The organism is Pseudomonas rustica, from assembly GCF_018336155.1.
Taxonomy (GTDB): Bacteria; Pseudomonadota; Gammaproteobacteria; order Pseudomonadales; family Pseudomonadaceae; genus Aquipseudomonas; species Aquipseudomonas rustica.
Genome location: NZ_JAGYHF010000003.1, coordinates 114,056 through 170,544, shown reverse-complemented (window position 1 = coordinate 170,544; position 56,489 = coordinate 114,056). Strand labels below are relative to the sequence as shown.

Below are 56,489 nucleotides of genomic sequence, written 5' to 3'. Positions count from 1 at the left end.
ATACTGACGGGTTCCACCCCTGCGACACCCCGCCACGCCACGACCTTGGTCGACACTGACTAACCGCCGCACTCATGCGAGACTGTTGGCCCGGACAGGGTTGCCGGGGAGTCTTCTGTCGGGAGTGTTGCATGTCGTTGTCCACCGGGCTGATCGCCGCCGTCGCCCTCGCCTATATGGCCATCATGTTCGCTATCGCCTTCTACGGCGACCGTCGCAGCGCCCCTTTGCCGCCGCGGATGCGTGCCTGGGTGTACAGCCTGTCGCTGGCGGTTTATTGCACCAGCTGGACATTCTTCGGCGCGGTCGGTCAGGCTGCCGAACAATTGTGGTCGTTCCTGCCGATTTACCTCGGGCCGATCCTGCTGCTGCTCGGCGCGCCATGGGTGCTGCAGAAAATGGTGATGATCAGCAAACAGGAGAACATCACCTCCATCGCTGACTTCATCGCCGCGCGCTACGGCAAATCGCAATCGCTGGCGGTGGTCGTCGCGCTGATCTGCCTGGTCGGCGTCCTCCCCTACATCGCCCTGCAACTCAAAGGCATCGTCCTCGGCGTGAACCTGTTGATCGGCGCCGGTGCCGACGCCATGGGCACCCGCGCGCAGGACACGGCGCTGATCGTATCGCTGGTGCTGGCGCTGTTCACCATCGTCTTCGGTACGCGCAACCTCGACGCCACCGAGCACCACCGCGGCATGGTGCTGGCGATTGCCTTTGAATCGCTGGTCAAGCTGTTTGCTTTTCTCGCGGTCGGCGCCTTCGTCACTTTTGGTCTGTACGACGGTTTCGACGACCTGTTCAACCAGGCAATGCTCGCCCCGCGCCTCGAGGAGTACTGGAAAGAAACCATTAACTGGCCATCGATGGTGGTGCAGACCGGCGTGGCGATGATGGCGATCATTTGCCTGCCCCGGCAGTTTCACGTCACCGTAGTCGAGAACATCGACCCGCAAGATCTGCGTCTGGCCAAATGGGTGTTCCCGGCCTACCTCGCACTGGCCGCGCTGTTTGTAGTCCCGATCGCCCTCGCCGGTCAGATGTTGTTACCGAGCGACGTACTCCCCGACTCCTTTGTGATCAGTTTGCCGCTCGCTCAAGCCCATCCGGCGCTGGCGCTGCTGGCGTTTATCGGTGGTGCTTCGGCGGCAACCGGCATGGTGATTGTCGCCAGCGTAGCGTTGTCGACCATGGTTTCCAACGACATGCTGTTGCCGTGGTTGCTGCGCCGAAATAATGCCGAGCGTCCGTTCGAAGTGTTCCGCCAGTGGATGCTCTCGGTGCGCCGCGTCAGCATCGTGGTGATTCTGTTGCTGGCGTATGTCAGCTATCGCCTGCTCGGCTCGACCGCGAGCCTGGCGACCATCGGCCAGATTGCCTTCGCCGCTGTCACCCAATTAGCCCCGGCCATGCTCGGCGCGCTGTACTGGAAACAGGCCAACCGGCGCGGGGTTTTTGCCGGTCTCGCTGCCGGTACTTTCCTGTGGTTTTACACGCTGATTCTGCCGATTGCCGCGCACAGCCTGGGCTTGTCCTTGAGCAGTTTTCCGGGACTGGCGTGGCTGCACAGCAATCCACTGAACTTGCCGATCACCCCACTGACACAAGGCGTGGTGCTGTCGCTGGCCGGTAACTTCACCCTGTTCGCGTGGGTCTCGGTGCTGTCGCGCACGCGCGTATCGGAACACTGGCAAGCCGGGCGTTTTATCGGTCAGGAGATCAGCGCACGGCCAAGTGCGCGCTCAATGCTGGCGGTGCAGATCGACGATCTGTTGCAACTGGCGGCGCGGTTTGTCGGTGAAGAACGCGCGCGGCAGAGCTTTATCCGTTTCGCCTACCGTCAGGGCAAAGGCTTCAATCCGAACCAGAACGCCGATGGCGAATGGATCGCCCACACCGAGCGCTTGTTGGCCGGTGTGCTTGGCGCTTCTTCGACGCGCGCCGTGGTAAAAGCCGCCATCGAAGGTCGGGAAATGCAGTTGGAGGACGTAGTCCGGATCGCCGACGAAGCGTCGGAAGTGTTGCAGTTCAACCGCGCCCTGCTGCAAGGCGCGATCGAGAACATCACCCAAGGCATCAGCGTGGTCGACCAGTCGCTGAAACTGGTGGCGTGGAATCGACGCTATCTGGAGCTGTTCAACTACCCGGACGGTTTGATCAGCGTTGGCCGGCCGATTGCCGACATCATTCGCTACAACGCCGAGCGCGGCTTGTGCGGCCCCGGCGAAGCCGAAGTACACGTTGCCCGCCGTTTGCACTGGATGCGTCAGGGCCGTGCACACACCTCCGAGCGGCTGTTCCCCAACGGTCGGGTGATCGAACTGATCGGCAACCCGATGCCGGGCGGCGGTTTCGTCATGAGTTTCACCGACATTACTGCGTTTCGCGAGGCCGAGCAGGCGCTGACCGAGGCCAACGAGGGGCTGGAGCAACGGGTCAGCGAGCGCACGCAGGAACTGTCGCAACTCAACGTCGCGCTGACCGAAGCCAAGGGCACCGCCGAGGCAGCGAACCAGTCGAAAACCCGCTTCCTCGCGGCGGTCAGCCATGACTTGATGCAACCGTTGAACGCCGCCCGCCTATTCTCCGCCGCCCTCTCCCACCAGGACGATGGTTTGAGCAGCGAGGCGCAGAAACTGGTGCAGCACCTCGACAGTTCGCTGCGTTCAGCCGAAGACTTGATCAGTGATTTGCTGGATATCTCGCGCCTGGAAAACGGCAAGATCAACCCGGATCGCAAGCCGTTTGCGCTCAATGAGCTGTTCGATATTCTCGGCGCCGAATTCAAGGCACTGGCGCAAGAACAGGGCCTGACCTTCCGCGTGCGTGGCAGTCATCTGCGCATCGACAGCGACAGCAAATTGCTGCGGCGGATTTTGCAGAACTTCCTCACCAATGCATTTCGCTACGCCAAGGGCCCGGTGCTGCTGGGCGTGCGTCGGCGCGGGGGAGAATTGTCGCTGGAAGTGTGGGATCGCGGGCCGGGGATTCCGGAGGACAAGCTGCAGGTGATTTTCGAAGAATTCAAACGCCTCGACAGCCATCAGACCCGCGCCGAAAAAGGCTTGGGGCTTGGCTTGGCGATTGCCGATGGCTTGTGCCGCGTGCTCGGCCATACGTTGCGCGTGCGTTCGTGGCCGGGGCGCGGCAGTGTGTTCAGCGTCAGCGTGCCATTGGCCCCAACGCAAACCGTGCCGGCCAGCGCCGCCGTCGAGTTGAACGGCAAGTTGCTGGGCGGCGCGCAGGTGCTGTGTATCGACAATGAAGACAGCATTTTGATTGGCATGAACAGTTTGCTCAGCCGCTGGGGTTGTCAGGTGTGGACGGCGCGCAATCGCGAGGAATGTGCGGCGTTGCTTAAGGATGGCGTGCGGCCGCAACTGGCATTGGTGGATTACCACCTCGATCACGGCGACACCGGGACTGAGTTGATGGCGTGGTTGCGCACAACGCTGGGCGAGCCGGTGCCGGGGGTGGTGATCAGTGCGGATGGGCGGCCGGAGACGGTGGCGCAGGTGCATGCGGCGGGGCTGGATTATCTGGCGAAACCGGTGAAACCGGCGGCGTTGCGGGCGTTGTTGAGTCGGTATGTGCCGTTGTAGGTGATGACTTCACTGACGCCTTCGCGAGCAAGCCCGCTCCCACAGTTTGAAATGCATTCCAATGTGGGAGCGGGCTTGCTCGCGAAGCTTTTGCGGTTATTCCGGTAATTCGACCAAGCCATCAACATCGGTCATCGCCCGCTCCAGCAGATCCGCCGGCAAGCTCTTGCTCGCTCGCGCCCCGAGCAGTTTGAGCTGCTCACTGCGGCTGACCAGATTGCCGCGCCCTTCTGTCAGCTTGTTGCGCGCTGAGCTGTAGGCCTTATCTAGTTGTTGCAGACGATTGCCGACCTCGTCCAGATCCTGAATAAACAGCACGAACTTGTCGTACAGCCATCCGGCGCGCTCGGCGATTTCCCGGGCGTTCTGGCTCTGGCGCTCCTGTTTCCACAGGCTGTCGATGACCCTCAGCGTCGCCAGCAATGTGGTCGGGCTGACAATCACGATGTTGCGGTCGAACGCCTCTTGAAACAGCGACGGCTCAGCCTGCAACGCCGCCGAGAACGCTGCTTCGATCGGCACGAACAGCAAAACAAAATCAAGGCTGTGCAGGCCTTCCAGACGCTTGTAATCCTTGCCGGCCAAGCCTTTGACGTGATTGCGCAGGGACAGTACGTGCTGCTTGATCGCAATCTGGCCGAGGGTGTCGTCTTCGGCGGCGACGTATTGCTGATACGCGGTCAGACTGACTTTCGAGTCGACCACCACCTGCTTGTCGCCCGGCAGATAAATCACCACGTCGGGCTGGAAACGCTCGCCGTCCGGGCCTTTCAAATTCACCTGTGTCTGATACTCGCGGCCCTTCTCCAGACCGGCGTGTTCGAGCACGCGTTCGAGAATCAGCTCGCCCCAATTGCCTTGGGTTTTCTGGCCCTTGAGGGCACGGGTCAGGTTGGTCGCTTCGTCGCTCAGACGCAGGTTGAGCGCTTGCAAACGCTCCAGCTCCTTGGCCAGCGAAAAGCGCTCGCGGGCTTCAGCCTGATAGCTTTCTTCCACACGTTTTTCGAAGGATTGGATGCGTTCTTTCAGCGGATCCAGCAACTGGCCGAGGCGCTGCTGGCTGGTTTCGGCGAAACGCTGCTCGCGCTCATCAAAGATCTTGCCGGCCAGTTCGGCGAACTGCGCGCGCAGCTCATCACGTGAGCCTTGCAGGTCGCTGAGGCGTTGCTGATGGCTTTCCTGTTGTTCACGCAGCTCGGCGTTCAACGAAGCGGCTTGCGCGTCGAGACGGCGCAGTTCGGCTTCTTTGCTGGCACGTTCGATGTTCCAGGCGTGGGACGCATCGCGGGCGTCGTCGCGCTCGATCTGCAGTAACTCGACTTCACGGCGCAGGGCCGCCAGTTCAGCCTGTTTCGCGGCGTTGGCCTGGCCCAGATCAGCGACTTCATCGCGGCTCGCCTCAAGCTGAGCGTTGAGGCCGTCCTGCGCCAGTTGCGCCATGGCCAGCCGCTCTTCGAGCAGGGCCACGTCGGCTTGGCCGTTGCTCGCCCGGCGCTGCAGTTGCCAGGCCAGCGCCAGCAATGGCAACCCCGCTGCCGCGAGACCGAGCAATACGCTGGTCAAGTCCATCGCCATAGAGATTCCTGCCCATCCAATAAAGCCTGAAGGTTAACCAAGGTGTCAGGTCTTGGACAGCTCAGTCTTCGATGAGACCGAGTTCCTGCTGCGCACGCCGGTCGCCGGCACGGGCAGCCGAACGCAGCAGATCCTGGCCAATGCGGCGGTCGCGGGCGTTACCGCACTCACGGCACATCAATTGACCGAGACGGCTTTGCGCTGCGACCACACCTTCACGCGCAGGCTGCTTGAGCAGGCGGCCGGCAAGGTGTTTGGCGTTGTGGCTGTCGCTCAGGCGCGGGCTGTCGAGCAGCCATTCGGCCACGCGCACAGAAAATCGCTTGGGCGGGGTAACACGAGGGGGTTCTGAGGTAACAGAGTCTGATACTGAGCGAAACTTCATAAAGCACTGTGGGACAGATCGGAAGGCGCGCCACTCTACTCTCTTTTTCTTACAGGTAAAGTCCGAAAAAAACCCGGCACGCCCGTGCTAGAGCAAGCGCTCGGGACAATCCACAGAAGCTGTGGATAACTCAGTGGACAACCGCCCCTGAACCCTCGCAAACCCTTGTGGAATGGGGCTCGCAGTCAAACTGACGATTTTTTCACCAACAAAAAAAACCGATGTTTTTCATTGACTTAAACTTTCGATGCAGGCAGCCATCGGGGTCAGGATTGATGTGACAGTGCTGTGACAGCCCGCGCAACTAATGTGCACAAGTACTTGTTACCCGGTTATAGGCGTGCGCTTTTTCGGGTCGTTTTCCATCATTGCCTGGGGATAAGGCAGTCTGGCGTGACGTTTGATGAAAATTGTTTCACCGACCGACGGTCTTAATGTGGGCCAATACGGGGCGATCCGCCGGATCGACAAGCAGAATCCATAGCGCCCTGCAATCTTTTTCAGCATTGGGTTTGCTTTGTACTTTTCGATCCGTTAGTATCCGCGGCGTTAGTACCAAGCTGAAAGTCAATTCCGGTCGAACACATCCCCACGGTCAACCTTCTACCAAGAAGCCAATCGCCGAAAAAAGCGGGAGCGACCCCTCGATGGTTTCCAGGTAAATCTTGCGACAACACAGCCTTTGAATGATGCAAAGGGTGTTGCGAAGGCCACTTACTCTGACCGAACCAACCTGCAAATTGATCAGGATCTTCACCCCGGGCCCAGAACCTTTGCCCTTGATGTGTTGCCTGCCCTCCTAAGTACCTACCTGCCAGCCCAAGCGCGCCAACTTATCAGCGCTTCAAACTGGCTGCTTTGTTCCAGTCGGGTTCTTCGTTCGACCAATGGTGGTCGTCGTCACTGGAACGTTTTAACGTTGCACGGTTCTTATCCGTGTCATTTGTAGGAACACCTAATAACTATGTCTACTCAAATCCATACTCAGGATGCCATTCGCACCCTAACCAACGCTTTTGCTCCGATGAACTGCCTGATCATGGCCGCTCGCAAAGGCTGCTTCAGCTTCACACTGGTCAACGAACACGGTATCGCCCGCCACAGCGAGCGTCTGTACCCCGATCAGTACTCCAGCGCTGAACCGCTGCAGGCCGTGATCGATCGTACCCGTCAGGCACTGGTTGCCTGAAAGCCGAAAAGGCTGCAAAAGCAAAAGCCCCGCACAAAATGCGGGGCTTTTTATTGCCCGATGTTTCGCTTTTACTCGTAAGCGGCTAAGCACCATCGGATATAACGAATATTCCGCGCAGCCGGAAATATTTTAAAAACAGGCCTTTACGTCGCGAATATGACACTACACTTCAACTCAAGCGGCGTGATCCGCTTGCGGCGAGCCTGAACCGATCCACTGCTGCCAAGCCCCCCTTCAGGACTCGCCATTAATAACAAGAACCGAGGGATTTATGGGTATCGCTGCCAGCGAACTGTGCCGCTATGTGATCCGTCCTACGTTGATCTACCTGGGACGCCACTGCGCAACTGCCGAAGCCCTGTTGCTGGGCATCGCCGCCAGCCAGTCAGCCCTGGGTTCTGCCCTGCATGACCGCCGTGGCCACGGCCTCTACCGCATTGCCGAGCATCGTCATCAAGCCCTTTGGGATGATTACCTGGCACTCGATCCTGAGCGTGCCAGTCTGGTTCGCGGCCTCGCCAGTCAGCATGCTTTCCTCAGCGGCCCGCACCTGGAATTAACCGTTAATCTGCGTTACGCCACCGCCATCGCCTGGCTGCTGGTAGAAGAACAAAACCCCACCCTCCCCGACCCGGCTGATTTGCTCGGAATGGCGCGTATCTGGCGTCAGACGTTTCAGCCTCAGGGTCGTCTGCGCGATTTCACCTACGCCTGGCAGACCTGTGTTTCACCGATGAATCAGGTCGCTTGTTGACCCACCGGTTTCGCAAGATCGTGTAACGGGTCGCGAATCTGGTCGGATTGTCCTACAAAACCGCTCTAACTCAAGGCATACGGACTATAGCGCCGGAGCGAAAATGTTGGTAATTTTCGCCCCGGTGATCACCAGGAGTTCTAATAATGAAAAAAGTAATGCTCAAAACCACCCTTAGCCTCGCCGTTACCATGGCATCCACCCAGATTTTCGCAGCTGGCTTTGCCATCAACGAACACAGCATCAGCGGGATGGGGACTGGGTACGCCGGGCGATCTTCTTCTGCCGACGACGCAAGCACTGTTTATGGTAACCCTGCCGGCATGTCGCGCCTCACGCGCGAACAAGTCACTGGCGGTGTTGCATTCCTCGACGCAAAAACCGATATCAGCGACGCCAGCTCCAGCCCTAACGGCGGCAGCAACAAAGGCGACATGGTGCCCTTCACCTCCGTACCTATGGGCTTCTACGTCAAACCAATCGATGATCATTGGGCATTCGGCCTCGGCGTTTACGTGCCGTTCGGCCTGATCACCGATTACGAAAACGGCTTTGCCGGCCGTTACTTCGGCAGCAAGTCCGAAGTACAAGTCATCACCTTCCAGCCAACCGTGAGCTACAAGTTCAACGACGTGGTGTCGATCGGCTTCGGCCCGACCATCAACCGTATCGACGGCTCGCTGGAATCCAACCTGTCGATCACTCAGGCCGCGCCAGATGGCAAGGTCAAGATCAAGGGTGACGACACCGCACTGGGCTACAACATCGGCGTGCTGGTTCAAGCCACCGACACTACGCGTCTGGGCATGACCTACCACTCGAAAGTCGACTACAAGCTCGAAGGCAACACCAAGGTCAACTACGGTGTACTCGGTCTGATCGGCGCGAACCCGAACCAGAAGTACGACGCTTCGCTGAAGATCACTACGCCTGAATCCCTGGACTTCTCGGTGACCCAGGCGATCAACGATCAGTGGAATGTCTACGCCGGTTCGACCTTCACCCGCTGGAGCCAGCTGAAGAAAATCACCGTCGAGAACTCGGGCGTGCAGCCTGCACTGGCCGGTCAGTTCGGTGAAATCACCGAAGACCAGAACTGGCACGACTCCTGGGCTTACGCCGTGGGTACTTCGTATCAGTTGAACAAGGAATGGGTACTGCGTACCGGTCTGACCTTCGACCAGTCGCCGACCAACAACGTCGACCGTTCGCCACGTATTCCGACTGGCGACCGTACGATTTTCAGCATCGGTGCTGGCTGGAGCCCGACCGAAGACCTGACCATCGACGTGGCTTACTCGTACCTGAAAGAAGAGTCGATCAAGATCCGCAACGAAAACGATCGTGGCCAGACCTACGACGCCAAGTATGAAAACTCGGCAAACGGTTTCGGTGTTGGCGCGACTTATCGCTTCTGATGCTGCCGGGCGGGGTTAACCCCTCGCCTACAAAAAAGCCCCGCTCTCTTTCAGAAAGCGGGGCTTTTTTGTGCCTGCGATCTAACCCCTGTAGGAGCTGCGGCACGCTGCGATCTTTTGATTTTGACCTTTAAGATCAAAAGATCGCAGCGTGCCGCAGCTCCTACAGGATTCGGGCGAACCCGCTGAAGGTCAGGGTTTGAGGGGTTTCGAGGCGATGGCTTTTTCGATCGCGGCGATGAATTCCGGATCATCCGGTTTGGTCAGGCTGGAGAAATTGGCGATCACTTTGCCCTGACGATCGACCACGTATTTGTAGAAATTCCACTTCGGCGCACTGCTCTGAGCAGCCAGCACCTGGAACATATGCGTAGCGTCATCGCCACGGACTTTCTGCGGTTCGGTCATGGCGAACGTCACGCCGTAGTTGGCGTAGCAGACCTTGGCGGTCTCAGCGCTGTCCTTGGACTCCTGTTTGAAGTCATTGGACGGCACGCCGAGCATTTCCAGCCCCTGCCCTTCATAGCGTTTGTGCAGCGCCTCAAGGCCTTCAAACTGCGGCGCGAAACCGCAGAAACTGGCGGTGTTGACCACCACCAGCGGCTTGTCCGCGTATTGTTTGCACAGGTCGATGGAATCCTTGGCGCGCAATTTGGGCAGCGAGCCTTGCAGCAATTCGGGACAGTCAGCGGCCTGGGCCACGCCAGTCAACGCCATCAGCAACGCGGGAACAGCACACCAGCGCATCAGCATGTCGTACATCCTTGAGAAGTCGTCAGACTTCGACGTTACTCGCCACGCCTGCTTCTAGCAAATGCTCATGCCCAGTTGCATCAACGCCAGACCGCCCTGATGCCAGCCCCACCACACCAGCGCCAACAATGCGGCGCCGAGTGCGGCAAAGAGGATACGCGGCCAGAATCGGCTCATGCGGCGCCTGCTGCGGCTTGCAAGCGGGCCACCGGACGCTCGCGCACCGGCCAGTTCAGTGCGGCCGCCAACAGACTCAACAGAATCGCCACCTGCCAGATCAAGTCATAACTCCCGGTTCGGTCATACACCACCCCGCCCAGCCAGCCGCCGAGGAACGATCCGAGCTGATGGAACAGGAACACGATGCCGCCGAGCATGGACAGATTGCGCACACCAAACAAGGTCGCCACCGTACCGTTGGTCAACGGCACCGTCGACAGCCACAAGAAGCCCATCGCCATGCCGAACAGATAGGCCGAGGTGGTCGTCACCGGCATCCAGAGGAACAGCACGATCACCACTGCGCGCAACAGATACAACGCCGTGAGCAAACGCGGTTTCGACATGCGCCCGCCAAGCCAACCAGCGGTGTAAGTGCCGAAGATGTTGAACAGCCCGATCAGCGCCAGCACCGTGGTTCCAACGCTGGCCGGCAGATGCTGATCGACCAGATACGCCGGCAGATGCACGCCGATAAACACCACCTGAAAACCACAGACAAAAAAGCCGAACGCCAGCAACCAAAAACCCGAATGCGAACAGGCCTCATGCAAGGCTTCAGACAGAGTTTGCTCATGGCCGAGCACCGGCAGCGGTTTGTCCTTGAGCATGCTCACCAGCGGCACAATCAGCGCCACCAGCAGACCCAACACCAACAGCGCCGCCGACCAACCGAGCCAGCCGATCAGGCCGAGCGTGCCCGGCAACATCGCGAACTGGCCGAACGAACCGGCCGCGCTGGCAATGCCCATGCCCATGCTGCGTTTCTCTGGCGGTACTGCGCGGCCGACAACGCCGAGGATTACCGAGAACGAGGTGCCGGACAGGCCGATGCCAATCAGCAAACCAGCACTCAGCGATAGCGTCACCGCCGAATCCGACAAGCCCATGCAGATCAGGCCCACGGCGTAGAGCACACCGCCGACCAGCACAACTTTCGCCGCGCCGAAACGGTCAGCCAGCGCGCCGGTAAATGGCTGCGCCAGACCCCAGATCAGGTTCTGCAAAGCGATGGCGAAGGCGAACACCTCGCGGCCCCAGCCAAACTGCGCGCTCATCGGCGACAGAAACAGACCGAAGCCGTGCCTCACGCCTAATGACAACGCAAGAATCAGCGCACTGCCGACCAACACCCAACCGCACGTACGCCACATCGATGTCATTATTATTCTCCAGTCGCGGGTATATACCCGCTTGAGATCGGAAAAACCGGCGATTACGCCAGTTCGTCCAGCAATTTGAGCAGGGTTTCACGCTTCTCGGCACCCAGTCGATCGATCAATCGCTGCTGCGCCGCCTCCCAGGCCGGCAGTGCATCTGCCAGACGTTGCGCACCGATTTCCGTAAGCCGGACGATGCGGTTACGCATGTCTTCGCCCTCGGCCAGCGCCACCAGGCCTTCACCTTCGAGCACGCGCAGATTGCGCCCGAGGGTGCTGCGATCCAGCCCCATGGCTTCGGCGAGTTCCGAGATGCTCGGTTGATCGAGACGTTGCAGGTTGCACAGCAAAGAATACTGCGCAACGTTGATCCCGAAGCCGTCGAGAGCGCCGTCATAATGCCTGCTGACGCCACGCGCGGCGCGACGCAGGTTGGTGCACAAACACTGAGAGGTAAGCATGATGCGTGTATATACCCGCGACTGTGTTAAATCAAGTTACAGATGAGTTTACCCAAGAATATTCGGTGTCTGTCAGACCGCCTTCGCGAGCAAGCCCGCTCCCACAGGGAATCGCATTCCAAAATGTGGGAGCGGGCTTGCTCGCGAAAGGGCCGGCGCAGCCAATACAAAACTATCAGGCTAACGCCAATCCAACCAACACCACCATCTCCAACAACTCCAACAACGCCCCCGCCGTATCACCCGTCGTCCCGCCCAGCCGCCGCATCATTACCCGTCGCAGCCAGACAAACACCCCGACAGAAATCACCACCGCAACAACGGCGCTGAACCCGGCAATCAGCACACAGACCAACGCACTGAAGCCCAGCACCCACCACCCTGCCCGACGCGGTAAATGATCTGCCAATGCCTGCCCCAACCCACCCGCACGCACATACGGCGTGGTCAGAAACAACCCCAGCAACGCCGCCCGCCCAAGCACCGGCACGATGATCAACACCAGCCCATGCCCTTGCTCGATCAACGCCAGCAACGCGGCAAACTTGAGCAACAACACCAGCACCAGCGTGACCACGGCAATCGGCCCGCTGCGCGGATCTTTCATGATCGTCAGCGTGCGCTCGCGATCACCAAACCCACCGAGCCAGGCATCCGCGCTATCGGCCAGACCATCAAGATGCAGCGCACCACTGAGCAACACCCAAACCGTCAGCAGCAACGCCGCATGCAGCAACAACGGCGCCCCCGCCAATGCCAGACTCAGCGCCCACAGGATCACACCAAACAACAATCCCACCAGCGGATAAAACAGCAGCGAACGCCCAAGCTGTTCCGGCTCAGGCATCCCCGGCAGACGAATCGGCAGACTGCTGAGAAATTGCAGGGCGATCCACAGCGGCAACATGTCAGTGACCTTCCTTGAGTAAACCGTCGGCCTCGACCGTCAGCGCAAACAATGCGCCGTGCCCTACTTCAACATTGAGCAATTGCTCACGCGGCAAACCTCGCGCCTGCGCCAACAATAAACGCATGACGCCACCGTGGCTGATCAGCAAAATCCGCTCACCGGCATATGCACTGTGCAGCCCAGCCACTGCCGCCAACACTCGCGTGGAAAAGTCGCTGACCGGCTCACCCTGTGGTGGCGTGAATGAATACGGATCGGCCCAAAACAGGCCCAACGCGTCAGCATCCGTCTCCATCAACGCCGCCGCGCTCTGCCCTTCCCACGCGCCGAAATGCAGCTCCTGCAGATCTTTGTCGAGGTGCACCGGCAGATTCAACTGCTCACCCAGCTCCGCGGCAAACCGCGCGCAACGCTGCAACGGCGAGCTGACCAAACGATCCCAAGGCCCGCCCTCGACCACCGCCGCGCGCATCTGCGTCCAGCCTTTTTCGGTCAGCGCGTCATCAAGACTGCCGCGCAAGCCGCCACCCAATTCGGTTTCACCGTGACGCAGCAGATCAAGGCGCAAGGTCATGCCGGGCGATCCGCCACCGCCGCTTCGGCGAACGTCGCCATCTGCCCGTGCAGATCGCAAGCCAGACGCAACAGGGGCACCGCCAGCGCCGCACCGCTGCCTTCGCCTAGACGCAGACCGAGTTCCAGCAATGGCTCGGCGCCGAGGGTTTCCAGCACATGACGATGGCCCGGCTCGGCGCCGCGATGACCGAACAACAGCCACTCGCGACACGCCGGATTCAGGCGTACCGCGACCAGCGCCGCGACCGTGCAGATAAAGCCGTCGACCAGCACCGCAACGCCTTCCTGCGCGCACGCCAGATACGCACCGACCAGCGCCGCGATTTCGAAACCGCCAAGATTGAACAGCGTCTGCAACGCATCTCCGCGCTGGGCCGCGTGCAACGCCAGTGCGCGCTCGATGACTTGGGCTTTATGGCTGACACCTTCGGCATTCAACCCGGTGCCGGGGCCCGTCAGGTGCACCACCGGGCAATCGAGCAAAGCACAGGCCAGCGCACTGGCGGCCGTGGTGTTGCCGATGCCCATTTCACCGCCGATGAACAACTGCGCGCCGGCCGCTTGCGCTCGCAGCACGCTGTCACGACCAGCCTGCAACGCCAGTTCGCCTTGGGCTTGGGTCATCGCCGCGCCCTGAACGAAATTTGCCGTGCCCGGGCCGATATTCAAGTGACGCACACCCGCCAGGTTCAGCGCGGGATTAACGGTGCCCAGATCGACCACTTCCAGCTGCGCGCCGAGCTGACGCGCCAGCACGCTGATCGCCGCGCCGCCGCTGACGAAGTTGAGCAACATCTGCCCGGTGACTTCCTGCGGGAACGCCGAAACACCTTCAGCAACCACGCCGTGATCGCCGGCAAAAATCGCGATCCAGATCTCTTTCAGCGTCGGTTTGACCTGGCCTTGCAGACCGGCCAGTTGCACCGCCACCGCTTCCAGTTGCCCCAGCGAACCGGCCGGTTTGGTCAGTTGCTGTTGGCGCGCGGCGGCTTGCTCAACGATATCGGCGTTCACCGGTTTGCACGGGTTCAGCCACCAGGTGTGGGTCATAGCGCAGATCCTTTCAGAGTCAGGGGCAGGCCGGCGACGGTCAGGACAACACGCTGACAGTGCTCAGCCAGAGCTTGATGCAGCCAACCGGCTTCATCGACGTAGCGGCGAGTCAATTCGCCCAGCGGCACGACACCCATTCCGGTCTCGTTGCTGACAAAAATGATTTCCCCCGGCAGCGTGGCCAGGCAGTTGAGCAAGGCTTCGCGTTCGGCGGCGAGGCGTTCGGCGTCGTCGAGCATCAGCAGATTGGTCAGCCACAGGGTCAGGCAATCGACCAGCAGGCAACGCTCAGCGCGGGCGGATTCGCGCAGGACGCGGGCCAGTTCCAGAGGCTCTTCGACGAGCGCCCATTCAGCTGGGCGACGGGCGCGGTGGTGGGCGACGCGGTCGCTCATTTCGCCATCGAGCGGTTGGCTGGTGGCGATGTAGGTGACCGAGAGGTTGCTGTCGCTGGCGAGTTTTTCTGCCAAACGGCTTTTGCCGGAGCGGGCGCCGCCGAGGATCAGTTGGAGCATGGAGGCATCCTGAATTTTATGTGTTGGGGCGGCTGACGCTTTCGCGAGCAAGCCCGCTCCCACAGGGTTCAAGGGTATTCACAAGATAGGCTGCCGGCATCAAAACCTGTGGGAGCGGGCTTGCTCGCGAATAGGCCGGCACAGGCAGCTCAAATCCCACAGAGACGACGCAACAGATTGGTATCCAAATGCTTCTCGACCAAATCCGCCAAGCGCTCGATATCGCGCTCGCGCAAGCCGTGGTAATCCACTTCCTGCACATCGCTCAAACCGGCCCAACGCAGCAACGCCGCACTCGCCGCCGGTGATTCGAACAAGCCATGCAGATATGTGCCAAACACTTGCCCATCAACGCTCTGCGCACCGTCGCAACGACCATCATCCAGATGCACCGCCGCATTCTCCAGCGCCGCCCCGGTCGTCACGCCAGCATGAATTTCATAACCACTGACTTCGGCATCTTCCAACGCCAAACGCCCACGCACATTGCGCAACTGCTTCTCGGCTTCAAGCGTCGTTGCAAACGCCAGCAAACTTAGACCCGCACTCGAACCGGGCGCGCCTTCGAGACCGAGCGGATCATGCACCTGTTCACCGAGCATCTGCAGACCACCACAAATCCCCAGCACTTTGCCGCCGTAACGCAAATGCCGACTGATCGCCGTGTCCCAGCCATTGGCGCGCAGATACGCCAGATCGCTGCGTACGCTTTTCGAGCCCGGCAGGATGATCAGATCGGCCGCAGGAATCGCCGGCCCCGGCCCGACAAATTGCAGGTCGACCTGCGGGTGCAGACGCAGCGGATCAAAATCGGTGTGGTTGCTGATGCGCGGCAGCACCGGCACCAGCACTTTCAGCACTTGCTCAGCCTTGTCGGTCTGGCGCTGATCGATGCCGTCCTCGGCTTCCAGATGCAGATCCATCACGTACGGCAACACGCCCACCACCGGTTTGCCGGTGCGCTCCTCCAGCCAATCAAGGCCCGGTTGCAGCAAGGCGATGTCGCCGCGAAAACGGTTGATGATGAAGCCTTTGACCCGCGCCTGTTCGCTCGGCGAGAGCAGCTCCAGCGTGCCAACCAGATGAGCGAAAACCCCGCCACGATTGATGTCGGCAATCAGCAGCACCGGGCAATCCACCGCTTCGGCGAAACCCATGTTGGCGATGTCACCAGCACGCAGATTGATCTCGGCCGGCGAGCCCGCGCCCTCAACCATCACTAGCGGATACGCAGCGCTGAGTCGCTCGTGAGAAGCCAAAACTGCTTTCATCGCGATGGCTTTGTAGTCGTGATAGGCCACCGCGTTCATCGACGTCACCGCACGACCATGAATGATCACTTGCGCGCCGGTGTCGCTGTTCGGTTTGAGCAGCACCGGGTTCATGTCGGTGTGCGGTTCGAGAAACGCCGCTTGCGCCTGCACCGCTTGCGCGCGACCGATCTCGCCACCGTCCGCCGTCACGGCGCTGTTGAGCGCCATGTTCTGCGGTTTGAACGGCACAACCGCGACACCTTGACGCGTCGCCCAGCGGCACAGCGCCGTCACCAGCGTGCTTTTACCGGCGTCGGAAGTGGTGCCCTGCACCATCAGGGTGGTCATTGTTTGTCCTTGGTAAAAGCGATTAAAGCCTGTTCGAGACGCGCTTCTTCGGCCGCGTCGGCAGGCAAGCCGAAACGCAGGCTGCTGTTGTGCGTGAAGAGGCGCAGAAGAATGCCGCGTCGGGCCATGAATTCGTATAACGCTTGCGCTTGATCAGTGATCAGCCACTGAAACAACGCGCAGCCGCCCTGCGGTTTGAAGCCGTAGCGTTCAAGCAGCGCCGCCAACCGTTCGCTCGCTTCATCGCTGCGAATCCGTTGGCGTGTGTGATTTTCAGTGTCTTGCAGACAGGCCTGACCGAGCACCCGCGTCGGCCCGCTGACGACCCACGGGCCGACCTGTTCGGCGAGCAACCGAAGCAATTTGCGCTCAGCCAATACGAAGCCCAAACGCACACCGGCCAAGCCGAAAAACTTGCCGAACGAACGCAACACGATCAGTCCGACCTGATGCGCGTGCGCCGCCAGGCTCAACTGCGGCGTGTTGTCCATGAACGCTTCATCGACCACCAGCCAGCCGCCGCGCTGCGCCAGTCGCGCATGCCAGTCGAGCAACTTCGCCGGAGTCAGGCTCAGGCCGGTTGGATTGTTCGGATTGACCACCACCAGCACGTCGAGATTGTCCAGATAGAACTCGACTTCCTGCTCCTGCACTTCGCGCACGATGTAACCGTTGCGGCGCCAGGCTTCAGCGTGTTCGGCATAGCACGGCGACAGCACGCCGACCTTGCCGGCGCGACGCAAACGCGGCAGCAACTGGATGGCCATTTGCGAACCGGCGACCGGCAGTAGCTGGTTTGCTCCGTAGTAATCGCACGCCGCTTGTTCCAGACCGTCATCGGTTTCCGGCAAACGGGCCCAGGCACGCCAGGGGATTTCCGGGATCGGAAATGGCCACGGCGCGAGTCCGCTGGACAGGTCGAGCCAATCGGCTTCGGCGATACCGTAATCGAGTGCAGCCTTGCGCAGCCGGCCACCGTGCTCAAGCATAGAATTCAGCCCCCACGCAGAGAATCAGCAACCATAACCATACCCCGCGCTGCACCAATTGCCAGCCACGGTCGATGGAGTCGGCGTCGGCGGGAGCGCCTTCGCCCAGTTGCGGACGCTCGTGCAGTTCGCCGTGGTAAATCGCCGGGCCGCCCAGTTCCACACCGAGCGCGCCTGCGCCTGCAGCCATTACCGGGCCGGCGTTGGGGCTATCCCACTTCGGCGCCTGTGTGCGCCAGCACTTCAAGGCGAGTCGGGTTTTGCCGAGCACTGCGTAGGTCAATGCCACCAGACGCGCAGGAAAGTAGTTCAACACGTCGTCGATTTTTGCCGCCGCCCAGCCGAAACGTTCGAAACGTTCGTTGCGATAACCCCACATCGCGTCGAGCGTGTTGCTCAAGCGATAGAGCACCACGCCGGGCGCACCGGCCACGACAAACCAGAACAGTGCGGCGAACACCGCGTCGCTGCCGTTTTCCAACACTGATTCGGTGGCGGCACGGGCGACCGCAGTGCTGTCGAGTTCATCGGTCTGCCGGCTGACCAGATAGCCGACTCGCGTGCGCGCTTCATCCAGATCATCCGCGCGCAACGCCGCAGCGACCGGGGCGACATGCTCGCCGAGGCTGCGCATGCCGAGGGCGCAATACAGCGCGAGAATCTCGACGATCCAACCGACATAAGGCGCCCAGGAAAACGCCGTCGCCAGCAGCGTCAGCGGCAGCACGGCGATCACCCACGCGGTGACGCCATGACTGCGCCAGCCGCGCCCTTCACCGTTGAAACGTTGCTCGATGCGCCCGGCGAAATTGCCGAACGCCACCAGCGGATGCCAGCGTTTCGGTTCACCGAGCAGCGCATCCAGCGCCACCGCGGCGACACTCAACAACGCCACACTCATTGACTCACTCCCCAATAATTTTCATACAGCAACTCATTCAGCGGCCGCGCCTGCGCCCACCCTTCGAGTATCAGCATCGGCGCCGGATAGAATTCCTTGACCGGGCCCAGACACAAAACCGCCAGCGGCTTGGCGCCTGCCGGCAGTTTCAACAAATCCGCCAGCGCTTGCGGTTCGAACAGCGAGACCCAGCCCATGCCCAAACCCTCGGCGCGCGAGGCAAGCCACAGATTCTGAATCGCGCAGGACAATGAAGCCATGTCCATTTCCGGCAACGTACGACGGCCGAAAATGTGTTTTTCACGATCATCCATCAGCGCCGCGACCAGCACTTCGGCGCAGTCGTTGATGCCTTCGACTTTGAGCTTCATGAACTCGTCGCTGCGCTCGCCGAGGGCTTCGGCGGTGCGGATGCGTTCTTCTTCGACGAGGTGCTGAATTTGGCTGCGCAGGGTTCGGTCGCTGATGCGGATGAAGCGCCAGGGCTGCATCAGGCCGACGCTTGGGGCCTGATGGGCGGCTTCCAGAAGTCGGCGTAGCAGATCAGGTTCGACGGTGCCGCCGGTGAAATGGCGCATGTCGCGGCGTTCGGCGATGGCTCGGTAAACCGCCTCACGCTCGGCTTCGGAGAATGCGTTGTCGGTCATGGCCTCTTCGCGAGCAAGCTCGCTCCCACATTGGACGGGGTGCTTGCTCAAGAAACGCGATCCCCTGGGGGAGCGGGCTTGCTCGCGAAGGCGGCCTCACGATCTGGCACAAACAATGCGGCAATCGCAGTCGGATTCGACGGAAAATAAAAGTGCACATAAGAAGCCGTCATCCGCCCCTCTCGATATACCGCCTCAGCCCCACGCCCACCATTGGGGCTCAACCCCCGGGCAATCGGCGTCAGTTCAGTCGTGGTCAACGAATGATGATACGTGTGCCCACGCAACGAGCCTTCCGGCAGATCGACCGCTTGCAACGCCAACGCGGCCAGACGCTTTTGCATCACCGCATCGCCCTTGAGCAGCCCGACCAATTCCGCGCGTGTGCCTTCAACATCAGTCAACGAATCGAGCAAATACAACATCCCGCCACACTCAGCGAGCAACGGTTTCCCCGCCGCATGATGCGCACGGATCGCCGCAACTATCGCGGTGTTCTGCGACAGCGCGACGTGATGCAATTCCGGATAACCACCCGGTAGATACACGCTATCCGCCTCAGGCAATTGCGTATCGCGGATCGGCGAGAAGAAGCTCAACTCGGCGCCCATCGCACGCAATAGATCGAGACTCGCGCCATAAGTGAAGGCAAACGCTTCATCACGGGCGACGGCAATGCGCAAATTTTTCAGCAGCGGCTCGACAGCAATTACATCAGGCGCGGCAAATTCCACGGCCGGTGGCAGCGCTACCTCGCAGCTGCTAGCCAGCGCTTCGGCGGCGGCGTCGAGACGCACATCGAGGTCATTCAATTCGCTGGCCTGCACCAGACCAAGATGCCGACTCGGCAGTTCGATACCGGTCTCGCGCGACAACGCGCCGTACCAACGCAAACCTTCAGTGAGACTGCCTTCGAGCAACTGCGCATGGCGCAAGGTGCCGACACGATTAGCCAACACGCCAGCAAACGGCAGATCCGGCTGATACTTGGCCAAGCCCAGCGCCAGCGCACCAAAGGTCTGCGCCATCGCTGTGCCGTCGATCACGCCGAGCACCGGCACACCAAAATGCCGCGCCAGATCGGCGCTGGAGGGCGTGCCGTCAAACAGCCCCATCACGCCTTCGATCAAAATCAGATCCGCCTCGGCGGCGGCTTCCCACAACAGCCGACGACTTTCCTGCTCGCCGACCATCCACATGTCCAGTTGATACACCGGCGCACCGCTGGCGCGTTCGAGGATCATCGGGTCGAGAAAGTCCGGGCCGCATTTGAACACGCGCACCTTGCGCCCCTGATTGCGATGCAAACGGGCGAGCGCGGCGGTGACGGTGGTCTTGCCCTGACCGGAGGCCGGCGCGGCGATGAGTACCGCCGGGCAGTGACGTGGTTGATTCAAAGTTCGACGCCTTTCTGCGCTTTGATGCCGGCCTGGAAGGCGTGTTTGAGCATGCCCATTTCGGTGACCGTGTCGCCCATTTCGATCATTTCCGGCTTGGCCGCACGACCGGTGACGATCACGTGCTGCATCGGCGGACGTGCCTGCAAGTCGCTGAGCACCTGGTCGAGATCGAGGTAGCCGTGTTTGAGGGCGATGTTCAGTTCATCAAGCACCACCAGACCGATCGACGGATCGCGCAGCAGTTCGCGGGACACGGCCCACGCAGCTTCGGCGGCGGCGATGTCGCGCTGACGATCCTGGGTTTCCCAGGTGAAGCCCTCGCCCATCACGTGGAAGCGCGCTTGTTCGGGGAAGCGGCGGAAAAACAATTCTTCGCCGGTGCTGTTGCGGCCCTTGATGAACTGCACCACGCCGCACTGCATGCCGTGGCCCATGGCGCGGGCGAGCATGCCGAACGCCGAGCTGCTTTTGCCTTTGCCATTGCCGGTCAGCACCAGCACCAGGCCGCACTCGTCGGGGGAGTTGGCGATGCGTTCGTCGATCACGGCTTTTTTGCGCTGCATACGCGCCAGATGGCGTTCGTCGCGCTCGGGGGAATCAGTCATGGGGGAGCTCTCCGTTGAGGCTGGATAACGGCGGGCAGGCACAAGAATAGACGGCAAAAAGCCTGGCATCGCCCACCGTGATGCCGCTGGATGGATCAGGCCGGTCTCCGGGCTCATGAGCGGCATTGGCCTGGCTGCGCGCCTTCCCGCTTCTGTCGAGGCAGTGGCTCATGGCGCAGCTTTTACTCATTTACCGTTGCGGGGGCAGCGCCGGGATCGTGATCGTTCTTCGCATGAAGACAACCCTCACCGGCTTCCCTGTTTCACTCTGTCGACGCGGGTCACAGAGCACCTGAAACAAGCCGCGAAGGTTAGAGGGTTGGGGGTGGAGCGTCAATTAAAGAGGGGGCTGACGGACGATTATCTGCCGCTGATCAATTATCGGGCGGCAATCTTGTGCAAGGCTGTTACAAATGATATCAAAGAGCCATGCTTTTCCATAAAAGCAACTCACAAGAATAAGGATGATGACGATGCAAGGCATGATCATCAGCAACCCGCGCCTGGAATTCCTGCGCCCGATGCTTGAACGCTGGTTTGACTGTATCGACCGTTACAACGCCGTGCGCGGCGACAGCGACACGCCGTACTGGCATGACGAGAAAGCCAATCTCGGCTTACTGACCGCGGCGGCGTGGATGGCCGAACTGGTCACCCTCAACGACACCGCCACGCGCAAGCAAAACGAAGACGGCGAGCGCAATGCCCGCGCCGATCTGTTCATCGTAGGGCCAGAAGACCGCGCTTACCTTCAGGCCACGCAGCGCTGGCCGCGAGTGAACAACCTCAATCTGACGCAAGCACTTCTCGACATCACCAGCGATGCCAAACGCATCAGCTTCGCCAGCGACCTCAAGCTCGGCTGCCTGTTCGTCGCCCCGCAAAAAGCCCAGCAGAGTGCCAGCCCCGAAGAACTGCAGGACATGGTCGACGACTTGCAAAAGGAACATACCTGCGCGGTCGCCTGGTATTTCCCCTACGCCTACCGCAAATTGCGCAGCGAGGCCGGCAATTATCACCCCGGCATCGCCGTGCTGTTCAAAGAGGCTCGCGGCTGAGGTTGAACCATCGGGCTTGCGCCCTCCTCTATGATTAAGAACGCATTCATAGGGAAGATCAGTCATGCGCAAGCCCCAGCTCGTTTTTGTCATCGCTCTGGCCGGAGGGCTCGCCGCGTGTGGTGAAACCTCCAGCCTGCAAGTCTCCGACGGCACCGGCCCTTCGCCGAAACTGCCCGAACCGAACAAAACCCTGATCCCCACCGTGAACATCGCCCCGGCGATTGGCTGGCCCGAAGGTGGCAAACCGACAGCGGCGGCCGGTACGCAAGTCGCAGCGTTTGCCGAAGGCCTCGATCATCCGCGCTGGATGTACGTGCTGCCCAACGGTGATGTGCTGGTGGCAGAAACCAACGCCCCGCCGAAACCGGACGACAGCAAAGGCATCAAAGGCTGGGTGATGAAGAAAGTCATGGGCAAGGCCGGCGCCGGCGTACCGAGCCCGAATCGCATCACTTTGCTGCGCGACGCTGACCACGATGGCGTCGCCGAAACGCGCACGGTGTTTTTGCAGAACCTCAATTCGCCGTTTGGCATGACACTGGTTGGCAATGACCTCTATGTTGCGGACACCGATCGCCTGTTGCGCTTTAACTACGAACCCGGCGCGACCGAGATCAAAACGCAGCCGATCAAAGTGACGGATTTGCCCGGCGGCACGCTGAACCATCACTGGACGAAAAATGTTATTGCCAGCAAGGACGGCAGCAAGCTGTACGTCACCGTCGGCTCGAACAGCAACGTCGGCGAAAATGGTCTGGATCAAGAAGAAGGCCGCGCGGCGATCTGGGAAGTGGATCGCGCGACCGGCAATCACCGGATCTTCGCTTCAGGCATCCGCAACCCCAATGGCCTGGCGTGGGAGCCTACCAGCGGCGCGTTGTGGACGGCGGTGAATGAGCGTGACGAGATCGGTAGCGATCTGGTGCCGGACTACATCACCTCGGTGAAGGACGGCGGTTTCTATGGCTGGCCGTTCAGTTATTACGGCCAGCATGTCGATGTGCGGGTGAATCCGCAGAATCTGGATCTGGTGGCCAAAGCCATCGCCCCGGATTACGCGGTTGGCCCGCACACGGCGTCTTTGGGTCTGACCTTCGCCGAAGGCAACACCTTGCCGGCGCAGTTCAAGGAAGGCGCGTTTATCGGCCAGCACGGCTCGTGGAACCGTAAACCGCACAGTGGCTATAAAGTGATCTTTGTGCCGTTTACCGGCGGTAAGCCGAGTGGAACGCCGGTGGATGTGTTGACCGGTTTTCTCGACAAAGATGAGAACGCGCTGGGTCGCCCGGTGGGCGTGGTGATTGATCAGCAAGGTGGATTGCTGGTGGCGGATGATGTTGGCAACAAGGTTTGGCGAGTGTCTTCTACCAAATAACTTAGCGCCGTACACATAACAAAAGTGGGAGCGGGCTTGCTCGCGAAAGCGTCGGATCAGTGAATATTGAACTGAATGACACACCGCTTTCGCGAGCAAGCTCGCTCCCACATTGGGTTTTGCGTTGTCTTTATTACGGGTTACGCGCCAGATGCTCCGGCTGCAACACCCGCTTCGCGCTCAGATAAGCCTTCTGCCAATACGCCTTCGACAGGCTGTCCAGCTTCACCGTCCCACCCGTGGCCGGCGCATGCACGAAGCGCCCTTCACCAACGTAAATCCCCGCATGACTGACCTGCGAACCACCATTGGTGGCGAAGAAGATCAGGTCGCCGGTCTGCAAGCCTTCCTTACCGACATTCGGTGCCTGCATCACGATCAGGTCGCGCGTGGTGCGTGGCAGGTTGATACCCGCCGCGTCGCGGTAAACAAAGCCGATCAGGCCACTGCAATCAAATCCCGAATCCGGCGTATTGCCGCCCCAGCGATAAGGCGTGCCAACGAGGCCGAGCGCGCGGAACAGCACGTCTTCAGCAGCAGGCGAAAAAGATTCTGAGGGGGCGAACACGATCGGGGCGCGAACCACCGGCGCAGGCGGCGGTGTGCGACTGGCGCAAGCGCTGAGCAGCGCTGCGAAGGCGATCAAAACGAGGCGGGCCGACGTGGTCATAAGCAGAACATCCTGATCTGGCTGCGGCTAATTCTGCCGAATGGGCAGAAAACAAAACCGCCTGCGTACGCACGCAGGCGGTTTGCCATCAATATAGATTCAGGATTCTAGCGGCTACGCGGCAAACTTCAAGTAAGACTTTAACTTCACCTTGTAAAGTATAGGTCTACTCCCTTGCCGGGAACCGTTTTGTCGCCGCGAACGCGGCGACAACGGGGGGATTACTTGCGAGCGGTGACCACGGTCGGGGCCATGGCGAGTGCACGCTTGGCTTCGATGAAGGTCTTGCTCCAGTAGCTGTCACCGAGGTTGTCGATGCGAACACCGCCGCTACGACGACTGCTGGAGTGAATGAACTGGTTGTCGCCCAGGTAGATCCCGGCGTGACTGACACGACCGCGACGACCATTGGTGGCGAAGAACAGCAGATCGCCCGGTTCCAGATCGCTACGCGAGACCAGTGGTGCGTCTACGTTGATCATTTCGCGGGTGGAGCGCGGCAGATTCATGCCGGCTTCTTCGCGGAACAGGTAACCGATGAAACCGCTGCAGTCGAAACCGGCTTCAGAGGTACCGCCGAAACGGTAACGGGTACCGATCAGGGACATGCCGCGTTCGAGAATGCTGTCGGCCAGAACCGGCAATTCATACGGCTTGCTGCCGCTGAAGTCTGCGAGTTCTTTTTCGGTAGCCAGCTCTTCCTGATAAATAACAGAAGACTGAGCAGTGGAAGAATTTTTAACCTGTTGAGGCTGCTCTTGAACTGGAGAATGAGCAGCGCAACCGTACAACAGGGTGACGAGTGCGAGAGGCACGAGGGGTGCGAAGCGCTTTAGCATGGGCACGACCGTGGCTGATAGTTGTAAAGAAGCCGAGACTATGCCCGCTATCAACCTCATTTGCAAATTCAATCGATCTTTTTGTGACTTCTCGGTTTCTCGTTTACATCTAAGCGCTTAAGCCCGTTTCACTCGTTACGCGGCCTGCACCCGGTGCAGGAAAGCGCTTTTTCTGACGCCTGAAATATGCCGAAACCTGCTCAAAGCCGCAGAGACACAGGGCTGGCTACCAACCGAGGGTTTCTTTAAGGAAGGGAATTGTCAGCTTGCGCTGAGCTTGCAGCGAGGCCTGATCGAGCTGTTCGAGCAGATCAAACAACGCGCTCATGCTGCGAGTACCGCGAGTCAGAATGAAATGCCCGACTTCATCGGTCAGGTGCAGACCGCGACGCGATGCGCGCAATTGCAGGGCACGCAACTTGTCTTCATCGGAGAGGGGGCGCATCTGGAAAATCAGCGCCAGCGTCAGGCGCGATTTGAGGTCGGCCAGTTTGACCGGCAATTCACGCGGCGAGGTTGCCGCCGCAATCAACAACCGTCGACCGCTGTCACGCAAGCGGTTGAACAGGTGAAACATCGCCTCTTCCCAGTCAGCCTTGCCGGCAATCACCTGCAAATCATCCAGGCAAACCAGTTCGTACTGTTCAAGGTTGTCGAGGATTTCCACACCGCGATCCATCAACTCGGCCAACGGCAGGTACACCGCCGGTTCGCCCATCTGTTCGAAGCGCAAACACGCAGCCTGCAACAGATGCGTACGCCCTACCCCGTGCTTGCCCCAAAGATAAATCAGGCTTTCGGTCCAGCCGGCGTCGGCTTCGCATAGGCGCTCGACATAGCCGAGTGCAGCGGCATTGGCGCCTGGGTAGTAGTTGATAAAGGTGGCGTCGTCACGCAGACGCACACCTAGGGGCAGCTGAATCGGTTTCATGCTGACTGAACAGTTCTCAAGGAACCGTTAGTGGCCTCTGTGTAAAGTTTGCGAAGTTTATACCCGTGAGGCGGAGCGCACAATGCAGCAGACCCCAAGCAAAATCAAAGGTTTGCGTTAACACACTGGTTTTATGACAGTTTCTCTGACGCAATCACCTGCATGACACGGGCCAACCCGGCGCACCGCCGGGCTGTCCGTCGTGATTACAACTCCGGCTCATCCACTCCGCTGTACATATCAGAGTCTTTATACAAATCGTGCATATGGCGCACCAAGACCATGATCACCGCTGCCACCGGCAGCGCCAGCAGCACACCGGTAAAACCAAACAGCTCGCCACCGGCCAGAATCGCGAAGATCACCGCCACCGGGTGCAGGCCGATGCGGTCGCCGACCAGCAACGGTGTCAGCACCATGCCTTCCAGCGCCTGACCGACCATGAACACCGCAACGATGCCGACCATCGGGTACAAATCGCCACCAAACTGGAACAACCCGGCAATCAGCGCCGCACCGATACCAATCACGAAGCCCATATAAGGCACGATCGCCGCCAGACCCGCGATCAGGCCGATCAACAGCCCCAGCTCCAGGCCGACGATCATCAGGCCCGCCGCATAGATCACGCCCAGCGCCAGCATCACCAGTAACTGACCACGCACAAACGCACCCAGAACCTCATGGCATTCGCCGGCCAGCGCTACCACGCGCTCTTCGCGATCACGCGGTAGCAGGCTGCGGATCTTGGCCATCATCACGTCCCAGTCGCGCAGCAAGTAGAAACTCACCACCGGGATCAGCACCAGATTCGCCAGCAGGCCGATCAACGCCAGACTCGACGCCGTGGCCTGACTCAGCACCACACTGACGATGTCGGTGGTCTGGCCCATGTGTTCGCTGATGGCCGCTTTGACCTTGTCGAACTTCCAGAAACCGTCCGACAGCCCAAGCTTCGCCTGCGCCCACGGCAGCGCCGTGTGTTGCAGCCAGTCGAGCATTTGCGGCGCCAGTTCGTACAAACGCAGCAACTGCTTGGCGAGCATCGGTACCAGCACCAGCAACAGCGTGGTGACGATCAGGGTGAACAAAGCAAACACCGCGATCACGCCCCACGTACGCGACAGCCCGAGCTTCTCCAGGCGATCCACCAGCGGATCGAACAGATACGCGAGCAGCAGCGCCACCAGAAACGGCGTGAGGATCGGGTGCAGCAACCATACAAACGCGCAAAGCAGGACAACCCCACCGAGCCAGAACCAACGCCGCGTATCGGCCATGAACCACTCCTGCTTCTATATAAGGAAAGACTTACCAGCGAAACCGTAACGACGGTGCTGCCGGTGTCGGGGCCGGAGCCGCGACCGGTGCTGCACCTGCCACCGCAGGCTGCGGCGGCGCGACCGGTGCAGGCGCCTCGGCCGGCAATTCTTGCAACTTCGCCAGCGACAACTGCGCGCGCATCTGGTCGGCACTGCCATTGACCCGATAGACGATGCGATCGCCATCGACACTCTGCAGACGCACGCCGAACGGTTCGAGTAACCGCAACAGCGCCGCATAATGCTCAAGATTCATGCCTTGCACTTCCAGGGTCTGCTGGCCCGACGCACCCGGTTTGGCAACAAACCGTGGCGCCAGGCGCTCAGCCACCGCCAGCATCACCGCATCGGCCACAGCAGCCTGATCGGCGCCCTGCACCGTGCCGGCCTCTTTCTGATCGCCCAGCCACAAATGCCATTTCGCCTGCCACTGCCCGCCTTCTTCGCGCGCATGCACGGCCAGCAAGGCATCGGCGTTGTAACGTTCGGAAACCCCGCGCAACGGCCCCGGATCCGTACCTTCCAGCGCCGGCGCAGTCGCGACCAGTTGTTCACTCAGATCCGCCAACGGCAAACGCAGCGGCAAACCACGATGCTGAGCCGCCACACGCAACGGCCCGGCGGTCGATTGACCATCACCCACCAGATACGTGCCGTCCGCTGATTCGTTCAGCCACCAGCTCAGGATCGACGGCCGACTGGCGCCCCACATCGACAGCCCGGCGCGGCGCAAGGCCTGCTCGGTAGCGTTCGGATCGAAGTTGACCTTGAGCACCTCCGGCGGCCCGGCGTCGAAGCCGAACTGAGTGATGATCTGCTGCGGATTCTTGCGAATATCCGCCAGCCCGGGATTTTGCGCAGCTTTCGGGTCACCGGTCAGGCGCAACACCAACGTGTCCAGCGCTGCCTGAGTGGCGCGATCACGCTCCTCCGGCGCCTGACTGGTGACCGGCTGACTGACTTGATAGAGACCTTTGAGGTTTTCGGCATGACTCGCCAGGCTGACCACAGACAAACAACCCACAACCAACAATTTACGAAAAAGCATGGAAAATTCCCGTCGACAGGAGCGGCTGGAACAGGCCGCGTGAACCGGTTAAGCAAGGCTGTGACCCTTGACCCTCGCAAAACATTCACACGGCGGCGGTAAGTTTTTACGTAGTGATAACGATAGACGGTTAATTGCCACACCTTATACAGGCAGTGATACGCCTTAATTGCAAAAAATTTCCCGAGATAATGGCCCTGCCCGTCGGTGCGAGGATGGCCGCTGCCCCTCAAGCCTGATAAAATCGCGCGCCTTCGCAGACCGGCAACAGCCGGGCCCCTCGAAACTCGCGTGAGGCACTCGCCCCCTCGATTTCGATGTTCCCGCTGAACTCGGTCGTTACCCCTGAATCCCCTCCCCTAAAGGCCTGGATCATGAGCAAGCAACCCTCCCTGAGCTACAAGGACGCCGGTGTAGACATCGACGCCGGTGAAGCATTGGTCGAACGCATCAAGAGCGTCGCCAAGCGCACTGCGCGCCCGGAAGTCATGGGCGGCCTGGGCGGTTTCGGCGCCCTCTGCGAAATCCCGGCCGGCTACAAGCAGCCAGTGCTGGTTTCCGGCACCGACGGCGTCGGCACCAAGCTGCGCCTGGCACTGAACCTGAACAAGCACGACAGCATCGGCATCGACCTGGTCGCCATGTGCGTCAACGACCTGGTGGTGTGCGGCGCTGAGCCACTGTTCTTCCTCGACTACTACGCCACCGGCAAACTCAATGTCGAGACCGCGACCCAAGTGGTGACCGGCATCGGCGCTGGCTGCGAACTGTCGGGTTGCTCGCTGGTTGGCGGCGAAACCGCTGAAATGCCAGGCATGTACGAAGGCGAAGACTACGATCTGGCCGGCTTCTGCGTCGGCGTCGTGGAAAAAGCTGAAATCATCGACGGTTCGAAAGTCGCCACCGGTGACGCGCTGATCGCGCTGCCATCGTCCGGCCCGCACTCGAACGGCTACTCGCTGATCCGCAAGATCATCGAAGTATCTGGCGCCGACATCGAAAACATCCAGCTCGACGGCAAACCGCTGACCGACCTGCTGATGGCCCCGACCCGTATCTACGTGAAGCCGCTGCTCAAGCTGATCAAAGACACCGGCGCCGTCAAAGCCATGGCCCACATCACCGGTGGCGGCCTGCTCGACAACATCCCGCGCGTTCTGCCAAAAGGCGCTCAGGCTGTTGTTGACGTCGCCAGCTGGACTCGCCCGGCCGTGTTCGACTGGCTGCAAGAGCAAGGCAACGTTGACGAAACCGAGATGCACCGCGTGCTGAACTGCGGCGTCGGCATGGTCATCTGTGTGGCTCAGGAGCACGTTGAAGTCGCCTTGAACACCCTGCGTGACGCTGGCGAGCAGCCTTGGGTGATCGGTCAGATCGCTGCTGCCGCCGAAGGCGCAGCTCAGGTTGATCTGCAGAACCTTAAGGCTCATTAATGTCCGCACCCTGTGATGTCGTGGTGCTGTTGTCCGGCACCGGCAGTAACTTGCAGGCTTTGATCGACAGCACGCGAGCCGGCGACAGCCCGGTTCGCATCGCTGCGGTGATTTCCAACCGCGCCGACACGTACGGCCTGCAACGCGCCAGTGACGCGGGTATCGCTACCCGCTCGCTGGATCACAAGGCATTCGAAGGTCGCGAGGCCTTCGATGCTGCACTGATCAAACTGATCGACGAATTCCAACCCAAACTCGTGGTACTGGCCGGTTTCATGCGCATTCTCAGCGCTGATTTCGTTCGCCATTATCAAGGGCGCCTGCTCAACATCCATCCGTCGCTGCTACCCAAATACAAAGGGTTACACACTCATCAGCGCGCGCTGGAAGCCGGCGACACGGAGCACGGCTGCTCCGTGCACTTCGTCACCGAGGAACTCGATGGCGGACCACTGGTCGTACAGGCAGTAATACCGGTAGAGTTGCACGATTCGCCGCAGAGTCTGGCGCAGCGGGTTCACGTTCAGGAACACCTGATCTACCCGATGGCCATACGCTGGTTTGCTGAAGGCCGGCTGGCCCTCGGTACGGACGGTGCTTTACTGGATGGCCAGTTACTCGCGGCCAGCGGCCACTTGATTCGACACTAGGAGATTTTATGCGTCGCGCCCTGCTTCTCGCTTGCGCCTTGTTTGCCCTGCCCTTCGCACAGGCAGCAGACCTTCAACCGTTCTCCGCCAGCTATACCGCCGACTGGAAACAGCTGCCGATGAGCGGCACCGCCTCGCGCAGCCTGACCAAGGAAGCCAACGGCGTCTGGAAACTCAGCTTCAAGGCATCGATGATGATCGCCAGCCTGAGCGAAGAAAGCACCCTGACCCTGGACAAGGACACCTTGCTGCCACAGTCCTACCACTTCGAACGTGGCGGTCTGGGCAAAGCGAAAAAGGCTGACCTGGACTTCGACTGGGCCAATAAACTGGTGACCGGCACTGATCGCGGCGACGCCGTGAAGATTCCGCTGAACCGTGGCATGGTCGACAAATCCACCTACCAACTGGCGCTGCAGCACGACGTGGCTACCGGCAAGAAAAGCATGAGCTATCAGGTGGTTGATGATGGCGAGGTCGATACCTACGACTTCCGCGTGCTGGGTTCGGAGAAAGTCGAAACCAAGGCTGGCCAGATCGACGCGATCAAGGTCGAGCGCGTTCGCGATCCGACACAAAGCAAGCGCATCACCGTCCTGTGGTTCGCCAAGGATTGGGATTACCTGCTGGTTCGCCTGCAACAGGTTGAAACCGACGGCAAGGAGTACAACATCATGCTCCTCGACGGCACGGTCAACGGCAAAGCCGTTAAAGGCAGCTGATTCGACGCACGATGAAAGAGCCCCGCGAGATGCGGGGCTTTTTTTTGCTGGCAACTTGCGCCTCTGTAGGAGCTGCGGCACGCTGCGATCTTTTGATCCTGATCTTAAAAAATCAACATCAAAAGATCGCAGCCTCGTTTCACTCGACAACTCCTACAGGGGTAATTTCAGACAGAAAACTTCGCCACCATGCTGTTCAAATCCACCGCCAACCGCGACAACTCCTGACTCGCCGCACTCGTCTGATTCGCCCCTGCCGACGTCTGCATCGCCAGATCACGGATATTCATCAGATTACGATCCACCTCCCGCGCCACCGCCGCCTGCTCCTCCGACGCACTGGCGATGACCAGATTGCGTTCGTTGATCAGCGTAAACGCCGAGGCAATCTCCTCCAGCGCCACTCCGGCAGCTTTCGCCAGCTCCAGTGTCGAACGCGCCCGGACATTACTCTGGTGCATCGAATTAACCGCCGAATCGGTGCCCTGCTGAATCCCGCTGATCATCTGCTCGATCTCGTGCGTCGATTGCTGCGTGCGATGCGCCAGTGCGCGTACTTCATCCGCCACCACCGCAAACCCTCGCCCGGCATCACCGGCCCGCGCTGCTTCAATCGCGGCGTTCAGCGCGAGCAAATTGGTCTGCTCGGCAATCGAGCGAATCACGTCCAGCACCTTGCTGATGCCATGCACCTTGTCCGCCAGATTCTCGACCTGCGTGGCATTGTTGGTCACGTCTTCAGCGAGAAACTCAATCGACGACACGGTCTGCTGCACCTGTTCACGCCCATGCTGAGCAATGCGATCCGATTCACGCGAAGCTTCGGACGTCGCCACCGCATTGCTGGCAACCTCCTCAACCGCTGCCGTCATCTGATTCACCGCCGTCGCCGCCTGTTCGATTTCCAGACTCTGCTGATGCAACCCGCGAGTAGCGTCTTCCGTGACGCAGCTCAGCTCTTCCGAGGCCGAGGCGAGTTGGCTGGAGGATTCGGAAATTCGCCGGATCGTGTCGCGCAAGTTGTGCTGCATGCTTTGCAACGCTTGCAGCAGCCGCGCCGGTTCATCCTTGCCGCTGACAGTGATGTCGCCGGTCAGGTCGCCAGCAGCGACCACTTCCGCCACTCCAAGCGATTGCGCCAGCGGCAGCACGATGCTGCGTGTCAGCATCACCGCGAGACCGATGGTGATCAGCGCGGTAATGCCGATCATCACCCCGACCCACACCCGCGAATTGGTGAACACCAGCCGAGCGGCCTCGGTGGCGAGATTGGCGTTGTGCTTATTCAGCTCGACCAGCTCGCGCAGAATGACTGCGATTTCATCGGCCAATGGACTCATCTGGCCGTTGAGAATGCTCGCCGCCTCTTCCACGCGGTTCTGCGCGGACAGCTGCATCACCTGCGCCTGATATTCCAGGTATTTGTGTTCGGCTACCTTGAAGCGATCAAACAACACGCGCTCCTCAGGTAGAACGATCAAAACGTCATAGGTTTGCTGGGCTTCGCTGAGCACGCCGCGCAGCTCATTGAGCTTGGCGACGTTCTGCTCAAGCGCCTGCGGATCGCGATTGAGCAGCAGGCGCATGGTCAGCGCACGCAGGCGCAACATGTCCTGACTCATCTCGCCGACCGCCATCACACTGGGCAGCCAGTTGTTATCGACCTCGTCGGATTGCGCACGCATGTTCGCCATTTGCAGCAGGGCGAACGCCCCAAGGGCAAACACCATCAGCGCCAACAGGCCAAAACCCAGGCCAGCGCGCGGGGCAATATTGAGACTACGGATACTCATTGCTCTGGTTCCTTCCAAAAGCGCTGCATCAACCCTGCAGCTGGTTGCTTTAGAAGGTATCGGCCCTTTGCGAATTTGCGTAAGACGAAATGGTGATATCAAAACGCCTTAATACTTCGAACGCTTGGCAATAACGTTTCAGCGATCAATACCTGACTTGGGCGAAGTTTTCGGCAGGATCGCGAGGAAGTTATCCCGCGCGACTTTATGCGCGACCTCTGTAGGCAATGCGTCGAGGAACGGATTGAAGCTGTGCATTTCCTTACCCAGCTTGTTAAATCGACCTACGACGTCCGAGCCCAGCATGAAGCGTTCCGGGTAGCGCTCGACTAACGCCAGCCACTCTTTGCGCGGCTTGCCTTGCTCATCCAGCAGATACGGGGTGAGCATGCTCCACGAAAGGTCGATATACAGATTCGGATAGGCCTCCAGCATGCGCGTCAGCGTTGGCAGCAAGAAATCCATCTGCGTCTGATGCCGATGAATCTCGGCGCTGGTGCCGGCGTGCGCCCAGATAAATCGGGTGTGTGGGTGGTTGCGCAGCGGCTCTTCGACTTCCGACAGATAAAGCGGATTTTTCTCACGCTTGGAGGTGATGTTCGAGTGCAACATCACCGGCAAATCGTTCTCGGCGGCCAAGTGATAGATCTTGGTCATCGCCTCATTGTTGGCGCGCGGGGTGTCGCCGGAGGTCAGCGCTGTCAGGTCATCGTGGCGGGTAAACACTTCGCCAATGCCCTGCCACAGCCCCGGGTACAGATCGAGCATGCGCTGAATGTGCGCGGCGGAGTTCTTGTCGTTCGGATTGAAGCCGGAGAGGAACGGATGAAAGTACGGCCGCTGCTCAGCAGGCAGTTTTTGCACGGCATCGGCGACGATCACATCAGTGGCGCTGTACCAATAGGCATCGGCGTCATCACCGGCGTAATAGCGTGGACGTTTCGGTTCATCTTCGTGCCATTTCTTCGCCACCGGAATGCCGGAAATCATCACATGCTCGACGGAATTGTCTTTCATCGCTGTCAGCAATTTCGGCATGCCAGCGGTTTCCTGGAAAAAATCCACGTAATGCAGGTGCGCATCGCTGTAGGTGTAATCCCGCGCATGGGCGGCACCGGCAATCAGCAACAGGCTGGCAAGACTCAAACGAAACAAGGACACAAGTAATCTCCGGCAGGTAGGCACAGACTAGACCCCAGCGCAGCCACCGGGGTTCAGCCAGCCGGAAAGTGAAACGTTCAGCGGCGACAATGCTCTATAACTGCAAGATCCTTTTTTGATCGAAGTACATTTTCCCACCGATAGCGAGGTTCACATGACCATCACCGTCAATACCGTCTCTGCCGAAGGTTTCCGTCACTCCGTAAAAATCGATGATCTCGAATTGTTCACCGACGTCCCGGCTGCCGCCGGCGGTGAAGGCACGGCGCCAGAGCCGCACGATTATTTCGACGCCGCGCTGGGCGCCTGCAAAGCCCTGACCCTGAAAATGTACGCAAAAAAGAAAGACATCCCGCTGACCGGTGTGGGCGTCGACGTCAAACGCGACAATAGCGAAGAGCAAAAAGGCAAATACGTCCTGCACGTCACCCTCACCCTCAAAGGCGTGCTCACCGATACTCAGCGTGAAGAACTGCTGCGCGTCGCCGACCGCTGCCCGATTCACAAGCTGATGACCACCAGCGACGTCACCATCGAAACCCATGCGCCACAAGGCTTCGACAGCCAGTAATCCTCCTGATGCCAGCGGCGGGTTATGCTTCTGGCATCACCCGCTCAGCCTGGAATGCACCATGGACACGCAACCTCTGATCATCCGCCCGCGCGCCGAAGACGTCGAAGGCCAGCCGATTCTGCGCCCGTTGCCGTCAGCCAAATGCCGCAGCGTCGGGCCATTCGTGTTTTTTGACCACATGCTCGAAACGGTTTATCCGACGGGCAAAGGCATGAACATCCGACAGCACCCGCACATCGGTCTGTCGACCCTCACCTACTTGTTCCAGGGGCAGATCCAGCACAAGGACAGCCTCGGCTCCGACCAGGTGGTCAGCGCCGGCGATGTCAGTTGGATGACCGCCGGCAGCGCAATCGCTCACGTTGAGCGCACGCCGGAGCCGTTGTGGGAACAGAGTTTCACGATGCACGGCTTGCAGATCTGGCTGGCCTCGCCCAAGGATCACGAACAAGGCCCGGGGCATTACAGCCATCACCCAGCGGCGACGTTGCCGGTCAGCGATAACCTTGGCGTGCAGATTCGCATGATTGCCGGGTCAGGCTTTTGCCTGGAATCACCGGTGCCGGTGCTTTCTCCTACGTTGTATGCCGAAGTACAAATGCAAACGGCGACCACCCTGCTGATCCCGACCGAGCATGAAGAACGGGCGGTGTATGTGTTGAGTGGTGATGCGCAGTTGAACGGCGAAGCGATTGAGCCGCATGCGTTGGTGGTGTTGCCGGCGGGGGAAGAGATGAGTTTGTTTGCCGAGAGTGATGTGCACGCCGTGGTGTTTGGCGGCGCGCCACTGGACGGGCCTCGGCGGATCAACTGGAATTTTGTCGCGAGCGATCCGGCGGCGATCGATGAGGCACGGCGTAAATGGGCGGCCGGGGATTGGCCGACGGTGCCGGGGGAAGTTGAGCGGATTGAATTGCCGGCAGGCCGATAAAGCAAAAGATCGCAGCCTGCGGCAGCTCCTACATTGATCGCGTGTAGGAGCTGCCGCAGGCTGCGATCTTTTGATCTTGAAAAATCAGCCCTTGAACACTTCATCCAGCAAATCATGCATCGACTTGAACGCGCGCTTGGCCGTTTTCTCGTCGTACATCATCTTGCCCGGCACATTCGCATGCGGGTCAGTAAACGAGTGCACCGCACCGCCGTAGCTCAGCAACTGCCAATCGACATTCGCCGCGTTCATCTCATCTTCAAACGCCGGCAATTGCTCTTTCGGCACCAATGGATCAGAAGCACCGTGCAACACCAGCACCGAGCCCTTGATGTTCTGCGCATCCGCCGGGTTCGGCGAATCGAGCGTGCCATGGAACGACACCGCCGCTTTCACCGGCGCACCGGTGCGCGCCAGATCCAGTGCACAGCAACCGCCAAAGCAGAACCCGAACACCGCCAGTTTCGAGGTATCAACCGCCGCTTCGCCCTGCCTCTGCAACTGCTCGAACGCCGCCTGCATTCGCTTGCGCAGCAACGCACGGTCATCCTTCAACGGCATCATCGCCGCGCCAGCCTGATCAGCGTTCTGTGGACGCACGGCCTGACCATAGACGTCAGCAATCAACACCACGTAGCCCTTGGCCGCCACCGACTTGGCGATTTCTTCCGCGCCCGCGCTGACGCCCATCCAGTTCGGCGCCATCAACAAACCCGGACGCGCGCCTTTGTGCTCGGCGTCGAACGCCAGACGACCTTCATAAGGCTGGCCGTCAATCTGATAGACCACGGAACGTACTGTGACTTGGCTCATTTCTGACTCCTGATTTGCTAAACACCAGAATGAAAAAACCCGCCGAAGCGGGTTTTTCTACGACTCGGTTAAACCGACAGCTCAACTAGCAGCTTGTTCAGACGGCGCACATAAGCGGCCGGATCCTTCAAGCTGTCGCCGGCAGCCAGGGCTGCCTGATCGAAGAGGATGTGCGACAGGTCGCCAAAACGCTCTTCGCTCTGCTCGCCATCGAGTTTCTCGATCAGCGGGTGGCTTGGGTTGAATTCGAAGATCGGCTTCGAATCAGGCACTTTCTGCCCGCTGGCTTCGAGGATCTGACGCATTTGCAGACCCAGATCCTGCTCGCCGATGGCCAGAATGGCTGGCGAATCGGTCAGACGATGGGATACCCGGACTTCCGCCACGGAATCGCCCAGCGCGGTTTTCAGACGCTCAACCAGACCTTCTTTGGACTTGGCGACTTCTTCTGCAGCTTTCTTGTCCTCTTCCGAGTCCAGGTTGCCCAGATCGAGGTCACCGCGTGCCACGTCGACAAACGTCTTGCCGTCGAATTCGCTGAGGTAGCTCATCAGCCACTCGTCGATGCGGTCGGTCAGCAGCAACACTTCGATGCCTTTCTTGCGGAAGACTTCCAGGTGCGGGCTGTTCTTGACCTGCGCGTAGGTTTCGCCGGTGAGGTAGTAGATCTTGTCCTGACCTTCCTTGGCGCGGGCCAGGTAGTCAGCCAGACCGACGATCTGCTCGCCGTCGTCGCCGTTGGTCGATGCGAAACGCAGCAGACCGGCAATTTTCTCTTTGTTGGCGAAGTCTTCTGCCGGGCCTTCTTTCATGACCTGACCGAAGTTCTTCCAGAAGCCTTTGTACTGCTCAGGCTCGTTTTTCGCCAGTTTTTCCAGCATGTCCAGCACGCGCTTGGTCAGCGCGGTTTTCATCGAATCGATGATCGGGTCTTTCTGCAGGATCTCACGCGACACGTTCAGCGACAGGTCGTTGGAATCGACCACGCCTTTGATGAAGCGCAGGTACAGCGGCAGGAACGACTCGGCCTGATCCATGACAAACACGCGTTGCACGTACAACTTCAGGCCTTTCGGCGCTTCACGCTGGTACAGGTCGAACGGTGCGCGGGCCGGCACATACAACAGCGAGCTGTACTCAAGCTTGCCTTCGACTTTGTTGTGGCTCCAGGCCAGCGGGTTTTCAAAGTCGTGAGCGATGTGTTTGTAGAACTCCTGGTATTCCTCGTCCTTCACTTCAGTGCGAGGGCGAGTCCACAGGGCGCTGGCGCGGTTGACGGTTTCCCACTCGGCCGCTGGTGTTTCTTCACCTTCAGCAGGTGCCACTTCTTTCGGCAGCTCGATTGGCAGCGCGATGTGATCGGAGTACTTCTTGATGATGTTGCGCAGACGCCAGCCATCGGCGAATTCGTCTTCAGCAGCTTTGAGGTGCAGAACGATACGGGTGCCGCGCTCTGGCTTGTCGATGTTCGCAACTTCGAACTCGCCCTCGCCTTTCGACGACCAGTGCACGCCTTCGCTGGCTGGAGTGCCGGCGCGACGGGAGTAAACGTCAACCTGGTCGGCAACGATGAACGCGGAGTAGAAACCGACACCGAACTGACCGATCAGGTGCGAATCCTTCTTCTGATCGCCGGAAAGGTTTTTCATGAAATCGGCAGTGCCCGATTTGGCGATGGTACCCAGGTGGGTGATCACATCGTCACGGTTCATGCCGATACCGTTGTCTTCGAGGGTGACAGTCTTGGCGTCTTTGTCGAAGCTCACACGGATTTTCAGATCAGCGCCACCTTCGAGCAACTCTGGCTTGGCCAAGGCTTCGAAGCGCAGCTTGTCGACAGCGTCAGAGGCGTTCGAGATCAATTCGCGAAGGAAAATTTCCTTGTTGGAATACAGCGAATGGATCATGAGGTGCAGCAGTTGCTTCACCTCGGTCTGGAAGCCCAGGGTTTCCTTTTGAGTTTCCACACTCATGGTCATCAAACTCCAATCAGATGGCAGTGGCCGCGACCCGAAATGGTCGGCGGCGGGTTGTCTTGTGAGTTTGGGGCGCTGTTCAGGATTTCAAGGGCTCATCGATTTTGAAGTGCGCGCGAGCGGTGGCAATCGGCTCGCCTTCGGTGCTTTGCCACGCCGTGATCGCGACGTTGGCGACGCGACGCCCCTGCCGGCACACCTGACATTTGGCCCAGGTATCGCGAAATTGCCCGGCGCGCAGGTAATCGAGGGAAAAATCGATAATCTTCGGCACGCCTGGCGCTTCGGTGAAGATCAACAAGTGCAGCGCCGCAGCCAGTTCCATGAATCCGGCAATCACGCCGCCGTGGATCGCGGGCAGTAAAGGGTTACCAATGTTGTCCTTGTTCGCTGGCAGCTTGAACAGCAGTTCATCGCCGACCCGCGAACATTCGACGCCGATCAAACCCGCGTAGGGAATCAGCTTCAACAGTGGCGCGTAATCACCTTGAGCGTGAGCGAGTTGCAGTTGCTGTTTCAGATCATCGCTCATTGCCCTGCTCCCTTGATCACGCCGCCGAAGCCTTTGGTGCCTTTCAAACCCTTGCCCATGCGCATAAAAGTGCCGACGACGTGGGCGATGGGTTGTGCAGGATCGTCCTGATAGGCGAAACCGCGAGCAAAGATCACGTCAGTGGTCACCCGGTAGCACTGGGCGAAGCCATAGACGTCTTTGTTCGGTTCGGCGGCGTGCATATAGTCGATGCGCAAATCGAGGGTCGGGCAGACTTCGAATTCCGGCAACACGCACAATGTCGACATCCCGCAAGCGGTGTCCATCAACGAGGTGATTGCCCCGCCGTGAATCACCCCGGTCTGCGGATTTCCGACAATTTGTGAGCTGTAAGGCAGGATCACCGTAAGCCCTTCGCTGGAGGCTTCATGTACCCGCAAACCCAGTACCTGACAGTGTCTTAACGCTGAAAGAAATCGCGTCGCGCGCTCAAAAACGGGGTTTTCAGCCATATGATAATTACTCTCGTTAAAGCCATTGGCCAGTAGTAGCCAACAGGCCAAAAGTTCCGTGGCAAAACAAACTTATATATCTGAAACAAATGAGGAACTTAACCTGTAGCGCAAAGCTCTTAAGGCCAGTAGTTATTTTCCATAAGGAGAAACACCCCATGCGTAAGACTTTTGCTATTGCCTTGATGTTGACCGCTTCCCTCGGTCTCGCTGCCTGCGATAAAAAATCCGAGGACAAAGCTCAAGATGCCAACCAACATGCTGAACAAGCTCAGCAAGACATGAACAAAGCTCAGGATAAAGTGAACGACGCTGCGAAAGAAAACGCCGAAGCTGCCAAAGCTCAGGCTGAATCGAACGCTGCCGCGCAAGACGAAGCTGCTAAAAAGCAATAATCTGCTTTTTACCGCTGAAAAAGAAAACCCGCCTAGTGCGGGTTTTCTTTTGTCCGGGATTTAATGGTAATGGCGCTTAGAGCAAAAGGGTTCTAAAAGTCGGACTAATCATCAGCAGCAGCGAACACACTAAGCCAACGAACCAGACCAGGCTACGCAGCGCTGGCAGATCAGCCAGGTAGAACCACAAATAGGCGATGCGGGCGATGACGAAGATGATCGCCAATGTATCGATCAGCCATCCTACCGTTTGCGTGGTGTGCGCCATTAACACACCCACGGCAAATAACATGAACGCTTCGATACTGTTCTGATGCGCCGCCAGCGCCCTCGCGCCGTAACCAGTCAGTTGCGCCTGTTGTTGGCGCGGCAAGTGGTTGTTGTAACCGCCCTGCTCTTTCATCGCCTTGGCCACTGGCATACGCGCCACATAAATCAGCAAAGCGCTGATAAACACACACCAGAACGGAATACTCATCAAGCGGCCTCTTTGTTCGCCTCGGGAATGGGCGCCTCTGTAGGGGTATAGACCATTACGTCGAGAACGTCGGAATGAAACTCGCGACGGTACAAGACCAGCACCACGCCAGTGCTCAACAACATGAACAGCCACGGGCTGACGAACCACGCGAGCATGGTCATGCCGAAGTAGTAAGAACGCAGACCGAAGTTGAACTGGTTGGCCGCCATCGAAATTACCCGCGCCGCCCGTGCCGCGAACGCTTTACGCTCCTGTTCGGAGACATGACGCTCGCCGATCATCGGCGCCGAACCGACCAGCACCGCCGCGAAGTTGTACTGGCGCATGCACCAACTGAAGGTAAAGAAGGCGTAGACGAACACCATCGCCAGGCACAGCAATTTGATTTCCGACATGCCCTGCGACGCTTGCTGCACCATCGGGATGTCCGCCAGCAACGACACCGCCCGCTCGGAGGCGCCGAGCACGGTGAGAATACCGGCGAGGATGATCAGCGTGCTCGAGGCGAAAAACGAGGCGTTGCGCTCCAGATTGCCGATCACGCTGGCGTCGGCGATGCGGTTGTCACGCAAGAGCATGCGGCGCATCCAGTCTTCTCGGTACAAGTGCAGCACACTGGCCAGGCACGCGGTGTCGCGGCCCTTCCACGTGGCATAACGGGTATAACCGCCCCAGCAGATGACAAACCAGCACGCGGCGAGCAAGTGGATCAGATTGGCCTGGATGAACGACATTCGCTTTCCTGTGATGTTGATGCGGACCCATTGTGGGAGCGGGCTTGCTCGCGAAAGCGGTCTCTCAGATATCTAAATACTGAATGACACGGCGCATTCGCGAGCAAGCCCGCTCCCACCAAAAGCTGTGCAGTGCTTCGACGCTGCATCGGGGAAAAAGACACTGCCTGACGCCCATAAAAAATGCCCCGTATCGATTGATACGGGGCATTTCTGTTTAAGCGTTGAAGACCCGCTTATGGCGGGTCAGCCAACCTCAGGCAACCGCTTCGCTGCGCTTGCCAAGCAGGCGATCGCAAACCACTGCAACCACCAAAGTCATCACACACGGCACCAGCCACGCCAGACCTTGCTCGCTCAGCGGCAGGTGCGCCAGCTGCGTCGGCATCCAGTCAGCCAGACCAGCGCCTTTCAGTGCGTCGATGCTGCCGAACAGGAACGACACCAGCATCACCGGGCCGAGGATACGACCGTGTTCATGCCAGAAGTCTTTGCAGAAGCTCAGCGCCACCAACACGATGCACGGCGGGTAGATAGCAGTCAGCACCGGAATGGAGAACGCGATCAGCTTGGTCAGACCGAGGTTGGACACCAGCAGCGAAAACGCCGCGAGGATGATCACCAGGGTCTTGTACGACAGTGGCAGCACACGACTGAAGTACTCGGCACAGGCGCAGGTCAGACCTACTGCCGTCACCAGGCACGCCAGCGAGATCAGTACCGCGAGGAAACCGCTGCCCAGCGAACCGAAGGTGTGTTGCACGTAAGCGTGCAAGACCGCCGCGCCGTTGGTTGCACCGACGGCCACTTCATGGCTGCCGGAACCCAGACGGAACAGGCTGATGTAGACCAGCGCCAGACCGACACCGGCAATCAAACCGGCGATGATCGCGTAACGGGTGATCAACTTCGGCGACTCGACGCCACGGGAGCGGATCGCGTTGACGATGACGATGCCGAACACCAGCGCGCCGAGGGTATCCATGGTCAGGTAACCATTGATGAAGCCCTGGGAGAACGGTGCCGCGACGTATTCCGGCGTGCCGTGGCCGACGTCACCCGCCGGCAAGGCGAATGCAGCGATACCGAGCACGGCCAGCGCGATGATCTTCAGCGGCGCGAGGAAACGGCCCACGGTGTCCAGCAAACGGCCCGGGTAGAGCGAGATGAAGAACACCAGCAGGAAGTACACCGAGCTGTAGAGGAACAGCGCCAGCGGGCTTTCGCCGGTCAACGGCGCCAAACCGACTTCGAAGGACACGGTGGCGGTACGCGGAGTGGCAAACAGCGGGCCGACGGCCAGATAGCACGCAGCCGCAAGAATGCCGCCCGCGACTTTACCGATCGGGCTGCTCAGCGCGTCCATCGACCCACCGACCTTGGCCAGTGCAACGACGGTGATCACCGGCAAACCCACTGCGGTGATCAGAAAACCCAGCGCAGCCATCCAGACGTGAGGTCCGGCCTGCAGGCCAACGATAGGCGGGAAGATAATGTTGCCGGCCCCAACGAACAGGGCAAATGTCATAAAGCCAAGTGCCAGGATGTCCTGACCTTTCAAAACTTTCATTAAGGTAATACCACACTACTGAATCGGAATTTAGAGGGGGATTGCCCTGTGTAATTAGGGAAATGCTGTCGATCCGTATGGGACTGACCCTTAAAGCGCGTTGCATGCCTTGTGGGCGGCAGACGCAAAAATGGCTGCTAGCCTAACGAATTTGGCCTGCAAACGCACTGTTAGAGGGCGAACTATCCGATACGCGACGTTTCTGTGTCGCGTTTACGTATCTATTTTTCGTTGGTACGGCAACGATCAAAAGATCGCAGCCCTCGGCAGCTCCTACATGAGGATGAAAGTATTCCGATGTAGGAGCTGCCGAAGGCTGCGATCTTTTGATCTTCCAAGTTACAGAAACGACAAAGGCCACCCGAAGGTGGCCTTTGTTTGGTAAAGCGTCAGCTAAGCGCGAGGCTTACTTGACAGCCCAACCGGTCAGCTCGGCCAGGGCCTTGCCGATGTCTGCCAGCGAACGCACGGTTTTAACGCCTGCGTCTTGCAGTGCAGCGAATTTCTCGTCTGCAGTGCCTTTGCCGCCAGAGATGATTGCGCCAGCATGGCCCATGCGCTTGCCCGGAGGAGCAGTCACACCAGCGATGTAGGAAACAACCGGCTTGGTCACGTGTGCCTTGATGTAGGCAGCCGCTTCTTCTTCAGCCGAACCGCCGATCTCACCGATCATGACGATCGCTTCGGTCTTCGGGTCTTCCTGGAACAGCTTCAGGATGTCGATGAAGTTCGAACCCGGGATCGGGTCACCACCGATGCCGACGCAAGTCGACTGACCGAAACCGGCGTCAGTAGTCTGCTTGACAGCTTCGTAGGTCAGGGTGCCGGAACGCGAAACGATACCGACCTTGCCTGGCAAGTGAATGTGACCTGGCATGATGCCGATCTTGCACTCGCCCGGAGTGATAACGCCTGGGCAGTTAGGGCCGATCAGGACTACGCCCAGCTCGTCGCACTTAACTTTAGCGTCCAGCATGTCCAGGGTAGGAATGCCTTCGGTGATGCAAACGATCAGCTTGATGCCGCCGAATGCCGCTTCCAGGATCGAATCTTTGCAGAAAGGAGCCGGAACGTAGATCACGGAAGCGGTAGCGCCAGTGGCTTCTACTGCGTCTTTAACGGTGTTGAACACTGGCAGACCCAGGTGCTCGGTGCCGCCTTTGCCAGGAGTAACGCCACCAACCATCTTGGTGCCGTATTCGATGGCTTGCTGGGTGTGGAAACTACCTTGCGAACCGGTAATACCCTGGCAGATAACTTTGGTGTCTTTATTGATCAGGACGCTCATTATTTGCCCTCCGCAGCTTTGACAACTTGTTGAGCAGCGTCGGTCAGGCTGGTAGCAGCGATGATGTTCAAACCGCTTTCTGCCAGTACTTTAGCGCCCAGCTCAGCGTTGTTACCTTCAAGGCGAACAACAACCGGGATTTTCACGCCGACTTCTTTCACAGCGCCGATGATGCCTTCGGCAATCATGTCGCAGCGAACGATGCCGCCGAAGATGTTGACCAGTACTGCAGCGACGTTGGTGTCGGACAGGATGATCTTGAACGCTTCAGTTACGCGTTCTTTGGTAGCGCCACCACCTACGTCGAGGAAGTTGGCTGGCTTGCCGCCATGCAGGTTGACGATGTCCATGGTACCCATGGCCAGGCCAGCACCGTTGACCATGCAGCCGATGTTGCCTTCCAGTGCTACGTAGTTCAGTTCGAACTTGGCAGCGTGCGCTTCGCGCGGATCGTCTTGCGACGGATCGTGGAAAGTCTTCAGCTTAGGCTGACGGTACATTGCGTTGGCGTCGATGTTGATCTTGGCGTCCAGGCAGTGCAGATCGCCGTCAGCCTTGATCACCAGCGGGTTCACTTCCAGCAGAGCCAGGTCGTGATCCTTGAACAGCTTGGCCAGACCTACGAAGATCTTGGCGAACTGAGCAACCTGCTTGCCTTCCAGACCCAGCTGGAATGCCAGCTCGCGACCCTGGAATGGCTGAGCGCCAACCAGTGGATCGATAGTGGCTTTCAGAATTTTTTCTGGAGTGTCGTGAGCGATTTTCTCGATGTCCACGCCACCTTCGGTGGAAGCCATGAACACGATGCGACGGCTCGAACGGTCAACGACAGCGCCCAGGTACAGCTCTTTAGCGATATCAGTGCACGATTCAACCAGGATCTTGGTGACTGGCTGGCCATTGGCGTCAGTCTGGTAAGTCACCAGACGCTTGCCCAGCCACTGCTGTGCGAAGGCTTTGGCGTCTTCTTTGCTGCGAACCAGCTTAACGCCGCCCGCTTTACCGCGACCACCAGCGTGGACCTGGGCTTTAACAACCCACTCACTGCCGCCGATTTTGTCGCAAGCTTCTGCTGCTGCTTCCGGGGTGTCTACTGCGTAACCAGTGGAAACTGGCAGGCCGTATTCAGCGAACAGCTGCTTACCCTGATACTCGTGAAGATTCATGCTTTTTACCGTCTTCGTTAGGTACTGCGCATTCGGCGCTGCGCTCGTATGAGTGCCGCGCCACCTGTGACTGCTGCTTGCGTAGCCTTTCCGGATACCCGGTGCAACTACGCAAGACTGCGTCCAGCGGACATTCCGCGGTGAGACTTGCTCGCAAGGCTCACGACGGGCCGTTACCGCCGTGGTTTCTTATTGTCTGTTAACGCTTTTTGCGGTTGGCAATGTGGATGGCGCCGCCATTCACAGCCAAAGCAGCTTCGTGCAAGGCTTCAGACAGGGTCGGATGGGAGAAAACCATCATGCCCAGATCTTCAGCGCTGGTGCCGAATTCCATACCGATCGCGCCCTGCTGAACCAGTTCTGCAGCGCTCGGGCCAATCACGTGCACACCCAATACGCGGTCAGTCTTGGCATCAGCGATGACCTTGACGAAACCACCGGTATCGTTGGCGGCCATGGCACGGCCGGAAGCGGCGAACGGGAAGGTGCCGACGTTAACTTCAACGCCTTCAGCTTTCAAGGCCTGCTCGGTTTTACCCACCCACGCGATTTCCGGGTGAGTATAAATAACCGAAGGGATCAGGTCATAGTTCATCTGGGCTTTGTGGCCCTTGATGCGCTCGACAACCATGATGCCTTCTTCGGATGCCTTGTGCGCCAGCATCATGCCGCGCACCACGTCACCAATGGCGAAAACGCCCGGTACGGTGGTCGCGCAGTGATCGTCAACGTGCACGAAACCGCGCTCGTCGAGGGTCACGCCGCTGTCGGAAGCCAGCAGATCAGTGGTCACCGGACGGCGACCAACGGCTACGATCAGCTTGTCGAAAGTAATGGTCTGTTCGCCGTTGGCATCGGTGTAGTTCACAACGACTTCGTCGCCATTCACTTTCGAGCCGGTCACGCGAGCGCCCAGTTTGATGTCCAGACCTTGTTTGGTCAGGGTTTTCAGCGCTTCCTTGGAAACAGCGGTGTCCGCTGCCATCAGGAAGGTGTCCAGTGCTTCCAGAACAACCACTTCCGAACCCAGACGCGACCATACCGAACCCAGTTCCAGACCGATCACGCCAGCGCCAATCACGCCCAGACGCTTAGGTACGGTTTGGAATTCCAGAGCGCCAGTCGAATCGACGATGACGTTCTGATCAACCGGAGCCGGTGGAATGTCGATTGGACGCGAGCCTGGAGCCAGGATCACGTTCTCAGCTTCGATGACTTCAACCGAACCGTCTGGCTTGGTGACTTCGACTTTCTTGCCAGCCAGCAGTTTGCCGTGGCCCTGGATCGAAGTAACGCCGTTGGCCTTGAACAGAGTGGCAACGCCGCCGGTCAGGTTCTTGACGATGCCAGCCTTGCGGCCAACCATCGCAGCGACGTCCATTTTGACTTCGCCGGTCGAGATACCGTGAACGTTGAAGCTTTCTTTCGCTTCCTTGTATTTCCAGGAGCTGTCGAGCAGCGCCTTGGAAGGAATGCAGCCTACGTTCAGGCAGGTGCCGCCCAGGGCTTGCTTGCCTTCAGCGTCGGTGTACTTCTCGATGCAGGCAGTGGTCAGACCCAGCTGCGCCGCCTTGATGGCAGCCACGTAGCCACCAGGGCCAGCACCGATCACTACTACGTCAAATTTCTGCGACATTCAAAAAATCCTCTTTAGCAATAAAGCTACAAGCCGCAAGCGACAAGCTCCAAGCCCACCCCGCTCGCTTTGAGCTTGTGGCTTGAAACTTGAAGCTTGCCGCTGTTTTTTAGATATCCAGCAACAGACGAGCCGGATCTTCCAGCAGGTTCTTGATGGTCACCAGGAAGGTCACAGCTTCTTTGCCATCGATCAGACGGTGATCGTAGGACAGTGCCAGGTACATCATCGGACGGATAACGACCTGACCGTTGATGGCCATAGGACGCTGGATGATGTTGTGCATGCCCAGAATCGCTGCCTGCGGCGGGTTGACGATCGGGGTCGACATCATCGAACCGAAGGTACCACCGTTGGTGATGGTGAAGGTACCACCGGTCATCTCGTCCATCGACAGTTTGCCGTCACGGGCTTTTTTGCCGAATGTTGCGATGCCGCCTTCGATTTCAGCCAGGCTCATCAGTTCGGCGTTACGCAGAACCGGAACAACCAGACCGCGGTCGCTGGAAACGGCAACGCCGATGTCAGCGTAGCCGTGGTAAACGATGTCAGCGCCGTCGATCGATGCGTTAACAGCCGGGAAGCGTTTCAGCGCTTCGGTAGCCGCTTTCACGAAGAACGACATGAAGCCCAGGCGTACGCCGTTGTGGGACTTCTCGAACAGATCCTTGTACTTCGAACGCAGAGCCATGACTTCAGTCATGTCGACTTCGTTGAAAGTGGTCAGCATCGCCATGTTCGACTGAGCTTCAACCAGACGCTTGGCCACGGTGGCACGCACGCGGGTCATCGGTACACGCTTCTCGATGCGGTCGCCAGCGGCGAACACAGGAGCAGCAGCCGAAGGAGCAGCAGCCTTGGCAGGCGCGGCAGCCGGAGCGGCTTTCTTGGCAGCTACAGCAGCGACTACGTCTTCCTTGGTCACACGACCGCCCTTGCCGGTACCGGCAACGGAAGCGATGTTGATGCCGTTTTCTTCAGCCAGCTTGCGCGCAGCCGGTGCAGCAACAGGATCGTCTTCGCCCTCGGCAGCAGCCGGTGCAGCGGCAGCAGCGGCCGGAGCAGCAGCGGCAGCTGGAGCAGCGGCAGCAGCGCCGCCCGCTTCGATGGAGCCCAGCACTTCGTCGGACAGAACGGTGTCGCCTTCGTTCTTGACGATTGCGCCCAGCACGCCGTCGGCGGTAGCCAGAACTTCCAGTACGACTTTGTCAGTTTCGATGTCGACGATCAGGTCGTCACGCTTGACGGCGTCGCCCGGTTGTTTGTGCCAGGTGGCAACGGTGCCATCGGCAACCGATTCCGGGAAAGTGGGGGCTTTGATCTCGATAGCCATTATCTGTAGTTCCTTAAATTCGGTTTCAGGTGCGCGAAGGCATTAAATGGTAAACGCGGCTTGCAGGAGTTTTTCCTGCTGCTCGGCGTGCATCGATGCGTAACCACAAGCTGGGGCAGCAGAAGCCTCACGGCCCGCGTACTCAAGTACGAGAGACTTGTCGAGGTTACCGATGCTGCGACGCAAGTGGTGCTGGCTGCAGTACCAGGCGCCCTGGTTCATTGGCTCTTCCTGACACCAAACGGCATTTTTGACGTTGGTGTATGGAGCCAGGACTTCTTTCAAGTCGTCCTCAGGGAATGGATACAGCTGCTCGATACGCACGATGGCGATATCTTCACGGCCTTCGGCACGGCGTTTTTCCAGCAGGTCGTAGTAGACCTTGCCGCTACACAGAACAACACGCTCGACCTTTTTCGGGTCCAGAGTATCGATTTCCGGGATCACGGTCTGGAACGAACCTTCGGCCAGATCTTCCAGAGTCGAGATGGCCAGCTTGTGGCGCAGCAGCGACTTCGGCGTCAGCACGATCAACGGTTTGCGCAGCGGACGAATTACCTGACGACGCAGCAAGTGGTAGATCTGTGCTGGCGTGGTCGGTACAGCTACCTGAATGTTGTGCTCGGCGCACAGTTGCAGGTAACGCTCAAGACGTGCCGAGCTGTGCTCAGGGCCCTGACCTTCGTAACCGTGTGGCAGCAACATGGTCAGACCGCAGAGACGGCCCCACTTGTGCTCGCCGCTGGTGATGAACTGGTCGATTACAACCTGTGCACCGTTGGCGAAGTCACCGAACTGGGCTTCCCAGATCACCAGCGCGTCCGGCGTGGTGGTCGAGTAACCGTATTCGAATGCCAGTACCGCTTCTTCCGACAGGAACGAGTCGTACAGGTCAAAGCGTGGCTGACCGTCGTACAAGTGCGCCAGCGGAATGTAGGTGCCCGCGTCTTTCTGGTTGTGCAACACAGCGTGACGGTGCGAGAACGTACCGCGGCCGATGTCCTGACCAGTCATGCGAATCGGGTGACCTTCGAACGCCAGGGTCGCGTACGCCATCGTTTCGGCGTAACCCCAGTTGATCGGCAGGCCGCCGGCTTGCATTTTCTGACGGTCTTCGTAGATCTTCGCAACCTGACGCTGCACCACGAAGCCGTCCGGAATTTCCAGCAGCTTGGCGGACAGTTCTTGCAGGGTTTTCAGATCGAAACGCGTGTCGTGACGCGCAGTCCAGGCGTGGCCCAGATACGGACGCCAGTCCACGAACAACTCTTTGTTCGGCTCTTTGACCAGCGATTTCACGACGTGCAGACCGTTGTCCAGCGCGTTGCGGTATTCGTCGACTTTCGCCTGAACACGCTCTGCGTCGAGCACTCCGCCCTGGGTCAGACGATCAGCGTACAGCTCACGGGTGGTGCGCTGTTTGGTGATCTGCTGATACATCAGAGGCTGGGTGCCGCTTGGCTCGTCAGCTTCGTTGTGGCCGCGACGACGGTAGCAGACCAGGTCGATCACCACGTCACGCTTGAACTGCATGCGGTAATCGATGGCCAGCTGGGTCACGAACAACACGGCTTCCGGATCATCACCATTCACATGGAGGATCGGCGCCTGGATCATCTTGGCAACGTCGGTGGCGTACTCGGTGGAACGCGAGTCCAGCGGGTTGCTGATGGTGAAACCAACCTGGTTGTTGATCACGATGTGCACGGTACCGCCGGTTTTGAAACCGCGGGTCTGCGACATCTGGAAGGTTTCCATGACCACGCCCTGACCTGCGAATGCAGCGTCACCGTGGATGGAGATCGGCAGAACCTTCTCACCGGTCGGGTCGTTACGACGATCCTGACGGGCGCGAACCGAACCTTCTACCACCGGGGAAACGATTTCCAGGTGGGACGGGTTGAACGCCATGGCCAGGTGAACTTCACCGCCGGCGGTCATCACGTTGGACGAGAAGCCCTGGTGATACTTAACGTCACCGGAACCCAGCTCGACCTTCTTCTTGCCTTCAAACTCGTCGAACAGCTCGCGCGGGTTCTTGCCGAAGGTGTTGACCAGTACGTTCAGACGACCACGGTGGGCCATGCCGATGACGACTTCCTTGGTGCCGTAGGAACCGGAACGCTGGATCAGTTCGTCGAGCATCGGAATCAGGCTTTCGCCGCCTTCCAGACCGAAACGCTTGGTGCCCGGGTATTTGGTGCCCAGGTATTTTTCCAGGCCTTCACCGGCAGTCACGCGCTCAAGCAGGTGGCTCTTGATGTCGGCGGAGTACGTCGGACGACCACGCACGCTTTCCAGACGCTGCTGGAACCACTGGCGCTGCTCGGAATCGGTGATGTGCGTAAATTCAGCGCCGATGGTGCGGCAATATGTCTGCTGCAACGCTTCGTGAATTTCGCGTAGGCTCGCTTCCTCTTTGCCGATGAACAGGTCGCCGGCACGGAAGGTCGTATCAAGATCGGCATTGGTCAAGCCGTAATGATTGATCGACAGGTCTGCAGGTGCAGGACGCTGCCACAGCCCCAGCGGGTCAAGCTGGGCTGCCTGGTGGCCACGCATACGGTAGGCCTGGATCAATCGCAGCACTTCAACTTGCTTCTTCTCGTGCTCACTGCTCACGCTCCCGGCGGAAACCGGTTGGGCGCGGCGCTGGTTCTTTGCCAGCAGCACGAAATGATCGCGAATTGTGGAGTGCGAAACATCAGTGGCAGAGTTGCCGTCGGCGGGCAACTTCTGAAAGTAGGTGCGCCACTCTTCTGGCACAGCGTTAGGGTCGTGCAGGTAGAGCTCATAAAGCTCTTCCACATAGGCAGCGTTTCCACCTGAAAGGTAGGCGCTGTTCCACATGCGCTGCATCACGCTTTCTTGCATGCTTGGTCACCCTCGGTTAGGGGAACACCATCGGCGACGACACCGAGCAAACTTGCAGAAGTCCGAATGCAGCGACTAAAACAAGCCACTTAGGATCACGCTGATAGTCCGGGTACCAGCCCGGATGCCCCTGCTTGTCTCATTTCTTCAAAATAAGAGCCGCAGCTTGTGGCTACTGCTCTGGTTATAGCCATGACGCGGGTTGAAGCCCGCGCCACAGCCTCTACGGTACAGCGGTTACATCAGCTGAATCACACGCCGCTCGAGAGCAACATGTTACGGATGTGACCGATGGCCTTAGTCGGGTTCAGGCCTTTCGGACATACGTTGACGCAGTTCATGATGCCCCGGCAACGGAAAACGCTGAACGGGTCATCGAGCGAAGCCAGACGCTCGGTAGTCTTGGTGTCACGGCTGTCTGCCAGGAAGCGATAAGCTTGCAGCAGTGCAGCTGGACCCAGGAACTTGTCCGGGTTCCACCAGAAGGACGGGCAAGAGGTCGAGCAGCAAGCGCACAGGATGCACTCGTACAGACCGTCGAGCTTTTCGCGCTCTTCTGGCGACTGCAGACGCTCGATGGCCGGAGCCGGCGTGTCGTTCTGCAGGTAAGGCTTCACCTTCTCGTATTGCTTGTAGAAGATGCTCATATCGACGACCAGGTCACGGATAACCGGCAAACCTGGCAGCGGACGAACGATCAACTTGTTACCTTTTACAACAGCAGACAGCGGCGTGATGCATGCCAGGCCGTTTTTGCCGTTGATGTTCATGCCGTCGGAACCACAAACGCCTTCACGGCAAGAGCGACGATAGGAGAAACCTTCGTCCTGCTCTTTGATCAGGGCCAGTACGTCCAGCACCATCAGGTCTTTACCACCGGTATCGACCTGGAATTCCTGCATGAACGGCGCGGCGTCCTGATCAGGGTTGTAACGATATACGCTGACTTGCAACATGGCGGCCACCCTTAATAAGTCCGAATCTTAGGTTCAAAAGTCGGAACAGTCTTCGGCGAGAAGTTCACGGCACGCTTGGTGACGCGCTTGTCACCCGGGAAGTACAGGGTGTGGCACAGCCAGTTTTCGTCGTCACGGTCTTCGAAGTCTTCACGGGCGTGAGCACCGCGCGACTCTTTACGAACCTCGGCAGCGATGGCAGTAGCTTCAGCCACTTCCAGCAGGTTTTGCAGTTCCAGCGCTTCGATACGGGCAGTGTTGAACGCCTGCGACTTATCGTTGATTTTCACGTTGGCGATGCGGGTACGCAGGTCAGCCAGCTGAGCAATACCTTTCTGCATGTATTCGCCAGTACGGAATACACCGAAATAGTTCTGCATGCAGTTCTGCAGCTCGCGACGCAGGGTTGCCACGTCTTCGCCATCAGTACGGCTGTTCAGCGCGTTCAGACGCGACAGGGCAGCTTCGATGTCGGCTTCGGTAGCGTCGTCGTATTCGATGCCGTCGGTCAGCGCCTTTTCCAGGTGCAGGCCGGCAGCGCGGCCGAATACCACCAGGTCGAGCAGCGAGTTGCCGCCCAGACGGTTGGCACCGTGAACCGATACGCAAGCCACTTCGCCTACAGCGAACAGGCCCGGGATGATCTTGTCGACGCCTTCAGCGTCCTGGGTGATCGCCTGACCATGAATGTTGGTGGCAACGCCGCCCATCATATAGTGGCAAGTCGGAACAACCGGAACCGGCGCAACAACCGGGTCAACGTGTGCGAAAGTCTTCGACAGTTCGCAGATGCCTGGCAGACGGCTGTGCAGTACTTCCTCGCCCAGGTGGTCGAGTTTGAGCAGTACGTGGTCGCCATTCGGGCCGCAACCGTTACCGGCGATGATTTCTTTAACCATCGAGCGAGCAACAACGTCACGACCGGCAAGGTCTTTGGCATTCGGAGCATAACGCTCCATGAAACGCTCGCCGTGCTTGTTGATCAGGTAACCACCTTCACCACGGCAACCTTCTGTAACCAGTACACCGGCGCCGGCGATGCCGGTCGGGTGGAACTGCCACATTTCGATGTCTTGTACCGGCACGCCAGCACGCAGAGCCATGCCGACGCCGTCACCGGTGTTGATCAAGGCGTTGGTGGTGGATGCGTAGATACGACCTGCACCGCCGGTAGCCAATACGGTGGCTTTGGCGCGGATGTAGGTGGTTTCGCCGGTTTCGATGCAGATCGCGATCACACCGACGAAGTCGCCTTCCTGGTTTTTCACCAGATCGACAGCGTAGTACTCGTTCAGGAACGTGGTACCGGCTTTCAGGTTGCCCTGATAAAGGGTGTGCAGCAGCGCGTGACCGGTACGGTCGGAAGCGGCGCACGTACGGGCAGCCTGCCCGCCTTTGCCGTAATCCTTGGACTGGCCACCGAACGGACGCTGATAGATGCGGCCCTGTTCGGTACGCGAGAACGGCATGCCCATGTGGTCCAGCTCATAAACAGCAGCCGGGCCTTCCTGGCACATGTATTCGATAGCGTCCTGGTCACCGATATAGTCGGAACCCTTGACGGTATCGTACATGTGCCAGCGCCAGTCATCGTTCGGGTCAGCAGACGCGATTGCGCAAGTGATGCCGCCTTGAGCGGAAACAGTGTGCGAACGGGTCGGGAAAACCTTGGTGATCACGGCAGTCTTGTGACCGCCCTGTGCCAGTTGCAGCGCAGCGCGCATGCCGGCACCGCCACCACCAATAATGATGGCGTCGAAAGAAATCGTTGGAATGTTAGCCATGACTCAGATACCCCAGAGAATCTGCACACCCCAGACGAAGTAAGCGAACATCGCAACGCCGCATACTGCCTGGAAAAGGAAACGTATAGCCGTCGCGGACTTGCCGAACGCCATTGGCGTCAGGTAGTCAGTCGCGATGGTCCACATGCCGACCCAGGCGTGAGCGCCAAGGGCAACAAGGGCCAGGAGGCTGAAAATACGCATCCCGTTGTGGGCGAACAGTTCATGCCACTGGGCATACTCGAGGCCAGGGTGGGCCACGACGTATCCGATCAGGAAGATGAAGTAAGCCGCGAGAACGACCGCAGACACACGTTGCGCCATCCAGTCATAGAGGCCCGAACGCGAGAGGTTCGTGACGTTAGTTACCATATCCAAACTCCTGCCAGAACGATTACCACCACGGAAACGGCGATAACGATTTTCGAGCCCAGCTTGCCGCCTTCCAGCGTCTCACCGATGCCCATGTCCATGATCAAGTGGCGCACACCGGCTACCAAGTGATACAGCAGAGCGGACAGGATGCCCCAAATCACTAGCTTGGCTAGCGGACTGGTCAGACACGCTTTCACCTGACCGAAGCCTTCCTCGGAGCTCAGCGACTTGTCCAATGCGTAAAGCATGATGGCAAGGCACACGAAGAGGATGACACCGGAGATTCGGTGAAGAATGGACGTGTAAGCAGTGACTGGGAGTTTGATGGTCCTTAGGTCTAGGTTTACAGGTCGTTGGCTTTTCACGGCTTTTTTTTCACACTGAAGAGCCCCTAACAATCAGGGCAAAGTTGTTGGGGAGTGCACTGGTCAGGTAACCACCACCCAGGGATGCGACCCCCAATGAAAGCAAGCCCAAAAGCCCTTGGCGGTCGGTGGCCGAGTATAGACAGTTAGGCTACTAATGACAACGCAATCACCTACCCCCAATAGCTGATTGCACAAGTTGCATAAAAGGCGTAAATGGCAGGCAATTTCGAGGAAAAAGTGCGCTTAAAGCCTTCTGGAGCAAGACTTTAGGCAAATTGACATTCGAATTTATCTCACTATAGTGGTGCGGGCCCTGCGTGGGGGGTCTGTCTGATGGTTCAAGCATAAATAGGAGGCCACATGGCTGACAAAAAAGCGCAGTTGATCATCGAGGGCGCAGCCCCCGTCGAGCTGCCCATTTTAACCGGCACCGTTGGTCCCGATGTAATCGATGTTCGGGGCCTGACGGCCACGGGCCGCTTCACTTTCGACCCGGGTTTCATGTCGACCGCTTCGTGCGAATCGAAGATCACCTATATCGACGGCGACAACGGCATTCTGTTGCACCGCGGCTACCCGATCGAACAGCTGGCTGAAAAGTCGGACTACCTGGAAACCTGCTACCTGCTGCTCAACGGCGAATTGCCGACCGCAGAACAGAAGGCCCAGTTCGTCAGCACCGTGAAAAACCACACCATGGTTCACGAGCAGCTGAAAACCTTCTTCAACGGCTTCCGTCGCGACGCCCACCCAATGGCCGTCATGTGCGGTGTAGTCGGCGCCCTCTCGGCCTTCTACCACGACTCCCTCGACATCAATAACCCGCAGCATCGCGAAATCTCCGCGATCCGTCTGGTTGCCAAGATGCCGACCCTGGCAGCGATGGTTTACAAGTACTCCATGGGTCAACCCATGATGTACCCGCGCAACGACCTGACGTACGCGGAAAACTTCCTGCACATGATGTTCAACACCCCGTGCGAGATCAAACCGATCAGCCCGGTGCTCGCCAAAGCCATGGACCGGATTTTCATCCTCCATGCCGACCACGAGCAGAACGCATCGACTTCCACCGTACGTCTGGCAGGTTCTTCGGGTGCCAACCCGTTCGCCTGTATCGCCGCCGGTATCGCCGCACTGTGGGGCCCTGCTCACGGTGGTGCGAACGAAGCCGTTCTGACCATGCTGGATGAAATTGGCGATGTGTCGAACATCGACAAGTTCATCGCCAAGGCCAAGGACAAGAACGATCCGTTCAAGCTGATGGGCTTCGGTCACCGCGTTTACAAGAACCGCGACCCTCGCGCGACTGTAATGAAACAGACCTGTGACGAAGTGTTGAAGGAACTGGGCATTAATAATGATCCGCAACTCGAACTGGCGATGCGCCTGGAAGAGATTGCGTTGACTGACCCGTACTTCATCGAGCGCTCGCTGTACCCGAACGTCGATTTCTACTCGGGGATTATCCTCAAGGCGATCGGCATTCCGACCAGCATGTTTACGGTGATTTTCGCGCTTGCACGTACTGTTGGCTGGATTTCGCACTGGAAAGAGATGCTTTCGAGCCCGTACAAGATTGGCCGTCCGCGCCAGTTGTACACTGGCTACGAGTCGCGTGATATTTCCAAGCTGGAAGATCGCAAATAAGACCTGTCTTGCGATAACGTCTTAAGTTGTACCGGGAACGGCCTCTATTTATATAGGGGCCGTTTTTGTTTGTTTGGTCTCAGCGGCCTGTGGGCCGACTGGATTTGAGGGTTGGGTGTATATCCGTTTTTGCGGGTGCTGCCGCTGGCGGTTTCGCTCTTACAGCGAGTCCCTTTTTCAAACGCCAAAAAGGAACCAAAAGGCTTTGCCCCTGGCGTACGGCACTTCGCTGAGGCTCAGTGTTCCCTCGCTACGGTCTCCATCCGGGGGCATCGCCTACGGTTTGCTTCGCTGCACCTCCTCTCGATGTATGCGGCTGCGCCGCACGGCGCTGCGCGCCTACCCCCTGATGAACACCTCCGCTCGGCCTGCCGATGGGGCAAAAGATCAAAAAACAGAGCCAGATCAAAATCAACTGCCCCTCACCCTAACCCTCTCCCGGAGGGAGAGGGGACTGACCGAGGTGTTTGGGAGAAAGACGCCGACTTGAAATACCGCGTCGAACTCAGACTTTGAAAGGCTCACAAATCGGCTCCCTCTCCCTCGGGAGAGGGCTGGGGTGAGGGGCAAGAGCACCACAAAAACTAAAACCGTGCGCGCTGTGCTCTTCACCACTCAATAGGCCGAGTATCAGCTCGCCTGCTCTTGATCTTGATCTTGATCTTGATCTTGATCTCGGAGCCCGTCGGAAGGCTGAGTGGAGGGATTGATCCGGGGGTGGTAGCGCAGCGACCGTTTGGCGCAGCCAAACACAGCGAGAGGAGGTGCAGCGAAGCAAACCGTAGGCGCTGCGCCCGGATCGATCCCGCAGCGAAGGAACCCCGAGCCCCAGCGAGCGGGCCGCACGTAGGAGCAAGCG

At 59.0% G+C, this 56,489-nt stretch carries 52 protein-coding genes and 1 riboswitch; of the genes, 13 read left to right on the top strand and 39 right to left on the bottom strand.

The window, feature by feature from the left end; all coding sequences use genetic code 11:
- Positions 1-131 precede the first annotated feature (131 nt).
- Positions 132-3,602, top strand: coding sequence for a hybrid sensor histidine kinase/response regulator (locus tag KFS80_RS06410; RefSeq protein ID WP_212544279.1), 3,471 nt, complete (start codon positions 132-134; stop codon positions 3,600-3,602).
- A 96-nt stretch (positions 3,603-3,698) separates the two neighbouring features.
- On the opposite strand, the gene KFS80_RS06405 is transcribed toward KFS80_RS06410, so the two are convergent.
- Together KFS80_RS06405 and KFS80_RS06400 are read right to left on the bottom strand one after the other, a co-directional pair.
- Positions 3,699-5,063 carry a DNA recombination protein RmuC gene (locus KFS80_RS06405; RefSeq protein ID WP_178124210.1) on the bottom strand — a complete coding sequence of 455 codons (1,365 nt, stop codon included), beginning with the start codon at positions 5,061-5,063 and terminating at the stop codon, positions 3,699-3,701.
- Between the two features lie 175 nt (positions 5,064-5,238).
- Positions 5,239-5,562 (bottom strand): SEL1-like repeat protein, encoded by a 324-nt coding sequence (locus KFS80_RS06400; protein ID WP_082341407.1) that lies wholly within the window; start codon positions 5,560-5,562, stop codon positions 5,239-5,241.
- 964 nt (positions 5,563-6,526) lie between these two features.
- Between KFS80_RS06400 and KFS80_RS06395 the strand changes: the two genes are divergently transcribed.
- From KFS80_RS06395 to KFS80_RS06385, 3 genes are all read left to right on the top strand, one after another.
- On the top strand, positions 6,527-6,751 hold the full coding sequence (locus KFS80_RS06395) for a hypothetical protein (protein ID WP_003214941.1): 225 nt from the start codon (positions 6,527-6,529) through the stop codon (positions 6,749-6,751).
- A gap of 274 nt (positions 6,752-7,025) precedes the next feature.
- Positions 7,026-7,508, top strand: coding sequence for a hypothetical protein (locus KFS80_RS06390; RefSeq protein WP_053118572.1), 483 nt, complete (start codon positions 7,026-7,028; stop codon positions 7,506-7,508).
- 146 nt (positions 7,509-7,654) lie between these two features.
- On the top strand, positions 7,655-8,926 hold the full coding sequence (locus KFS80_RS06385) for an OmpP1/FadL family transporter (RefSeq protein WP_053118570.1): 1,272 nt from the start codon (positions 7,655-7,657) through the stop codon (positions 8,924-8,926).
- 192 nt (positions 8,927-9,118) lie between these two features.
- On the opposite strand, the gene KFS80_RS06380 is transcribed toward KFS80_RS06385, so the two are convergent.
- The 14 genes from KFS80_RS06380 to cobO all read right to left on the bottom strand — a co-directional run bounded on the left by KFS80_RS06380 (position 9,119) and on the right by cobO (position 20,716).
- The gene (locus KFS80_RS06380; RefSeq protein ID WP_053118563.1) at positions 9,119-9,679 is read right to left on the bottom strand and encodes a glutathione peroxidase; all 561 of its coding nucleotides are present in this window, start codon (positions 9,677-9,679) and stop codon (positions 9,119-9,121) included.
- A 54-nt stretch (positions 9,680-9,733) separates the two neighbouring features.
- Complete coding sequence (locus KFS80_RS27070; RefSeq protein ID WP_256218825.1) at positions 9,734-9,856, bottom strand: hypothetical protein; 123 nt, start codon at positions 9,854-9,856, stop codon at positions 9,734-9,736.
- Positions 9,853-11,061, bottom strand: coding sequence for an MFS transporter (locus tag KFS80_RS06375; RefSeq protein WP_212544278.1), 1,209 nt, complete (start codon positions 11,059-11,061; stop codon positions 9,853-9,855). Before KFS80_RS06375 ends, KFS80_RS27070 begins: the two co-directional genes overlap by 4 nt.
- Positions 11,062-11,114: 53 nt before the next feature.
- Positions 11,115-11,519, bottom strand: coding sequence for a MarR family winged helix-turn-helix transcriptional regulator (locus tag KFS80_RS06370; protein ID WP_053118559.1), 405 nt, complete (start codon positions 11,517-11,519; stop codon positions 11,115-11,117).
- Between the two features lie 175 nt (positions 11,520-11,694).
- On the bottom strand, positions 11,695-12,426 hold the full coding sequence (locus tag KFS80_RS06365; protein ID WP_212544277.1) for an adenosylcobinamide-GDP ribazoletransferase: 732 nt from the start codon (positions 12,424-12,426) through the stop codon (positions 11,695-11,697).
- A 1-nt stretch (position 12,427) separates the two neighbouring features.
- Complete coding sequence (gene cobC / locus KFS80_RS06360) at positions 12,428-13,003, bottom strand: alpha-ribazole phosphatase family protein (protein ID WP_212544276.1); 576 nt, start codon at positions 13,001-13,003, stop codon at positions 12,428-12,430.
- Complete coding sequence (cobT, locus tag KFS80_RS06355; RefSeq protein WP_212544275.1) at positions 13,000-14,055, bottom strand: nicotinate-nucleotide--dimethylbenzimidazole phosphoribosyltransferase; 1,056 nt, start codon at positions 14,053-14,055, stop codon at positions 13,000-13,002. Before cobT ends, cobC begins: the two co-directional genes overlap by 4 nt.
- On the bottom strand, positions 14,052-14,573 hold the full coding sequence (cobU, locus tag KFS80_RS06350) for a bifunctional adenosylcobinamide kinase/adenosylcobinamide-phosphate guanylyltransferase (protein WP_212544274.1): 522 nt from the start codon (positions 14,571-14,573) through the stop codon (positions 14,052-14,054). Before cobU ends, cobT begins: the two co-directional genes overlap by 4 nt.
- A 149-nt stretch (positions 14,574-14,722) precedes the next feature.
- A complete protein-coding gene (locus KFS80_RS06345; RefSeq protein WP_212544273.1) occupies positions 14,723-16,174 on the bottom strand; it encodes a cobyric acid synthase in 1,452 nt (483 codons plus the stop codon).
- Positions 16,171-17,163 carry a threonine-phosphate decarboxylase CobD gene (gene cobD / locus KFS80_RS06340; RefSeq protein WP_212544272.1) on the bottom strand — a complete coding sequence of 331 codons (993 nt, stop codon included), beginning with the start codon at positions 17,161-17,163 and terminating at the stop codon, positions 16,171-16,173. The genes KFS80_RS06345 and cobD overlap by 4 nt, the downstream gene beginning before the upstream one ends.
- The gene (gene cbiB, locus KFS80_RS06335; protein WP_212544271.1) at positions 17,156-18,064 is read right to left on the bottom strand and encodes an adenosylcobinamide-phosphate synthase CbiB; all 909 of its coding nucleotides are present in this window, start codon (positions 18,062-18,064) and stop codon (positions 17,156-17,158) included. The genes cobD and cbiB overlap by 8 nt, the downstream gene beginning before the upstream one ends.
- Complete coding sequence (gene bluB, locus KFS80_RS06330; protein WP_212544270.1) at positions 18,061-18,711, bottom strand: 5,6-dimethylbenzimidazole synthase; 651 nt, start codon at positions 18,709-18,711, stop codon at positions 18,061-18,063. Before bluB ends, cbiB begins: the two co-directional genes overlap by 4 nt.
- A 47-nt stretch (positions 18,712-18,758) precedes the next feature.
- Positions 18,759-20,108, bottom strand: coding sequence for a cobyrinic acid a,c-diamide synthase CobB (locus KFS80_RS06325; protein ID WP_212544269.1), 1,350 nt, complete (start codon positions 20,106-20,108; stop codon positions 18,759-18,761).
- Positions 20,105-20,716 carry a cob(I)yrinic acid a,c-diamide adenosyltransferase gene (cobO, locus tag KFS80_RS06320; protein ID WP_212544268.1) on the bottom strand — a complete coding sequence of 204 codons (612 nt, stop codon included), beginning with the start codon at positions 20,714-20,716 and terminating at the stop codon, positions 20,105-20,107. Before cobO ends, KFS80_RS06325 begins: the two co-directional genes overlap by 4 nt.
- Positions 20,717-20,797: 81 nt before the next feature.
- Positions 20,798-21,027, bottom strand: a riboswitch (cobalamin riboswitch).
- 162 nt (positions 21,028-21,189) lie between these two features.
- On the opposite strand from cobO, the gene KFS80_RS06315 reads away from it, so the two are divergent.
- Entirely contained in the window at positions 21,190-21,774 is a 585-nt protein-coding gene (locus tag KFS80_RS06315) for a hypothetical protein (protein WP_212544267.1), read from the top strand.
- Between the two features lie 64 nt (positions 21,775-21,838).
- Positions 21,839-23,152 carry a PQQ-dependent sugar dehydrogenase gene (locus tag KFS80_RS06310; RefSeq protein ID WP_212544266.1) on the top strand — a complete coding sequence of 438 codons (1,314 nt, stop codon included), beginning with the start codon at positions 21,839-21,841 and terminating at the stop codon, positions 23,150-23,152.
- A gap of 133 nt (positions 23,153-23,285) precedes the next feature.
- Here KFS80_RS06310 and KFS80_RS06305 read toward each other — a convergent pair whose 3' ends face one another.
- From KFS80_RS06305 to KFS80_RS06285, 5 genes are all read right to left on the bottom strand, one after another.
- Positions 23,286-23,822, bottom strand: a complete 537-nt coding sequence (locus KFS80_RS06305; RefSeq protein WP_053118536.1) for a C40 family peptidase — start codon at positions 23,820-23,822, stop codon at positions 23,286-23,288.
- Between the two features lie 221 nt (positions 23,823-24,043).
- A complete protein-coding gene (locus KFS80_RS06300; RefSeq protein WP_053118534.1) occupies positions 24,044-24,661 on the bottom strand; it encodes a C40 family peptidase in 618 nt (205 codons plus the stop codon).
- Between the two features lie 226 nt (positions 24,662-24,887).
- Positions 24,888-25,592: a DnaA regulatory inactivator Hda gene (gene hda / locus KFS80_RS06295; RefSeq protein ID WP_034156234.1), complete on the bottom strand. Its 705-nt coding sequence runs from the start codon at positions 25,590-25,592 to the stop codon at positions 24,888-24,890.
- A gap of 206 nt (positions 25,593-25,798) precedes the next feature.
- Positions 25,799-26,872 (bottom strand): AI-2E family transporter, encoded by a 1,074-nt coding sequence (locus KFS80_RS06290; RefSeq protein ID WP_053118532.1) that lies wholly within the window; start codon positions 26,870-26,872, stop codon positions 25,799-25,801.
- Between the two features lie 31 nt (positions 26,873-26,903).
- Positions 26,904-27,962: a DUF2066 domain-containing protein gene (locus KFS80_RS06285; RefSeq protein ID WP_212544265.1), complete on the bottom strand. Its 1,059-nt coding sequence runs from the start codon at positions 27,960-27,962 to the stop codon at positions 26,904-26,906.
- 374 nt (positions 27,963-28,336) lie between these two features.
- Here KFS80_RS06285 and purM point away from each other — a divergent pair, with 374 nt between their 5' ends.
- Genes purM through KFS80_RS06270 form a run of 3 tightly spaced genes read left to right on the top strand, consistent with a single transcriptional unit; the run spans position 28,337 to position 30,767 of the window.
- The gene (purM, locus tag KFS80_RS06280; RefSeq protein ID WP_053118528.1) at positions 28,337-29,395 is read left to right on the top strand and encodes a phosphoribosylformylglycinamidine cyclo-ligase; all 1,059 of its coding nucleotides are present in this window, start codon (positions 28,337-28,339) and stop codon (positions 29,393-29,395) included.
- Complete coding sequence (purN, locus tag KFS80_RS06275) at positions 29,395-30,045, top strand: phosphoribosylglycinamide formyltransferase (RefSeq protein ID WP_212544264.1); 651 nt, start codon at positions 29,395-29,397, stop codon at positions 30,043-30,045. Before purM ends, purN begins: the two co-directional genes overlap by 1 nt.
- A gap of 8 nt (positions 30,046-30,053) precedes the next feature.
- On the top strand, positions 30,054-30,767 hold the full coding sequence (locus KFS80_RS06270) for a DUF3108 domain-containing protein (RefSeq protein WP_212544263.1): 714 nt from the start codon (positions 30,054-30,056) through the stop codon (positions 30,765-30,767).
- A gap of 167 nt (positions 30,768-30,934) precedes the next feature.
- Here the strand turns inward: KFS80_RS06270 and KFS80_RS06265 are convergent, their stop codons facing one another.
- Positions 30,935-32,560 carry a methyl-accepting chemotaxis protein gene (locus KFS80_RS06265; protein WP_212544262.1) on the bottom strand — a complete coding sequence of 542 codons (1,626 nt, stop codon included), beginning with the start codon at positions 32,558-32,560 and terminating at the stop codon, positions 30,935-30,937.
- 138 nt (positions 32,561-32,698) lie between these two features.
- Positions 32,699-33,745 carry an amidohydrolase family protein gene (locus tag KFS80_RS06260; RefSeq protein WP_420851022.1) on the bottom strand — a complete coding sequence of 349 codons (1,047 nt, stop codon included), beginning with the start codon at positions 33,743-33,745 and terminating at the stop codon, positions 32,699-32,701.
- 130 nt (positions 33,746-33,875) lie between these two features.
- Between KFS80_RS06260 and KFS80_RS06255 the strand changes: the two genes are divergently transcribed.
- Both KFS80_RS06255 and KFS80_RS06250 read left to right on the top strand, forming a co-directional pair.
- Entirely contained in the window at positions 33,876-34,292 is a 417-nt protein-coding gene (locus KFS80_RS06255) for an OsmC family protein (RefSeq protein ID WP_212544259.1), read from the top strand.
- Between the two features lie 61 nt (positions 34,293-34,353).
- Positions 34,354-35,226 (top strand): pirin family protein, encoded by an 873-nt coding sequence (locus KFS80_RS06250; protein WP_212544258.1) that lies wholly within the window; start codon positions 34,354-34,356, stop codon positions 35,224-35,226.
- An 84-nt stretch (positions 35,227-35,310) separates the two neighbouring features.
- Here KFS80_RS06250 and KFS80_RS06245 read toward each other — a convergent pair whose 3' ends face one another.
- The 4 genes from KFS80_RS06245 to KFS80_RS06230 all read right to left on the bottom strand — a co-directional run bounded on the left by KFS80_RS06245 (position 35,311) and on the right by KFS80_RS06230 (position 39,020).
- On the bottom strand, positions 35,311-36,039 hold the full coding sequence (locus KFS80_RS06245; protein ID WP_212544256.1) for a dienelactone hydrolase family protein: 729 nt from the start codon (positions 36,037-36,039) through the stop codon (positions 35,311-35,313).
- 68 nt (positions 36,040-36,107) lie between these two features.
- Entirely contained in the window at positions 36,108-38,012 is a 1,905-nt protein-coding gene (htpG, locus tag KFS80_RS06240; RefSeq protein ID WP_053118568.1) for a molecular chaperone HtpG, read from the bottom strand.
- Between the two features lie 82 nt (positions 38,013-38,094).
- Positions 38,095-38,547, bottom strand: a complete 453-nt coding sequence (locus KFS80_RS06235) for a PaaI family thioesterase (protein ID WP_053118509.1) — start codon at positions 38,545-38,547, stop codon at positions 38,095-38,097.
- Complete coding sequence (locus KFS80_RS06230; RefSeq protein WP_212544254.1) at positions 38,544-39,020, bottom strand: PaaI family thioesterase; 477 nt, start codon at positions 39,018-39,020, stop codon at positions 38,544-38,546. Before KFS80_RS06230 ends, KFS80_RS06235 begins: the two co-directional genes overlap by 4 nt.
- Before the next feature lie 158 nt (positions 39,021-39,178).
- On the opposite strand from KFS80_RS06230, the gene KFS80_RS06225 reads away from it, so the two are divergent.
- Positions 39,179-39,415 carry a hypothetical protein gene (locus KFS80_RS06225; RefSeq protein WP_053118505.1) on the top strand — a complete coding sequence of 79 codons (237 nt, stop codon included), beginning with the start codon at positions 39,179-39,181 and terminating at the stop codon, positions 39,413-39,415.
- 76 nt (positions 39,416-39,491) lie between these two features.
- Here KFS80_RS06225 and KFS80_RS06220 read toward each other — a convergent pair whose 3' ends face one another.
- The 12 genes from KFS80_RS06220 to sdhC all read right to left on the bottom strand — a co-directional run bounded on the left by KFS80_RS06220 (position 39,492) and on the right by sdhC (position 53,977).
- Positions 39,492-39,893, bottom strand: coding sequence for an MAPEG family protein (locus KFS80_RS06220; protein ID WP_212544253.1), 402 nt, complete (start codon positions 39,891-39,893; stop codon positions 39,492-39,494).
- Positions 39,893-40,630: a DUF599 domain-containing protein gene (locus KFS80_RS06215; RefSeq protein ID WP_159815062.1), complete on the bottom strand. Its 738-nt coding sequence runs from the start codon at positions 40,628-40,630 to the stop codon at positions 39,893-39,895. Before KFS80_RS06215 ends, KFS80_RS06220 begins: the two co-directional genes overlap by 1 nt.
- Positions 40,631-40,886: 256 nt before the next feature.
- Entirely contained in the window at positions 40,887-42,200 is a 1,314-nt protein-coding gene (gene brnQ / locus KFS80_RS06210; protein ID WP_159815063.1) for a branched-chain amino acid transport system II carrier protein, read from the bottom strand.
- 406 nt (positions 42,201-42,606) lie between these two features.
- Positions 42,607-43,488: a succinate--CoA ligase subunit alpha gene (sucD, locus tag KFS80_RS06205; RefSeq protein ID WP_008082972.1), complete on the bottom strand. Its 882-nt coding sequence runs from the start codon at positions 43,486-43,488 to the stop codon at positions 42,607-42,609.
- A complete protein-coding gene (gene sucC / locus KFS80_RS06200) occupies positions 43,488-44,654 on the bottom strand; it encodes an ADP-forming succinate--CoA ligase subunit beta (protein WP_007919879.1) in 1,167 nt (388 codons plus the stop codon). Before sucC ends, sucD begins: the two co-directional genes overlap by 1 nt.
- A 199-nt stretch (positions 44,655-44,853) precedes the next feature.
- Positions 44,854-46,290 carry a dihydrolipoyl dehydrogenase gene (lpdA, locus tag KFS80_RS06195; protein WP_053118492.1) on the bottom strand — a complete coding sequence of 479 codons (1,437 nt, stop codon included), beginning with the start codon at positions 46,288-46,290 and terminating at the stop codon, positions 44,854-44,856.
- A 109-nt stretch (positions 46,291-46,399) separates the two neighbouring features.
- A complete protein-coding gene (odhB, locus tag KFS80_RS06190; RefSeq protein WP_064117361.1) occupies positions 46,400-47,623 on the bottom strand; it encodes a 2-oxoglutarate dehydrogenase complex dihydrolipoyllysine-residue succinyltransferase in 1,224 nt (407 codons plus the stop codon).
- A 42-nt stretch (positions 47,624-47,665) separates the two neighbouring features.
- Positions 47,666-50,497, bottom strand: a complete 2,832-nt coding sequence (locus KFS80_RS06185; protein ID WP_053118487.1) for a 2-oxoglutarate dehydrogenase E1 component — start codon at positions 50,495-50,497, stop codon at positions 47,666-47,668.
- Positions 50,498-50,748: 251 nt separating this feature from the next.
- Positions 50,749-51,453, bottom strand: a complete 705-nt coding sequence (locus KFS80_RS06180; RefSeq protein ID WP_053118486.1) for a succinate dehydrogenase iron-sulfur subunit — start codon at positions 51,451-51,453, stop codon at positions 50,749-50,751.
- Positions 51,454-51,464: 11 nt separating this feature from the next.
- A complete protein-coding gene (gene sdhA, locus KFS80_RS06175) occupies positions 51,465-53,237 on the bottom strand; it encodes a succinate dehydrogenase flavoprotein subunit (RefSeq protein WP_008077944.1) in 1,773 nt (590 codons plus the stop codon).
- Between the two features lie 3 nt (positions 53,238-53,240).
- A complete protein-coding gene (sdhD, locus tag KFS80_RS06170) occupies positions 53,241-53,609 on the bottom strand; it encodes a succinate dehydrogenase, hydrophobic membrane anchor protein (protein WP_003222999.1) in 369 nt (122 codons plus the stop codon).
- Positions 53,603-53,977 carry a succinate dehydrogenase, cytochrome b556 subunit gene (gene sdhC, locus KFS80_RS06165; protein ID WP_016773673.1) on the bottom strand — a complete coding sequence of 125 codons (375 nt, stop codon included), beginning with the start codon at positions 53,975-53,977 and terminating at the stop codon, positions 53,603-53,605. Before sdhC ends, sdhD begins: the two co-directional genes overlap by 7 nt.
- 363 nt (positions 53,978-54,340) lie before the next feature.
- Here sdhC and gltA point away from each other — a divergent pair, with 363 nt between their 5' ends.
- On the top strand, positions 54,341-55,630 hold the full coding sequence (gltA, locus tag KFS80_RS06160) for a citrate synthase (protein ID WP_007919904.1): 1,290 nt from the start codon (positions 54,341-54,343) through the stop codon (positions 55,628-55,630).
- The last annotated feature ends 859 nt before the right edge of the window (positions 55,631-56,489 follow it).

Excerpts from the sequence above, each read along its gene's own strand:
- KFS80_RS06410 (WP_212544279.1), top strand. The coding sequence starts at position 132 with ATGTCGTTGTCCACCGGGCTGATCGCCGCCGTCGCCCTCGCCTATATG.
- KFS80_RS06400 (WP_082341407.1), bottom strand. The coding sequence starts at position 5,562 with ATGAAGTTTCGCTCAGTATCAGACTCTGTTACCTCAGAACCCCCTCGT.
- KFS80_RS06395 (WP_003214941.1), top strand. The coding sequence starts at position 6,527 with ATGTCTACTCAAATCCATACTCAGGATGCCATTCGCACCCTAACCAAC.
- KFS80_RS06390 (WP_053118572.1), top strand. The coding sequence starts at position 7,026 with ATGGGTATCGCTGCCAGCGAACTGTGCCGCTATGTGATCCGTCCTACG.
- KFS80_RS06385 (WP_053118570.1), top strand. The coding sequence starts at position 7,655 with ATGAAAAAAGTAATGCTCAAAACCACCCTTAGCCTCGCCGTTACCATG.
- KFS80_RS06380 (WP_053118563.1), bottom strand. The coding sequence starts at position 9,679 with ATGCTGATGCGCTGGTGTGCTGTTCCCGCGTTGCTGATGGCGTTGACT.
- KFS80_RS27070 (WP_256218825.1), bottom strand. The coding sequence starts at position 9,856 with ATGAGCCGATTCTGGCCGCGTATCCTCTTTGCCGCACTCGGCGCCGCA.
- KFS80_RS06375 (WP_212544278.1), bottom strand. The coding sequence starts at position 11,061 with ATGACATCGATGTGGCGTACGTGCGGTTGGGTGTTGGTCGGCAGTGCG.
- KFS80_RS06370 (WP_053118559.1), bottom strand. The coding sequence starts at position 11,519 with ATGCTTACCTCTCAGTGTTTGTGCACCAACCTGCGTCGCGCCGCGCGT.
- KFS80_RS06365 (WP_212544277.1), bottom strand. The coding sequence starts at position 12,426 with ATGTTGCCGCTGTGGATCGCCCTGCAATTTCTCAGCAGTCTGCCGATT.
- cobC (WP_212544276.1), bottom strand. The coding sequence starts at position 13,003 with ATGACCTTGCGCCTTGATCTGCTGCGTCACGGTGAAACCGAATTGGGT.
- cobT (WP_212544275.1), bottom strand. The coding sequence starts at position 14,055 with ATGACCCACACCTGGTGGCTGAACCCGTGCAAACCGGTGAACGCCGAT.
- cobU (WP_212544274.1), bottom strand. The coding sequence starts at position 14,573 with ATGCTCCAACTGATCCTCGGCGGCGCCCGCTCCGGCAAAAGCCGTTTG.
- KFS80_RS06345 (WP_212544273.1), bottom strand. The coding sequence starts at position 16,174 with ATGACCACCCTGATGGTGCAGGGCACCACTTCCGACGCCGGTAAAAGC.
- cobD (WP_212544272.1), bottom strand. The coding sequence starts at position 17,163 with ATGCTTGAGCACGGTGGCCGGCTGCGCAAGGCTGCACTCGATTACGGT.
- cbiB (WP_212544271.1), bottom strand. The coding sequence starts at position 18,064 with ATGAGTGTGGCGTTGTTGAGTGTCGCCGCGGTGGCGCTGGATGCGCTG.
- bluB (WP_212544270.1), bottom strand. The coding sequence starts at position 18,711 with ATGACCGACAACGCATTCTCCGAAGCCGAGCGTGAGGCGGTTTACCGA.
- cobO (WP_212544268.1), bottom strand. The coding sequence starts at position 20,716 with ATGACTGATTCCCCCGAGCGCGACGAACGCCATCTGGCGCGTATGCAG.
- KFS80_RS06315 (WP_212544267.1), top strand. The coding sequence starts at position 21,190 with ATGCAAGGCATGATCATCAGCAACCCGCGCCTGGAATTCCTGCGCCCG.
- KFS80_RS06310 (WP_212544266.1), top strand. The coding sequence starts at position 21,839 with ATGCGCAAGCCCCAGCTCGTTTTTGTCATCGCTCTGGCCGGAGGGCTC.
- KFS80_RS06305 (WP_053118536.1), bottom strand. The coding sequence starts at position 23,822 with ATGACCACGTCGGCCCGCCTCGTTTTGATCGCCTTCGCAGCGCTGCTC.
- KFS80_RS06300 (WP_053118534.1), bottom strand. The coding sequence starts at position 24,661 with ATGCTAAAGCGCTTCGCACCCCTCGTGCCTCTCGCACTCGTCACCCTG.
- hda (WP_034156234.1), bottom strand. The coding sequence starts at position 25,592 with ATGAAACCGATTCAGCTGCCCCTAGGTGTGCGTCTGCGTGACGACGCC.
- KFS80_RS06290 (WP_053118532.1), bottom strand. The coding sequence starts at position 26,872 with ATGGCCGATACGCGGCGTTGGTTCTGGCTCGGTGGGGTTGTCCTGCTT.
- KFS80_RS06285 (WP_212544265.1), bottom strand. The coding sequence starts at position 27,962 with ATGCTTTTTCGTAAATTGTTGGTTGTGGGTTGTTTGTCTGTGGTCAGC.
- purM (WP_053118528.1), top strand. The coding sequence starts at position 28,337 with ATGAGCAAGCAACCCTCCCTGAGCTACAAGGACGCCGGTGTAGACATC.
- purN (WP_212544264.1), top strand. The coding sequence starts at position 29,395 with ATGTCCGCACCCTGTGATGTCGTGGTGCTGTTGTCCGGCACCGGCAGT.
- KFS80_RS06270 (WP_212544263.1), top strand. The coding sequence starts at position 30,054 with ATGCGTCGCGCCCTGCTTCTCGCTTGCGCCTTGTTTGCCCTGCCCTTC.
- KFS80_RS06265 (WP_212544262.1), bottom strand. The coding sequence starts at position 32,560 with ATGAGTATCCGTAGTCTCAATATTGCCCCGCGCGCTGGCCTGGGTTTT.
- KFS80_RS06255 (WP_212544259.1), top strand. The coding sequence starts at position 33,876 with ATGACCATCACCGTCAATACCGTCTCTGCCGAAGGTTTCCGTCACTCC.
- KFS80_RS06250 (WP_212544258.1), top strand. The coding sequence starts at position 34,354 with ATGGACACGCAACCTCTGATCATCCGCCCGCGCGCCGAAGACGTCGAA.
- KFS80_RS06245 (WP_212544256.1), bottom strand. The coding sequence starts at position 36,039 with ATGAGCCAAGTCACAGTACGTTCCGTGGTCTATCAGATTGACGGCCAG.
- htpG (WP_053118568.1), bottom strand. The coding sequence starts at position 38,012 with ATGAGTGTGGAAACTCAAAAGGAAACCCTGGGCTTCCAGACCGAGGTG.
- KFS80_RS06235 (WP_053118509.1), bottom strand. The coding sequence starts at position 38,547 with ATGAGCGATGATCTGAAACAGCAACTGCAACTCGCTCACGCTCAAGGT.
- KFS80_RS06230 (WP_212544254.1), bottom strand. The coding sequence starts at position 39,020 with ATGGCTGAAAACCCCGTTTTTGAGCGCGCGACGCGATTTCTTTCAGCG.
- KFS80_RS06225 (WP_053118505.1), top strand. The coding sequence starts at position 39,179 with ATGCGTAAGACTTTTGCTATTGCCTTGATGTTGACCGCTTCCCTCGGT.
- KFS80_RS06220 (WP_212544253.1), bottom strand. The coding sequence starts at position 39,893 with ATGAGTATTCCGTTCTGGTGTGTGTTTATCAGCGCTTTGCTGATTTAT.
- KFS80_RS06215 (WP_159815062.1), bottom strand. The coding sequence starts at position 40,630 with ATGTCGTTCATCCAGGCCAATCTGATCCACTTGCTCGCCGCGTGCTGG.
- brnQ (WP_159815063.1), bottom strand. The coding sequence starts at position 42,200 with ATGAAAGTTTTGAAAGGTCAGGACATCCTGGCACTTGGCTTTATGACA.
- sucD (WP_008082972.1), bottom strand. The coding sequence starts at position 43,488 with ATGAGCGTCCTGATCAATAAAGACACCAAAGTTATCTGCCAGGGTATT.
- sucC (WP_007919879.1), bottom strand. The coding sequence starts at position 44,654 with ATGAATCTTCACGAGTATCAGGGTAAGCAGCTGTTCGCTGAATACGGC.
- lpdA (WP_053118492.1), bottom strand. The coding sequence starts at position 46,290 with ATGTCGCAGAAATTTGACGTAGTAGTGATCGGTGCTGGCCCTGGTGGC.
- odhB (WP_064117361.1), bottom strand. The coding sequence starts at position 47,623 with ATGGCTATCGAGATCAAAGCCCCCACTTTCCCGGAATCGGTTGCCGAT.
- KFS80_RS06185 (WP_053118487.1), bottom strand. The coding sequence starts at position 50,497 with ATGCAAGAAAGCGTGATGCAGCGCATGTGGAACAGCGCCTACCTTTCA.
- KFS80_RS06180 (WP_053118486.1), bottom strand. The coding sequence starts at position 51,453 with ATGTTGCAAGTCAGCGTATATCGTTACAACCCTGATCAGGACGCCGCG.
- sdhA (WP_008077944.1), bottom strand. The coding sequence starts at position 53,237 with ATGGCTAACATTCCAACGATTTCTTTCGACGCCATCATTATTGGTGGT.
- sdhD (WP_003222999.1), bottom strand. The coding sequence starts at position 53,609 with ATGGTAACTAACGTCACGAACCTCTCGCGTTCGGGCCTCTATGACTGG.
- gltA (WP_007919904.1), top strand. The coding sequence starts at position 54,341 with ATGGCTGACAAAAAAGCGCAGTTGATCATCGAGGGCGCAGCCCCCGTC.